The following is a 52,301-nucleotide window of genomic DNA, read 5'->3' as shown; positions in this document are numbered from 1 at the left end:
GTATTCGGTCACGCTCCTGCCCGCGGTCAGCAAATGGAAGACCACTATTTCGGCTCGATCCCTTCACGCATCTACACGTTCATGAAGGACTTCGAGATCGAATCCTGGAAACTGGGTATCCCCGTACGCACCCGTCACAACGAGGTGGCTCCCAGCCAGTTCGAAGTGGCCCCGCTGTTCGAGGAAGTAAACGTGGCCAACGACCACAACCAATTGATGATGGACGTGATGGCGCGCGTAGGCGACCGCCACGACCTGCGCATTCTCTTCCACGAAAAGCCTTTCGCTGGCATCAACGGTAGCGGCAAGCACAACAACTGGTCCCTGATCACCGACACCGGTGTGAACCTGTACGCCCCGACCAGCAGCGCCCGCGACAACCTGATGTTCCTCACCTTCTTCGTGACTACCGTGAAGGCAGTACACGTACACGCCGACCTGCTGCGCGCCAGCATTGCGACGGCGGGTAACGACTTCCGCCTCGGTGCCAACGAAGCACCTCCGGCGATTATGTCGACCTTCATCGGTTCGCAAATGTCGGCCGTACTCGACGAGCTCGAAAAGAACGGTAACGTGAAAATCGAGAAGGGTGACAACATGTACATGAAACTGGGTATCGACCAGATCCCCGAGATCATCCTCGACGCAACCGACCGTAACCGTACGTCGCCATTCGCATTTACCGGTAACAAATTCGAATTCCGTGCCGTGGGCAGCAGCGACAACTGCGCGATCCCCATGACCGCCCTGAACACCATCGTGGCCGAACAGCTCGACCAGTTCTACACGGCGGTGAACAAGGAGATCGAAAAAGGAGAAGAAAAACGCCTCGCGATCGTAAACGTACTGCGTCAATACATCAAAGAATCAAAAGCCATTCGCTTTGAAGGCGACGGCTACTCTGACGAGTGGGTGAAAGAAGCCGCAAAACGTGGTCTGAGCAACGTTCAGAACACGCCGCGCGCCCTGGATTTTTACCTGACGAAGCAGTCCCTGGCCCTCTTCGAAAAACACGGCGTAATGTCACACAGAGAGACAGAAGCCCGCGTAGAGATCCGCCTCGAGAACTACATGAAACGCGTACAAATCGAAGCGCGTGTGATCGGTGACCTGGCGATGAACCACATCGTACCGACCGCCATTGCATACCAAACCAAGCTGATTGAAAACGCGAACGGTCTGAAAGGCCTGGGCGTAGACAACACCGCCGTGGTACAAACCATCAGGGAAATCTCCGGTCACATCGATACGATCAAAAACAACGTACGAGCCATGATCGAAGAGCGCAAGCGCATCAACAAAGAAACCGACGCTCACAAGCGCGCCATCGGTTACTGCGATGACATCAAAGAAAAATACTTTGAGACCATCCGCGACGCCGTCGACAAGCTCGAGCTGCTGGTAGACAACGAAGACTGGCCGCTGGTAAAATACCGCGAGCTCCTCTTCCTACGCTAATTCCGCATACAGTATCTGCAAATAAAAGAACCCCGGCTTTTGGCCGGGGTTCTTTTATTACAGTTTACAGTGTATCTGGTTCAAGTCTTCCGACCGAAGGGAGGGCGACTTGGACCTACCCCAATGGCAGTCTTCAGACTGCCAAGGTGGTCACATCGTGGGTGAATGGTTATCGCAGCACAACCTACTGCATATTCAAAATCTTCTTATACTGAGCACTGGCATGAAGCACCTCTACAGCCTTCTTCACGTCATCATCATACTTAAACCCAGCCTCAATGCTCCCCTTCTCCAAATGATACCGTGATACAACATCTTCTTCCAGCAGCATCTTAATCTCATCCTTATACATCATCAGCTCGTTCTTCTTACTCTCCGCAATCCGCGCCTGAATCTGATCCAACTGAGCCTTCAGTTCCGTATAGTATTTTTCCTTCTTCGCCTCTTCCGCAAACTGCTGCAGCTCATACTCCAGATACGACTTATACTGATAATTCTTATCCTTCATCCAAACAACAAATTCCTTATAGTCCTCGTCGCTCAGTGTAAACGTCCGCGGATCTACCGCCTGCGGATGCTTCAGCACATACTGCGTAGCGAAGTTAAACAGCAGCCCCCGCTCAAACAGCATTTGCGTCAGCATATGCGCTTCAGGAGATTCCGTCTTAATATCCGGATCAATACCGCCACCATCATATACTACACGACCCGCAGAGGTCTTAAAAGCCTTCTTCAAAGAATCAGGAATCGAACCCACACTACCATCTTCACGACGATGTGTATAATCCAGCACCTGTATGCAACGACCGGTAGGCGTATAATACTTCGCAGTCGTAACCTTCAACTGCGAATTGTAAGAAAGCGGGCGGCTCACTTGCACAAGCCCTTTGCCATACGACTTCTCGCCAATGATCACCCCGCGGTCATAATCTTGCAACGTACCGGCTACAATCTCCGAAGCCGAAGCGCTCCCGCGATTGATCAGTACACTCACCGGTATCTCCGTATCTACCGGTGCGTTAAGCGTTTCATAGTTTAGGTTGTTCTCCGGTATTTTGCCTTTGGTGCTCACCACCAGCTTGCCCTTTGGCAGGAAGATGTTGGTGATATTCACCGCTTCGATCAAAAGCCCGCCCGGGTTGCCGCGCAGGTCGAGGATGACACTTTTTGCACCCAGCTCTTTGAGGGAGATCAACGCGATCTTCACTTCTTTCGCGGCATCGGGCGTAAAGTCGGAAAGTTGAATATAGGCGACATCCGTGCCCACCATGCCGTAATACGGCACGTTGTTGACCTTGATCTTCTCGCGCTTAAACTGCAGCGTGAGGGGTTGCTCCGCGCCGGCACGTTTAACGGTCAGCGTTACCGGCGTACCTACCTGACCTTTCATCAGGTGGCTGGATTGCTCGCGGGATAGCTTCGCCAGCTCGGCATCGTCAATCTTGAGAATCTCATCGCCAATGCGCAGTCCACCTTTCTGGGCGCCGAAGCCTTCCATGATCATGGTCACGACGGTGCGGTTGTTGATCTCGCGGGTAATGGCGCCGATGCCACCGTACTGGCCGGTGTTGATGGTGCGGAAGTCTTCCACCTCATCTTCCGGAATATAATTGGTATAAGGGTCGAGCGAGTTCAGCATGGCGTCAATGCCCGTGCGTACCAGCTTGTTGGGGTTGACATCGTCTACGTATAACGCGTTGACCTCCTTGAACAGCGTCGCGAAAATGTCGAGGTTCTTGGCTATTTCGAAATACCGCTCGGCAGGCTTGCTGGCGGCCAGCAGGATCACGGTAATCAGCAGGGCGGAGGCTGGGAGGATTTTTTTCTTGATGTTCATGCACGATACGGTCTACGCAGAATGGGCCTGGCAAGGCATCTTTCAGCTTGGGAAATTCATGATTTAAACGCTAAAATCATTCCCGATGTATGTTATTCTTTCTTCTTTTCCAAAACCCGCCGAATTCGTTTCCAAAGCCTGTCTGCGTGGATTTTGCACACGTAATAACGCCGCGGTTTTTTACCTCTTTTTTACTTCCAGGCATTGCGCAAAAACCGCAGCCAGTTGCCGTGCAGAATCTTTTCGATGTCGGCCTGGCTATACCCCCGCTTGGCGAGCAAGGCCGGCAGCTTCTGCAGGTCGGCAATCGTCTCGATGTCGTAGGGACTTTGCTCGCGGCCAAAAGCCCCGTCAAGGTCCGAGCCAATGGCGATGTGATCGGCATTGCCGGCGAGCTGACAGATATGATCCATGTGGTCGATGAGCTTCTCCAGGCCGCAATCCATGCTCAGCGGCGTTGATACATTGCGGATCCATTCCGGCACCATCATCCACGTATCCATCACACCGCCGATCACGGCACCACGGCGGATGAGCGCGCGCAGCTGCTCGTCGCTGAACTGGCGGTTGTGGTCTACCAGGGCGCGGGTGTTATTGTGGCTGGCCCAGACGTGTCCGTGAAAGTGATCCATCGCTTCCCAGAAGCTGTCATCACAAAGGTGTGTGGCGTCGAGTATAATATTCAGTCGCTCCATTTCGGCGAGCAGCGCACGCCCGGCGTTGCCTATACCGCCCGTTGCATTCGTACCCTGGGCATAGCGTCCCGGACCGTAATGGCCAGGCCCCACGGCGCGCAGACCGTACGCATGGGCACGCTCCAGGTGTTGTACCGTCACGAGCGAGTCGGCGCCCTCCAGGCTTAGGATGTAACCGATGGGCTTCTTGTCGTTGGGTGTACCGTCGTTCCACCACGCGACATGTTTGTCGAGGCCCGCCAGGTCGGTGATCTGCACCAGCTCGCCCGCTTCCTCCATCGCTTTATACCAGGCCAGCTGGGCTTGTGTTTGCGCCCAGGCCTGTTCCGGCGAATGCCACCCCGGCAATGAATTATCGGGTGCTACATAGCGGGCGATCTGCGTGGCCACGACCAGGCCGATATTGCCCTTGCGCAGCGCGGGAAAACAAACCACACCGTTGCCGCGATCGGGCTTGTCGGTCATGCCTTGCTCGCGTGCGCGGATCACGTCGATCGGTGTGCGGTAGTCGCGGTTCCATTCCATGGCGTTCATCGCCAGGTCGAGGTGTGCATCAATGATAAACATACGTGTTGTGTCTTTATACCGTCAGGTACCGGTCGCGGGCATGTGTATACCAAAACTGGTTCCACTGTCCGTCTTCGACGATGGCTGCTCGGTCGTGTAATGCTACTGTAGGACAAATATGGTGTGGCACGCCGTACAGAATGTCGCCCACCTGGTAACGATGGCCGGCGCCGGCGCGCAAGATCAGGTGCTCTTCGCTATGCCCTTCGGGCACCAGCTCGGGCGCATTCAGAAAATATACCCGATTGTTCAGGGCGCTCTCCGAGGCGATGGACTTATGCCCCAGGTCGACGCAAATCGTATCGGCGGTAGGCAACGACACAACCCGGCTCACCACAAGTGCGGCAAACAAAAACGGCTGTTCCTGTAAAATGCTTTGGTAACCTTTGTCCCAATAGACAAACGTACCGGGGCTGCATTCTACATCCGGACGTTGGGCATGTATCGGGAAGGTGGGTGTACCGCCTGCAATGATGCGCGGGGTAATGCTTGTCTCACCAATAATGGTATCGCGCAGCGCGGCCACGGCAGCAAAGGCGTCGTTACACTTCGCTGTGCGCACCGCCAGGTCCGTGTCGCGCAGATGGCCGTCGTACGCGTGAAGGCCCGCGACTACGATGCCGGGAAGGTCCAACAAAGCGGTATATAAAGCGAAGGCTTCCCCCGGTAACACACCGGTACGGTTCATGCCGACGTTCAGGTCAATATACAGACTGATGGTTAAAGAGGCCCGCTGAAAGACATGGGAGAGATGCTGACCGGCCGTCAGGTTGTCGACCAGGCAGGAGAATGTCGTCTGCGAAAACCTGGCGACCAGCGTTGCCAGGCGCTCCGCTTTGGGTCCCACGGGTTGGTAGGCTAGCAGTACGTCGGGTGCCCCGGCCGTTGCCAGCATTTCGGCCTCGGCAATGGTCGCGCATTTAAACTTGCGAATGCCGGCCTCCAGGAGCATGGCCGTTACCTCGGGCGACTTGCTGGTTTTCATGTGCGGCCGCAAGTTGTCGACGTTCGCTACGAGGGTCTTCAGTATGCGAATATTCTCGCGTACGCGTTCGGGGTATATCACCAACGCCGGGGTATCCAGCGTCTCAGCGTTCACGATCGGGTACCACTCAACGAAATTCATTGCCGCCGTCGTTGGTAAGCTCGAACATCGCTTCGATCTCGACAGGAATGTTGTCGGGCAGTGTGCCCATGCCTACCGCGCTGCGTACGCCGATGCCCATCTCGTCACCCCATACCGAGGCAAACAATTCGCTGCAGCCGTTGATTACAAAGGGATGGCGCTCAAACTCCGACACCGCGTTGACCATGCCCAATACTTTCACCACACGCTTGATCTTATTGAAGCTGCCGAGGTTGGCTTTCAACGTGGCCAGAATGGCGAGGCCCACTTGCCGGGCGGCGAGCTTGCCTTCTTCCATGGTCATGTCTTTGCCAATGCGACCGATGATGAGGGTGCCATCGTCTTTCACCGTACCGTGACCGGATACATAAGCCATGTTGCCAACGATCAGGAACGGTTTATATACGCCAATGGGTTTGGGCGCGGGAGGAAGTTTTAGACCCAGCTTCTCAAAGCGCTGGTCGGGAGTGAGTGATTGCATGAGCGTATCGTTTTAAGCCTGAAATTCAGGCAAAAGATAAGCAATCGCCCGTCACACCAACAATCCTACGATCGAAAAGAAGTGGGCGGCACTGCCCGCCAGCACAAACAGGTGCCAGATGCCGTGAAAGTATCGAATGTTGTCACGCACAAAGAAGAGTGTGCCCGCGGTATAAAACACGCCGCCCAGCAATAAGAAAATAAAGCTCTGTGTCGATAGGGTATCGTACAGCGGTTTCACCGCCAGCATGCCCATCCAACCCATGACCACATAGAGGATGGTCGACAACATCTCCTTCTTGCCGGTATAGAACGCCTTGAGCACAACACCGAAAATGGCACAGCCCCAGATTACACCAAAGATCGTCCAGCCAACCCAGCCATGTAGCGCCGTGAGACAGAACGGTGTATAGGTGCCCGCAATGAGCAGGTAGATGGACATATGGTCAAACTTCCGGAACAGAAACTTGGCCCGGTCGTGTGTCAGACTGTGATACAGGGTGGAGGCGATATATAATAGCAGCAGGGTGGCGCCAAAAATGGAAAAGCTCACCACGTGCCAGGCCGTACCCTTTACGGCGGCAACGATGATCAAAAAGACCAGGGCAACAGCGGCCAGTACGGCGCCGAGCCCATGGGTAATGGCATTCGCAATTTCCTCTCCTTTCGTCTGAATCCCTTTCATGGCGATGCAAAAATTAAGTCTATGATGGACAAACGCCGCGGTGCGGCAAAAAGTCCACACAGTCGCCAAATTTATTACAGAATCGCCTGCAAAATCATGACGCCGATCAGTCCGCACACAGAAACAATCGTTTCCATGAGTGACCACGAACGGATTGTCTCGCGAATCGTGAGATTAAAATATTCTTTGAAAAGCCAGAAGCCCGTGTCGTTGACATGCGAGAACATCAGGCTACCGGCACCGACCGAGATCACCATCAGGTTCGGATCGACATGCAACGTCCCCATCAGGGGGGCGAGCACGCCAGCAGCGGTCAACCCGGCAACCGTAGCCGAACCGACGCACACCCGAATCACACTGGCAATGCCCCAGCCCAACACGAGCGGATGAATGTCCAGCGCGCCCAGCATTCCGGCAATCTCATCACTCACACCGCTTGCCATCAGAATCTGTTTGAGCGCCCCCGCGCCGCTCGTGATCATCAGGATCATGGCGACATCTTTAACGGCATCGCCATACACATCCATAATGCGCGTCATCGTCATCTTTTGGCCCAGGCCCAGGGTGAATGTGGCTACCCCCAGTGAAATGAGCATGACCATGGAAGGATCGGCAATGAAGGCCACCACGGGGTCCTTCGCGGCAGAAGGTTCGATGGCGGCAATGAGCGATGTGAGGCCCAGCAGAATGACCGGTAGCAGCGAGGTAAAGATGCTCGTAAAGAGTCCGGGCAATTTGTCTTCCGGTAGCGGCGCGGCGTGAGCGATCTTGCTGAAAGGAGGATTGATATTCCGTAAGGTACGTACGAAGACGGGGCCGGCCAGGATCAACGTGGGAATGGCAATGATAATCCCATAGATCAGGGTCGTGCTGATGTCGGCATTAAACTGCGCCGCCAGGGCGGTAGGCGAGGGGTGCGGCGGCAGAAAGCCGTGCGTAACCGACAGCGAAGCGATCATGGGCAAGCCGATATATACCGCCGGCAGCTTATAGCGATAGGCAACAGAGAAGATCAGCGGCACGACAAGCATAAACCCCACGTTGTAAAACAACGGTATGCCGATCATAAAGCCCGTGGCCATCAACGCCCACAGCACGTTCTTTTCGCCAAACAAGCGTACCATCGACGAAGCGATCTGTTGCGCCGCCCCGCTTTCTGCCACGAGCTTACCCAGCATGGCTCCGCCCACGATAATAACGAGCAAGCCGCCCAGCATATCGCCAATGCCTTTTTGCACAGCACCGGCGACCATCGCGGGAGGCATCTTGAGCAATAAGCCCGCGAGAATGGAAATAATCAGGAAAGAGAGAAACGCATTGACCTTGCACAGCGAGATCAGCACCACCAGCAAGGCGATGCAAAAGAAGATAATGATCAGCGACATCGTTCGGTAACCTTGGGTTTAGGGTGATGGTTATGCAAACGAAATCTACAGAAAAAAGCAGAAAGTCGTCAAACCATCTATCCTGCCAGACGGCCTCCGGACGTGCTGACCTTAGAACTTATCCGGTATCTGGATGATCCGCAGCACGATCTCGTGCGGGTCGCCGTCTTTGTCCAGCAGACTGAACTTCACCATCGGGTTGTCGCGGCGGATGTTGCTTTCAACGTGAATCACCTGGTTGTCCTGCAGGTGTTTTTCCAGTTCCTTTTGGAGTATGTAGAGCGCGTTGGCGAAATCGACTTCAAGAGGACTGGGGTTGTAGGAGGAGGTCTTCATGCTGGGGGTTTAGAGGGTTACCACCGTATCAGGGCCGAAGCCCACGTAAAGCCGCTGCCAAACGCAGCTAAACAAATTAAGTCATTTTCTTTGATTTTACCTTCGGCCCAGGCCTCGCTCAACGCAATCGGGATGGACGCGGCAGTAGTATTGCCGTAGCGCATAATGTTGTTGTACACCTGCGCGTCACTCAGTTCCAGCTTCTCCTGGATGTATTGGCTGATGCGCAGGTTGGCCTGGTGCGGCACCAGGAGGTTAATATCTTCTTTGCGCAGGCTGTTGGCCTCCAGCGCCTCCTGGATCACTTCCATAAAACGCACTACCGCGTGTTTAAACACCTGGTTGCCGTTCATCACCACCTTAAATGTAGTGGTGTCCAGGATCTGGTCTGGCTGACGTTCCGAGTGGGGTCTGCTGCTGCCCGGATCTTTGATGTATAGCTCTTCCGCAAAGCGGCCGTCGGAATGCAAATGAGTAGAAAGCACGCCGGGTTTGTCCGATGCCTGTAAAATTACGGCGCCCGCACCGTCGCCGAAGATCACCGCGGTATTGCGCCCGCGGGTAGAGATGTCCAGGGCTGTTGATTGGATCTCGGCGCCTACGACCAGCACATTTTTATACATGCCGCTCTTGATGAACTGATCGGCGATCGACACGGCATAAATGAAGCCCGAACAGGCGTTGCGTATGTCCAGCGCGGCAATTCTTCCGTCCAGGCCCAGCTCACGTTGCAGCAACACGCCCGACCCTGGGAAAAAGTAATCGGGTGTGATCGTGGCAAAGACGATAAAGTCGATGTCCGTCTCTTTCAGCCTGGCACGCTCCAGCGCCATGCGCGTAGCCTTGGCGGCCATGTTCGCCACGGTGTCTTGCGCAGGGTCCACCCACCGCCGCTCGTGGATCCCCGTCCGCTCGACAATCCAGGCGTCGTTGGTGTCCATGACAGTAGACAGGTAATCATTCGTAATGACCTTGTCCGGCACGTGGTGCCCCAAACCTATGATCCTGGAGTAGCGCATTCGATTGAATTTTAACTATAAAAATAGGGAAATGTCGTGGCTTTTTTACTAAACCACAATGTTCACGATCCGACCCGGCACGATGATGACCTTTTTCGGAGTCTTGCCTTCTGTCCATTTCAGCACCGCCTCTGACGCCATCACTACCTTCTCCATTTCACCCGTGGGCACGTCCAGCGCAAAGTTCATCTTCACCCGCACCTTGCCGTTGATCGAAATAGGATACTCGAACGAGCTTTCGGTCAGGTATTGTTCGTCCACCTTCGGGTACGTGGTCTGCAGGATCGATTCCGTATGCCCCAGCTTGCTCCACAGCTCTTCGGTAATGTGCGGAGCAAACGGCGACAACGCAATGACGAGCGGTTCCAGCGCACCGCGCTTGTTACACTTCAGCGCGCTCAGCTCGTTGCTGCAGATCATAAACTCGCTCACCGAGGTATTGAATGAAAAACGCTCGATGTCTTCGGCAACCTTCTTCAAGGTTTTGTGAACCACCTTCAGCTCGTCGCGTGTAGGTTCTTCTTCACTCACCGCGACATTGCCTTGCTGATCATGGAAGAGGTTCCAGAAACGGCGCAGGAATTTATAGACGCCATCGATGCCGGCCGTGTTCCACGGCTTCGACAGCTCCAGCGGACCGAGAAACATCTCGTACATGCGCAGTGTATCCGCACCGTAGCCGCTGACGATGTCGTCCGGATTCACCACGTTGTAGTAACGCTTTGACATCTTGTCTACCTCCGAGCCGCAGAGATACTTACCGTTCTCCAGGATCAGCTCGATGTCTTTCAAATCGTCACGCCAGTGCTTGAATTTCTCAATATCCAGCACATCGCCGTCGACAAACGTTACATCGACGTGCAAGGGCGTTACTTCATATTGCTTGCGCAGATTATAGGAAACAAACTTGTTCGTGCCATTGATCCGGTACGCCAGCTTCGAAACACCCTGTATATGTCCCTGGTTGATCAGCTTGCGGAAAGGTTCTTCCGACTTCACATAGCCCAGGTCTTTCAATACTTTACACCAGAAGCGTGAATACAGTAAATGTCCTGTAGCATGCTCGGAGCCGCCCATATACAAGTCCACATCCTGCCAATAGTCAATCGCTTCCTTGCTGGCAAAAGCCTGGTTGTTTTGAGGATCCATATACCGGAACCAGTACCAGCTCGATCCCGCCCAACCGGGCATGGTCGTCAGCTCGTAGGAGAAGCCATTATAGTTCCAGTCCTTCGCGCGACCCAGCGGCGGCTCGCCCGTCTCTGTCGGCTTATAGGCATCGATCTCGGGCAACGTCACGGGCAGATCTTTTTCCGCGACCAGCTTGGGTATACCGTCTTCGAAATATACCGGGAACGGCTCACCCCAATAACGCTGGCGACCGAAGATCGCGTCGCGCATGCGGAAATTGATCTTGCGCACACCAATGCCCTGCGTCTCTACTTTCTGCAGCGCCTTCTCGATCGCCTGGTTCCACGGCAAGCCGTTCAGAAAATCAGAGTTGATCATCTTGCCCGACTTGGGGTCGAAGTTGTCTTTTGTAATATCGCTGGTCGGGCCCTCCAGCACGTCAACGATCGGAAGGTTGAAGTGTTTGGCAAAAGCGTAGTCGCGTGTGTCACTCGACGGCACCGCCATGACCGCGCCGGTACCATACCCCGCCAGTACATAGTCGGCGATCCACACAGGCACTTTAGCCTGGTTAAACGGATTGATCACATACGCGCCGGTAAAGGCGCCGGAGATGCGCTTGACCTCACTCATGCGGTCGCGCTCACTGCGGTTCTTCGCTACCTCTACATATTTGTTTACCTCTGCACGTTGCTCAGCCGTGGTGATCTTTTCGACCAGCTCGTGCTCCGGCGCAATCACCATAAAGCTCACGCCGTAAATGGTATCGATGCGTGTTGTAAACACACGGATGGTCTCGTCGGAGCCGGCCACCGGGAAGTCGAGCTCGCAGCCCGTCGACTTACCAATCCAGTTGCGCTGCATTTCCCGTACGGGCTCGGGCCAGTCAATGGTGTCCAGTCCCTTCAGCAAGCGCTCGGCATAGGCCGTGATCCGCATGCTCCACTGCATCATCTTGATGCGCTCCACCGGGTAGCCCCCACGTTCGGACACACCGTCTTTGATCTCGTCGTTCGACAATACAGTGCCCAGCGCCGCGCACCAGTTCACCATCGTCTCGCTCAGATAGGCGATGCGATATTGTTGTAAAACATTTTCTTTTTCCCGGGCATCCCACCCTTTCCACTGTGCCGCGGTGAAGGGCTGCGCATGGTCGTCGCATACCGCTTCAATACCCTGATTGCCTTGTTTCTCAAAGGCAGCAATCAGCGTCTCGATCGGTTCGGCAGCGCCGTCCGGTGCCGGTTGGCCATGCACCGTGCGCGACTTTTTGTTATACCAGCTGTTGAACAGCTGCATAAAGATCCACTGCGTCCACTGATAATACGCGGGGTCGGAAGTTTGAACTTCGCGGTCCCAGTCATATGAAAAACCGATTTGGCGCAGCTGGCGTTTGTAGGTCTCGATGTTTTTGGCCGTCGTTACCGCCGGGTGTTGCCCGGTCTGGATGGCATATTGTTCGGCCGGAAGACCAAATGCGTCAAAGCCCATCGGGTGCAACACATTGAAGCCCTGAATGCGCTTGTAGCGCGAGACAATATCCGAAGCAATGTAGCCGAGCGGGTGCCCCACGTGAAGACCCGCGCCCGAAGGGTAGGGGAACATGTCCAACACATAGTACTTGGGCTTGGAAGTGTCGTTCGAGACTTTGTAAGCCCCGGTTTTTGCCCACGTCTCCTGCCATTTCTGCTCGATGCGTTTGATCTCGTCTTTACTGTAATCGGCCATTTTTGAAGAATCTATTAATAACAAACGGCAAAAATAAACGAATTCCTGGTACTGTAAGAGCCCGTTGCCGGCGAATCCTGGGTATATCGCAGCCCCGCCAACAGCCGTTTCTGAACAATATCACTGGGGGAGGGGCGAACGCCGGTGCACAGATTTTACAGTTGATCGCGCCGGTCCGACAGTTCGGTAACCCTTTTTTGAGAAGGAGGCCTCAAACGTGAATTTTTGGATCATCATCAACGGAAAAATCCAAAAACACCAGCCCTATGAAACTCCTGACACGCCTCGTTTTTGTCTTCTTCATCACTACCGCCGCGCACGCACAATTTGACGAACGTTTTTACTTCCCCGTCAAAGAATGGAAGTCGCTGGACGGCGTGACCCACGAAGAGGTGACATTGCCGCACGACAGCGTGTCACTCAGCGCCATCTTTTTGAAACCGGCCGGTAAGCCGAAAGGTACCATACTGTTCCTGCACGGTGCCGGCGGTAATGTCACCTCCTATTGTATTTATCACGAAGCCGCTGGTGGAACATGGCTACCAGGTATTCATGATCGATTTCCGCGGCTATGGTAAATCCACCGGCAAACCCACGCACGCCTCCGTAGCAGCCGATGGTGAATTTGTCTTCAGCTACCTGGTGAATCGCCCCGATGTAAAGGGCACCAAACTGTTGCTCTTCGGCACATCACTGGGTACGCAGATCGCCGCACACCTGGCCCGCACCCATAGCACGCAGGTAAAGGGCCTGGTGCTGGAAGGTGGCATGAGCTCGCTCACGGATATCGCCCTGGCATACGCGCCGGCGGAGCATCACGCCATGATCCGTCAAATCCCGATGCCGTATGCCGCGAAGGAAGATGTGACGTTTCTAACCACGGTACCGGTGCTGGTCGTGCACAGCCATGAAGACAAAGAGGTGCCCTTTGCGCAAGGCGAAGTACTCTACAACAACGCTGCCGGCCGCAAAGATCTGCTGGTCTACACCGGTGGCCACCTGGAAGGCATGAAAGCAAATGCGCAGGAGTACCTCACCCACATCGACGCCCTCTTGAAATAACAACACCGCCCACAACTCCTACCGAACGATCATGCAACTACGCTATACCACGCTGCTATTCATCATTACGTTGCCAGCCCTCGCGCAAACCAACCTTACCGGCCGTGTAACCGACCGGCAAGTCCAGGGAATACCCCTGGCGAATGTAATCCTGGCCGGTACCTACGATGGCGCCACCACCGACAACGAAGGCGCCTTCAGCTTCGAGACGTTCGAAACGGGCTCGCAAAAGCTGATCATAAAATTCGTAGGATATAAAGATTTCGAGCAAGATGTCGTGCTGGCAGGGAAGACCCTGGTCGTACACGCCGCCCTCGAAGAAACGATCAACGAGCTGGACGCCGTCGAGATCACGGCCGGCTCGTTCATGGCCAGCGACGAGTCACGCCGCACGGTACTCAAGGCGATCGATATCGCGACCACGGCAGGCGCGACAGCCGACATTGCCGGTACCCTGAATACATTGCCCGGCACACAAAAAGTCGCCGAGAGCGGCCGCCTGTTTGTACGCGGCGGCGATGGCAACGAAACCAAAACGTTCATCGACGGCATGTTGGTGTTGGATGCTTACGGACCGGCCGCACCCAACACACCGTCCCGTGGCCGGTTTCTGCCATTCATGTTTAAGGGCACCAGCTTTAGCACCGGCGGTTATTCTGCCGAGTACGGCCAGGCGTTGTCGTCGGCGCTGGTGCTGGACTCGCGCGACAAAGCCGGGATGACGCGTACAGACATCGGGTTGTTATCGGTAGGGGGCGACGTGGCGCACACGCAAGCCTGGAAACGTGGTTCGGTAGCCGGCAAGTTGCAATACACCAACATCCGTCCCTACTTCGGTTTAATAAACCAGGAAATCGATTGGCGTACACCGCCTGCTTCCTGGGAGGGTGTCGGCGCCTTTCGCCACGAAGTAGGCAAGACCGGCCTGGTAAAAGTATATGGCAACATGAGCCGTACCGACTTTTCGTTGTACGAGCACGCGATCGACAACCCTGCCAGCCGGGTTGCCTATGCCCTGCAAAATGATTACCGCTATATCAACGGCTTCTACAAAGATGTGTTGAGCGAGCGCTGGACGGTACGCGGTGGCGCGGCCTATACCTACCAGCAAAACGATTCCCACGCCGGCACCACGGCAACGCTGGAAACAGAAAAAGGTATTCATGCCAAGACCGTATTCGAAGGCTCGCTCACCGACAAAGTAGAGCTGAAGACGGGTGCAGAAGTACTGCAACGCCGCTACAGCCAGGATATTTACACAGACGGCATGCCCGCCGCCATCCGGGCATTTGACGAGACGTGCATCGCCGTGTTCACCGAAGCCGACGTGTACACCAGCAACCGGTTTGTCACGCGTGCCGGGGCGCGGGGTGAGTATAATACATTAACGGGTAGTGCTTCCGTGGACCCGCGCGTGTCCATGGCCTACAAGACGGGCAACGTCGGACAGGTATCACTGGCCTATGGCATCTTCCGGCAAACGGCTAACAATACCTGGGTACGTCTGAACGCCAACCTGGAGGCCGAGAAGGCCGAGCACTACATCCTGAACTACCAACGCGTCACGGGTGGGCGAACCTTTCGCGTGGAAACATACTACAAGCGCTACCGGGACCTTGTAAAATATACCGGCACACCCTCACCAGCACAAATAAACAATACCGGTCGTGGTAACGCGCAGGGGGTAGAGCTTTTCTGGCGCGACAATGAAACGGTGCGTGGAGTGGACTATTGGGTGTCGTATTCTTTCCTCGACACGCGGCGCAACTACCTGAACTACCCGGAGTCAGCCATGCCCGCCTTTGCCTCCCGCCACAATACCTCGCTGGTAGTAAAATATTTCATTGAGTCCCTGAAAAGTCAGGTGGGCACCACCTGGTCCTATACCAGCGGCCGCCCGTACAACAACCCCAACAAGACATCGTTCAACAGCGAACGCACACCATACTATAGCGATCTCAGTGTGAATTGGAGCTACCTGCCCAAGCCCTACCTCATTGTATATTTTTCTTGTACCAACGTGCTGGGCCGCGATAACATCTTTGGCTATACCTATAGTGACACACCCACGGCGGACGGGTTCTACAACAGCCGCCCCGTACGCCAGGCCGCGCCGCGCTTTTTGTTCGTCGGCATCTTCCTGACATTGTCCAAAGACAAATCCGTAAACCAACTGCCAACACTCTGAATAATTTATACACGCTTATAACTCCTAACGACTATGAAACATCTCCATCTTTATCTCATCGCCCTGCTCACCTGGAACATTACAATACCGGCTGTCGCCCAGGGTGACCGCTACACGGCCGCGATGCAGCCGCATATCCATACCGTCTATACAGCCGACACCGTACCGCCGCTGCAAAATGCCGTGAACGCCCTGGAACGGATCGCGACGGCCGAGAAGACTCGCTGGGAACCGTACTACTATACATCCTTTGGCTATGTCATGATGATGAACTACGAAAAGGACAAGCTCCAAAAAGATCGTTACCTCGACCTGGCCTCGAAAGCCCTGGCGCACGCCGGCACGCTGGTACCCCAGGAGTCCGAAGTCGTGGCGCTGGAAGGCTTTATCCTGATGATGCGTGTGAGCATTGACCCGGCCTCGCGCGGGCAACAGTATGCCGGTCAGGCCACGCAGACCCTGGCCCGGGCCGTTGCGTTGAATCCTCAAAATCCACGGGCCCTCGCGTTGTTGGCGCAAATGCAATACGGCATGGCACAGTTCTTCGGATCGTCCACCGCAGAAGCCTGCGCCAACGCGCGGAGCGCTACAGAAAAGTTTGCTACCTTCCAGCCTGCAAATCCGCTGGCGCCACAATGGGGACGGTCTATGGCGGAAAAGTTGCAGAGTACCTGTAAAGAATGATACTGACCAGAAAGATCATATTGCTTGAGTTACGCGACATGGCGATCCTGCTATTGGTGGGATTTGTGATGACGTATACCGGCCTGAGCTGTCGCGCATGCGACATCCAGACAGAGCGGTTCTGGATTATTGCCTCTTTTACGGGCTTTTCGTGGATTCTGCTTTTCAAAGGCAATTCGTATCTGGCCGACGCCGTATCATTCAAGATCTCCTGGCTCGAATATCCCGTACGACGCCTATTGGTCGCCCTACTGGTGACGATTGCCTACACGACACTGGCGATGTATTTATTAAATGTCATCTACCTCCGTACGTTCGATATCAAATTCGGGAACAGCGCCTACTACACCATCGGCATTACACTGGTCATCTCCCTGTTCATGCATGGACGTGCGTTTCTGCTGGGCTGGCGCCAGTCGGCGATCGCTGCGGAGCGGCTGCAGAAAGAGAACATCGCGGCCCGGTATGAGAATCTGAAGAGCCAGGTCAACCCGCATTTCCTGTTCAATACCCTGAACGTACTTTCCAACCTGGTGTACGAAGACCAGGACAAGGCCGTCAAGTTTATCAAACACCTGTCGGAGGTGTATCGTTACGTGCTCGACACGCATAACCAGGAGGTTGTCACGCTGGACGAGGAGGAGAAATTCCTCAATGCCTTCCTGTATTTACAGCAAATGCGGTTTGGCAATAAGCTGGTGGTGGACATTCGTTTGCAGGGCGTCCAGAGTATGGTCCCTCCGTTGGCGATGCAGATGCTCTTCGAAAACGCCATCAAACACAACATCGTGTCCGAAGAAAACCCGCTCACGATACGGGTATATGCACAAGACGCTTACCTGGTGGTGGAAAACAACTTCCAGAAAAAAATGGTCTTGCCGGAAGAATCCACAGGATTGGGCCTGGAAAACATCCGCCGCCGCTATGAGTTCCTCACCAAACTGCCGGTGGAGGTAAGTCAAAACGATAAATTTACTGTAAAGCTCCCCATCATTCCGGTAACGACATGACGGTATTGATCATTGAAGACGAGCCCCAGGCGGCGCAACGACTGGAAAATCTCGTAAAAGGCCTGGAACCCACGGCCGTGGTACTGGACAAGCTCGACACCGTCAAGCGTGCGGTGGCCTGGCTGGAGGAGAATCCGCCACCCGACCTGATCTTTATGGACATCCAACTGGCGGATGGCATCAGCTTTATGATCTTTGACCGGGTGCCGGTCAAGTCGCCGGTGATCTTTACCACGGCGTATGATGCCTACGCGCTAAAGGCCTTTAAGGTCAACAGCATTGACTACATTCTCAAACCCGTGGACAAAGAGGAGCTGGGGGTGGCGCTAACCAAATTCAGAAGCCTGGCCCGAAACGAGCCCGATACACGCCACATGCTCGCGAATATCGAGCAAACCATACAGGGCCTGACCAAAAAGCACAAGACACGGTTTGTGATCAAAGTAGGGGAGCACCTGCGCACGGTGGAAGTGGACACCGTTCTGTATTTCTACAGCCAGGATAAGACCACCTTCTGTTGCACGACCGATAACCGCAGCCACATCCTGGACTACACGTTGGAGCAGGTAGAGGAACTGTTGGATCCCGCGCGTTTCTTTCGCATTAGCCGGAAGTACCTGGTAGCGGCGCCTGCCATTCAAGACATCATCAGCTATACCAACAGCCGACTGCGCCTGGTACTAAAGGCATCGCAGGACAATGACATCATTGTAGCCCGCGAACGGGTTCAAGAATTTAAGGACTGGCTGGACCGGTAGCCCGACAGCAGAACAGAGGCCCGGGAATTAAGCTTTCACGATCAGCAATTTCAGCTCTTCAATGTCTTTTTGCTTGAGGGGCTTGGTGATAAATTGGATCACGTTGTCGTAGGAAAAGGCCTCTTCGCGATCTTTGAGATTGTTAGAGCTCGTAAGAACAACAATTCTGGATTTGGATCGCACGGCCTGCGGAAGCTCGGAAAACGTCTTCAGGAACGCAAAACCATCGGTTTCCGGCATATTGAGGTCGAGGAAGATAATGTCGGGTGCGGTATCTTCCGTGAGACCCCGCAGCCAGTCGAGCGCATCGTCAGCCGACTTGTAGAGCACCAGTTGATTGGAGAAATTGTAAACTTCCAGGAATCTACGTTGGATGAACAGATCAATGTCGCTGTCATCGATCAATACTGTTTTATCAACTAGTCTTGCCATAACATCTTTTTCGAGGGTGCATCACTAAACTTACAAAAAAGTAACCGAAGGCGGAAAAAATCCCCCGAATTTGTAATCAGTCCGTTTTAAAGGATTGAAAAATGTGTTAAACTTGAAACTCTAAAAACCTAAGCTTCTGTGTATGAAATTTAAACGACTGATTTTCTTCTGTTTGAGCGGTGCGTTGGCGGTCACGCTGGCATCGTGTGGTGGTGCTTCCGATAAAAATAAGAATGCTGACGAGTTTACGGCTTCGGAAGATAGCCTGAAAGAGCAAATCGAAGAAGTAGTTTATAACATACCTTCTCCTTCTGAAATTCCCTATCTGCTCCAGACGACCGGTGCAGAATTTAACGAGTCATTGCTGAATCCGCGCACGAAAGTGGACCAGTATGCTGCCCGTACCGACAAAGCAGCCCTCAACCTCGGGGTATATGCAGCCGACATTGGTTACCTCACGTCATACGATAAAACGCAGGAAGCCATTGATTACCTGGGCGCCTGCAAAACACTGGCCGACAACCTGGGCATTATCGGTTCTTTCGATGGCGATATCCTGAAGAAGTTCGAAGCCAACATCTCCAACAAAGATTCCCTGACACACCTGCTGGATAAGTCGATCAAAAAGACAGAGATTTTCCTGAAGGATGACAGCCGTAACAAACTATCATCGCTCATCGTGGCGGGTAGCTTCATCGAAGGCCTGCACATCTCTACCGGCCTGATCAAGACCTATCCACAGAATCTGCTGCCGACCGACCAACGCATCCAGGTACTGACCCCGCTCACCCGCGTGGTACTGGAACAAAAGAAATCGGTTAGCGAGCTGTTGAAGATGCTGCAAACAGTAGAGCAAACAGAGCCCGTAACGACCATGGTAGCCGACCTGACCTCACTCGAAAAAGCCTATGCGGCACTGAACATCGAGGAGAAGATCAAAGAAAACCGCGGCGACCTGATCCTGTCTGACAAGAACCTGGTAGAAATTACCTCGATCGTAGAGAAGCTCAGAAAAGGCGTCACCGAATAAAAGCTTAGCGTACATAGCGTAATGAATACAAAGAGGACTGGCCTACACCAGTCCTCTTCTATTACCAGCACATCTTTGACTATCTTCGTACACCGAACGTAAGCGTATGAGCGAACCTTTACTGAAAGCCATTTTGCGGCTGTTTGCCGTTGTAGCCAAAGAAGATGATGTAACGCACCAGGAGCGGGAGCACATCCGCACATTTGTAGAAGATCACATCAGCCGCGCAGCCGTAGCCCGGTACCTGGCGTTGTTCGACGAATACGTTCAGGCAATGCCGCCTCAAACGGGTGACCTACAGGCTACCCTGCAACGTGTACAAACATTGTGCGCCGAAGTGAGCCCCGAGCTCACCCAAAAACAGAAGGTAGTCATCCTGCTGGAGCTCATCAACATCGTGCAGGCGGATGGCGCCATCTCGGCACGCGAAGAAGAGCTTGTGCAGGCCATCGGTACGGCCTTCAAAGTATCGCCCGCGTCGGTCGATGCTATCAAAACATTTGTGCTGGGCAGCGAATCCCGCCGGCTGGACCACGACCACATCCTGGTAATCGACGCCTCCAGGCAGGGCACGTTTCAACAGGCCCACCACGTATACCGCGCCGCGCTCAACGGGTTCGTGGCCGTGGTACACATCGAGCAAGTCGAAATTTACTTCATACGCTACCTGGGTAACACCGATGTATACCTCAACGGTGTGCCGGTGAAAAGCGGCAAAATCGCCGTACTCGCCGTCGGCAGCATGCTGCGGTGGGAGAAAGATGAGCCGGTATACTATGGCGACCTGCTCAACCGCTTCAAGAAATTCGGTGGCTACCCGCGGCTGTCATTCGAAGGCCGGGGTCTGACCTATAAATTCAAAAACGGTCGTCTGGGCCTGCGGGAAGTAAACGTAACCGAAGAGTCCGGTAACCTCGTAGCCCTGATGGGTGCCAGCGGCGCCGGCAAGTCGACCTTGCTGCACGTGCTCAACGGCTCGGAAAAGCCCTCGGGTGGCCAGGTACTGATCAACGGTATCGACATACACCGGGCACCCCAACAGGTAGAAGGCGTGATCGGCTTTGTGCCGCAAGACGACCTGTTGATCGAAGACCTGACCGTATACCAGAATCTATACTACGCCGCCAAGCTGTGCTTCAGCACAAAACCCGAAGCAGAGATCGATGCGCTTGTGGTGCGCGTACTCGAAGACCTGGGCCTCGAGCAAACCAAAGACCTGAAAGTAGGCTCGCCCTTGCACAAGACCATCAGCGGGGGGCAACGCAAACGCCTGAACATCGGCCTGGAACTGTTGCGTGAGCCGGCCGTACTATTCTGCGACGAGCCTACCAGTGGCCTGTCGTCGCGCGATTCTGAAAACATCATCGACCTGCTCAAAGAGCTTTCGTTCAAAGGCAAGCTCGTATTTGCCGTGATACACCAGCCATCGTCTGACATCTTTAAGATGTTTGACAAACTGCTCATACTCGATTCCGGAGGCTACCAGATCTACTACGGCAACCCGGTCGACGCCGTGGTATATTTCAAACGCAGCATCAGCCTGGTCAACAGTGACGAAGGCGAGTGCCATTCGTGCGGCAACGTAAATCCCGAGCAAATCTTTAACATCATCGAGACAAAAGTCATTAACGAATACGGCCACTTCACAAACGAGCGTAAGATTACCGCCGAGCAGTGGAACACCGTGTTCAGGCAAAACTACCGGCCTTTTGCTGTCGAAACATCCCGCGAGGTACCGCACTCGACGCTGAATATTCCCACGCGCCTCAAACAAACGCACCTGTTCTCGTTGCGCGACCTGCAAGCCAAGCTGCACAACCAGCAATACCTCATCATCAACCTGCTGGAAGCACCGTTGCTGGCGTTCATTCTCGCATTCATTGTACGGTACTACAACCTGGACGATACCTCGCTGGCCGGCTATGTGTTTGGCAAGAACCTGAACATCCCGGCCTACCTCTTCATGAGCGTGATCGTGGCGTTGTTTATGGGACTAACGGTGAGCGCCGAGGAGATCATCCGCGACCGTAAAATTCTGAAGCGCGAAGCATTTCTGCACCTGAGCCGCAGCAGCTACATCCTTTCGAAAATATCGATTCTGTTTATGCTGTCGGCCATTCAGACCTGTATGTTTGTGCTGGTCGGCAATTATATCCTGGAGATCCAGGGCATGTTCCTGAACCACTGGCTGATCCTCTTCACCACGTCCTGCTTCGCCAACCTGTTGGGACTAAACATCTCTTCGGGTTTTAATTCGGCCGTCACGATCTATATACTCATTCCATTGCTGCTTATTCCGCAGTTGATCCTGAGTGGGGTAGTGGTGAAATTCGACAAGCTCAATCCCGCCATTGGCAATACCGCCAGCGTACCGTTTGTGGGCGACCTGATGGCCTCGCGGTGGGCCTTTGAGGCAGCCATGGTCACACAGTTTAAAGATAACCCGTTTGAGAAAGAGTTCTTTCTCTACGACAAAGCCATGGCCGGTGCCGACTACAAGAAGGTATATTACCTGCCGGAGCTCGAAACACGGCTGCAGTATGCGCTCAATAACTTTGAGTCAAAAGACGAAGCCGTACGGGCCCGCCTCACGTCTGACATGGCCCTGATCCGCCACGAGGTCGGTAAAGAATTGGAAGCCGCGGGACAGTCGCTGCGGGCTGCGGATGCACTGGTGTTGGGCAAGTTCGATTCGACAACGTACGCCGAAGTATCGCGCTTCATCGACGCCCGTAAACATTTCTATATAAAGCGCTACAACCTGGCCGACGATAAACGCGAGCAGCTTGTGAAAAGCCTGACCAGCACACCTGAAAAAGATGCTGCGTTCAGTGCCTTCCGCGAAGCCTATCACAACGACGCCATTACCGACCTCGTGAAGAACATCTCGGAAGGTCACCGCATTGTCGCCGTAGACGGTAAGCTTGTGCAGAAGATCTTCCCGATCTACAAAGACCCGGATCCCGAGCATAAGATCGACTTTGATGCACAGTTTTACATGCCGGCCAAACACTTCCTCGGCCGGAACATTGATACCTTATATTTTAATATGGGGGTTATCTGGTCCATGTGCCTGGTACTGGCGCTGACGTTGTACTTCGATGTGCCGCGCCGTGTCATCGAGGGACTGGGCAACCTGTCAAATCCTTTGTACAAAAAACCGTAACATCATCGTAGGTTATGTTCTTCTTTCTGTCCAAGACCCTGAGCTACCTGGTCATGCCGTTGACCATCGTCTTTACCCTGCTGGTACTGGCACTTGTACTGCGCAGTGCCCGGTGGAAAAAGATCTCGTTGTGGACGGGTATCGGGCTGTTATACTTCTTCTGCAACGGCTTCCTGGCCAATGAAGCCATGCAAGCCTGGGAGATCGACACGGTACCCTATGCCGACATGCACCCGCATGAGCTTGGCATTGTACTGACCGGTGCGACCATCCCGTTTCGCACGCCCAACGACCGGGTATATTTTCAGCGCGGCGCCGACCGCGTAACCCATACCGTACAATTGTATAAGCTGGGGTTGATCAAAAAAATCCTGATCAGCGGCGGCAGCGGCATGCTGCTGCGGGAGGAAGAGCCGGAGGCCAATAAGTTTAAAAAGGCGATGATCATGATGGGCGTTGATTCGACCAATATCCTGATTGAGAACGAGACCCGTAACACTGCCGAGTCGGCGCAGGAAGTTGTCAAGCTGCTCGACTCCCTGCACTACCGCCCGGAAGATTGTCTGCTGATCACTTCGGCCTTCCACATGCGTCGCTCGCTGGCATGCTACCGTAAGGTAGGCCTGGCGTTAGAACCGTTCACGACAGACTTTTATTCGCATCCCGAGAAATACTACCTGGACGCATATTTACTGCCCAAGCTCGAAGCACTGGTGATTTGGCAGAAGCTCTTCAAAGAGTGGATGGGGCTCGCGGCGTATAAGGCAGCGGGATATGTATAAAAAAAGGCCGTCCTTCACGAACGGCCCTTTCTCATAGGTAGGTAATACTTTTTATAGTCCGGCAGGAGATACGGGTATTCCCGTCGTTGAGCCGTACGCGCCGAGTTTTGCCGGTGGTATCGTTGAACCAAACTTAGCATTGATTGCATTGATAAAGATATTCGCCGTGTAGGTGTAGCCGGCGCTGTTCGGATGTACACCGTCTTCAGAAAACGCGCCGTAAGGCGGAATAAAATTCGGTGTGATCGATACGTTATTTTCGTACAGCAAGCCCGCTTGCAAAAACGAAGCAAATGAAGCATTGACATCCGCCAGCGCAATACGCGCGCTTTGCGCTGCTACACTCTTTATATAGTTGTTGAACGCCAGGGTGCGTGTACGAACCAGGTCGGCTTCGGTTTTGGTCAATGTATACTGGTCTGCCAGCGGCACCGTTAAGCCAATGATGGTTTGGGCGTTTCCGCCAGTCGGGATGGTACCCAGCACTGAACCCGCCGAAAGCAATATGAGATCTTCGGCAGTGGCTTGACGTGACTGTTCATACGGAGCAAGAGCAGCACGCTGTGCATCGTTTATAGCATTGGCGGCGCGTAGCATATCAAACTCGGGCCCCAGGTCGGGCAAGCTTTCGTCAACGATCACGATGGCATTGCTACCCGCTGCAAAGTTTACCTTCCGTCTGGCAATATCGGCAGGATCATGGCCGAGGTATGCGATGGTCGCATCGAAGGCAGTATGAACCGGCGTAAAACCGGCGTTTAACGCATTTGCCGTAGGGGCGTCCAACGGAATGGCGTTATACTTCACGGTTGTAAAGTGCGGAAGCGTCGTGATATCCGGCACGTTGCCGATTACACCCTTAACATTCTCGCCCGAGGCCAGCAGTTGTGAGATGATATGGCCATAACGCTGTTGAAAATCGGCCTCGCTGACCAGCAGTCCATCATTTGACCCGCCGGAAACAGCATATCCAACCACATCGTTATTGCCACCCCAGAACAGGAAAAACGTAGGCTTTGCGGCGAGTGCGTCACCCAATATGGTAGAAGTTCCAGGATTGCTGGCAAAGCGCTCATACAGCCGATTGTAAGCAGGATTGCCTGTAGCGGGACCGCCCGTCAGGGGTGTTATAAACTGTGCCAGTTGAACACCGGGTACAGCGAAGTTGTTCAGTTTCGATTTATCGCCCGAATAGTTACCCGGTAAATCTGCTGAGTTATAGGGCTCCGGCACACCCGGTGCTCCCGCAGGCGCCGGCGCTGGGGTCCTCGGACCTTTCGTGCCATCAGGATCAAACAAAACCAAACGTCCCAGCGTAATGACATTGGGTATTGAATATGTGGCATTATAGCCATTCTTTGAATTGATATCCGGTTGGTTAAAGGTTTCAGACCCTCCCACGCATTCCAGTTTATCGGCTATGATCGCTCCCAGGGAGCTGTTCTGACCGTCTGTAAACAAGGCTCCCGCCTGGAAGCCGGCCACGAGCGATTCACCAATCGATACAAACTTTGAGAAATCAGCCGTGCCCGGCTGCGCATCTCCACATTCATCAACAGCTTCTTCCGGCTGCTGCAGGTCAATCACTTCCTGATCACAGGCGCTGACCAGGAGCATAAGCGAAAGGGTGTAGCCCAGGTATATAATTTTTTTCATGATCGTCAGAGTTGAAACTTATTTGAAGAATTCATCAAACGTGAGAGAAATATAGTATTGCTGTCCTACGAAAGGACCACCCAGGTTGGTGCGGTAGTCGCCGCCACCGATGTTCGCACCGCCGATTTTCGCAATGGTTTTGATCGCGGTGATCTTATAGCTTATCTGCGCATCGATTACGCCGAACTCGGGCACGTTCCACGAGCCGAAGTCAGATTCCCACAGGAACTCATCCTGCCAGCGGTAGCTTACGTTGAAGCCCAGCGTCTTCGTCAGCTTACGGTTGCCGATGCCGACCGTGAACTTATTCTTCGGCGTGTTGAAGCCCGAACGGAAGTTGGGATCCTGGTCTTTGTCTTCTTCCAGTGTAGCATAGTTGTAGTTACCGGTCAGTTGGTAACCTTTCGGTAAGTTGTACGTTAGACCAACGCCAATGCCAAATGAACTCACGGTAGCCGCCGAGTTAACATACGGCGAGAAAACGGTGCCCGCGGCCACGGTGTCTCCCTGGTGCATGGTCATATGATTGCTGACCACATCCAGTGAGCCGATAAAGTCCTCGTACGCGTTATAATAGGCATTAACATCCACCAGCAAATCTCCGCCGAAGATGCCTTTATACCCTACTTCAAAAGCACGCAGCTGTTCAGGTTGAACATATTTCACGTTGGCAATGGCCAGCCGCGACGCGTCACCCTGTTTAACAGCACCAAGGGTATCTACCCGGCCACCATTTGCTACGAAATCTTCATACGAAGCCCGTGTCCAACCACCGCCATTGTGAATGCCATAACGTTCGGCATTTTTCTTTGCACTGCCCAGCAAAATGTTAGTGCCTGCGGGGAAGTAAATGAACTGCGCTTGCGTATCGGGGTTGCGGAAGCCGGTCTGGAACGATGCACGGATATTGTGGTTTTCGTTCAAGGTATATACCGCCGAGATGCGAGGCGTTACACGACCGTCGAAATTTTGGTTCTTGTCAAAGCGCAGCGAGCCAGTCAGCTTGAGCGCGTCTGCCACGGTCTTGGAGATCTGACCATAGACACCAAACTCATCGATGTTGATGCGTTTGAAGTCCTGACCGTCATCCGGCGCTTCGTTAAAAATCGTCCCGTCGGAGAAGAGGCTATACCGACGAAAATTACCGCCGACTTGAATTTCTGCAAACTTAATGCGGTCGGCAAAGTTATAGTTAAACTCGGCGTGGTACAGGCGCGACTGGTCTTTGAATTTAGCACCCGCCGGGTTGCGCTGGAAGTAGTCGTTGCGGACAGATTCCACAAGATCCTTGTACGCCTGCGAACCTACTGCCGGTCTATTTGCATCGGCTTGTGAGCGCGCCCAGGCGTGTGCAGCCGAGGGATTACCGCCGGGTACACCGTTGTTTATGAAGCGGTAGCCCTGCAAGGCCTGGAAGTATTCTCCCGCATAAAGGGGTGCCCATTGTGTAGCGGTCGGGCTGATGCGTTCATTTAAGAGGCCGCCGAGCGCCGCCATATTGTAGGAGTCGCCGGCATCAGTTTGCGTCATATAGCCGCGCACAAAGAAATTCTGGCCCCGCAATTCAACTTTGTGAAACTGCTGTGTGAAGTCACGTAGCGCATATTTCTGCGACCCCTGATATACCGAGCTACCACCGCCAAAGCGGTAATTGTATAAGGCTTCGATCTTGTCTGTGATACGATAGTGCAGGGCTACGTCGCCTTTGATACTTTTTGCATCATAGTTATCGACAATATCCTCTTCTTTCCAACCCGTGCGGCGGACGTCCAGCGGACCTCCCTGATACCCAGCCGGAAATGAGGATGCAGGGATGGGAATCACCGCTTCGTCACCATACGTATTCACACCGTTGAAGTTCGACTGACCGCTCAGGTCTACGGCAGACTCCGGGCGATTAACATCTGTCTTATAGTCGTTACTGTGCCAATCTTCCGCATTCATCATGGAGAAGTTGACCTTAAAGGCAAACTTGTTATTGAATGCCTTGGCGTAGCGAATGCCGAAATTGGTCATCGGGTATGACTTACCTTGTGCGTCCGACCGGGTTATACCACCCTTGAACTGGGCACTGAGGCCCTGGTATTCAAACGGGCTTTTGCTCTTCATCAGCAGGATACCGTTAAAGGCGTTGGGGCCATAGAGCGCCGACGCCGCACCCGGCACCAGCTCCATGCTTTCCGCATCGAGCTCGCCGATACCTGCAATGTTACCCGTCGGGAAGTTCAGCAGGGGAGCTTGTGTATCCATACCATCCACCAATTGTACAAAGCGTACGTTGGCAATGGTTGCAAAGCCCCGTGTGTTAACCTGGGGGAAGTTGAGACTGCTCGACGTAAACTGCACACCCTTCACGTTGGCTAATGCATCGTAGAAGTCGGGCGCGGGCGCCTGTTGAATCGCGAGAAGATCCACTTTCTCGATCGTCACTGGCGAGCGCATAATACTTTCCTCCACACGCGAAGCCGAGATCACGACTTCCTGGCCGAGTATTGTCTGCTCTTCCAGTTTAACATCCAAACCTGTAGTGTTGGCGTTGGAGACGGCTACTTCCACCGACTGGTAACCCACAAAGGAGAGGACCAGGGTTAGTGGCGGTGCATCATTGGCCTTCAGGGAGAACTCGCCCCCTGCATCCGAAATGGTACCGATAACCCGTCCTTTGACGAGAATGTTGACCCCTGCCAGGGGTTCGCCAGTGGCAGCATCCGTAACTTTTCCGGAAATAGCGGTTTGAGCGTGAACGGAGGCCGACAACAGCGCCATCAGCACAATCGCTAACGAAGCTTTGTAGATTTTTTTCATGGGTTCAATACGGAAATGGTTAAATGAAAGGGGCCTTATCGGAGCCCGATTTGTTATGCATACCGAGCTTTCTTATGGAAAAATACAAAAAATATCAAAATAACAAACGTTTGAGAAGGCCGTTTAAATAATATGAAATCGTTACCAGCAGACTTCATCTATACCGGATTTTTTAGGGGATAGGGTATATTTGACGCCATGGACTGGGGTCAGATTACCAAAAGGGTGTTGGAATGGCATAAAAAAGCAGGTACTTGTAAAAATACCTGCTGAATTCGACATATCGTGGTTTCCGGCTATTCCGGGTTCTTGAGAACGTGCTTCACCAGGCGTTCACACAAGGCATTGATCTCACTACTCATGGCTTCGTCATTGGTAGCCTCCAGAATACTCTGCCCGATACCGCCAATGCAGTCTACATAGAACCGCTTCATGTCCTCTACCGGCATGTCCTTGGTCCACAGGGCAATGCGTAATGTGTTTTTCTGTTTATGATCCCACAGGGACACCATCATGGATTTGGTGTCACTCATGCCCGGATCGGGCTTGTCGGTAGCGTCCCACTGTATTTTTTCGGGTATGTTTTTGTCGTCAAGCTCTACGCTGAACTGAATCGATGATTTTTTCATAGCCCAAATATAACAGGTGTCGGCCGTTTAGTGTTCCCCACCTTAATAGCTTGTTTCATCTAACGTCACCTTGCCTTTAAAGGTCCAGAATACAAACGTGGTATAGGCCGCTACCAGCGGCACGCCAATCGCCGCTACCGTCAGCATAATGCCCAGGGTCTTCTCCGACGAGGCCGCATTGTACACCGTCAGGCTATTTTCCGGCGCCCCCGCGGAATAGAGGATCACCGGAAACAATTCCAAACACACAATCATCAACGACACACTGATCACCAGGGCGGACGACAGGAATGCCAGCAGGTATTTGCGCTTCGCCACCATGCGGGTAATGTTGGCAATCGCCAGGATCATAATGACAGGCAGCACAAACATCGACGGACTGTCGTGGATCTGGTCGGCCATGTGCGGTATATAGAGGACCGTGTAGAACGACGTAATAACAAAGCTGATCACAAAGAAGATGGTCGCGCGCCGCACGATGATCGTCAGCTTGGCATACAACCGGTCCTCGGTTTTCATGACCAGGTAGATGGCGCCGTGCATCATAAAAAGCGCCAGCGCGGTGACACCCACCATGCACGCATAGGGATTGAGGAACGCCATGTCGGTGCCACGGTATATATGGTCTTTGTCAAGCAATATGCCTTGAGCAACATTGCCGAGCATCATGCCCAGCAAAAATGCCAGCAGCGCACTGGAAAGACAATAGCTGACATCCCACATGCGCCGCCACCACAACATCGGCTCCTTGCTGCGAAACTCGATCGACACCGCGCGAAAAATGAGCGCTACCAGGAAGATCATAAAGGGTGTATAGAATGCTGAAAGCAGCGATGCGTATACTTCCGGGAAGCCGGCAAACAAGGCTCCGCCGCCAATGACCAGCCAGACTTCGTTACCGTCCCACACGGGACCAATGGCATTGAGTGCAATGCGCCGGCTGTTCTCTTTATTTAGAAAGAGGTGCAGTGCCCCGGCGCCCAGGTCGAAACCGTCCAGGATGGCGTAGCCTGTAAAGACCGCGCCGATCACCAGGAACCACCATGTAGCATAGTCAATACCGACAAAAGTTTCCATGCGCTAGGAGGGGTTAGTGGGGTGTGAAGATTTAACAGCATCGGCCATTTCCAGGTGTCGCGGACTGTGGTCTTCGTTGTGTGTGTCGTACGGTCCGTGCGTGATCTTTTTGTTGAGCAGATACACAAACAATGTAAACAACAGAATGTACACCAGTGTAAAGAGAATAAGCGACGACAATACCTGGTTTGCTGTCACAGCCTCCGACAGTGCATCGGACGTGCGCAATAATTTATAGACCACCCACGGTTGCCGTCCCACCTCGGCGGTGTACCAACCCACCTGGTTTCCGATCTGCGGCAACAACACCGCCCACACAAACAGCCACAACAACCACCGTTTGTCGAACAGCGTACCCCGCCACCACAAGAATGTAGTGTACAGCGACAACGCGATCAGGAACATGCCGATGGCAATCATGATATGATACGTCTGGAAGACAAAGTTTACCGCTCCCGGCCGGTCTTTTTCAGGAATGCTGTTAAGGCCGGGCACCGGCGCGTTGAAATCACCGTGCGTCATGAACGAGAGCCCGCCCGGTATAGAGAGCCCCGAAGTCTTCTGTTCTTCTTTATTTACCCACCCAAACAAATACATATCTGCCACCGCCAGGGAATCAAAGTGTCCCTCCATGGCAGCAAGCTTTGCTGGTTGGTAGCGTGCAACAATGTCAGCCGAACGGTGACCGCTAAAGAGCTGAAACAAGGACGCGCCCAGGGCGACCAGGAGCGCGATCTTAAACGACGCGCGGGATAGCTCGATATACTTACCTTTTAAAATATACCAGGCACTAACGCTGGTCACCAGAAACGCACCCGCCAGGAAAGAACCTGACCACACGTGCAGAATGCGATCAACCGACGAAGGATTAAAAACCATCGCCCAGAAGTCGGTGATCTCCGCGCGGGCATTGATACCTTCGCCTACAACGTGATATCCTGCCGGGGTCTGTTGCCAGGAATTGGCCACCACGATCCAGATCGCCGAGAACATGGAGCCCAGCGTCACCATGATGGTCGAGAAGAAGTGCACCCGCGGGCCAACACGATTCCAACCAAAGATGAGAATACCCAGGAAGCCCGACTCCAATGCAAAAGCAAATATACCTTCGGCGGCCAGCGCACTGCCAAACACATCGCCAACATACCGCGAGTAAACAGCCCAGTTCGTACCGAACTCAAACTCCATGACAATGCCGGTGGCGACACCAATGCCGAAGATCAGCGCAAAGATCTTTACCCAGAAGCGGGTCATCTTTTCATAGATGACATTACCGGTCTTCAGGTACATACCTTCCATGAACACCATCACTAATCCCAGGCCGATACTCAGCGGCGGGTAGATATAGTGAAAGGCGATCGTAAAGGCGAATTGTATACGGGAGAGAATTTCTACGTCCATCGGGGCCTAAAGCTACAGCCTGAACGATTAAGGGACAAGCTGGAAAAGATATGTTGTTGGAAGCGCAAAAGAGGTGGAACAATCCGTACCGGTACTTCGTTTGTTCGAACGAGTGCATGATTTTTGGGGGTCCCGGGAAGGTCGGGAAGGGACAAAATAATTCCCGGAAAAGGGGGGAATTCTCCCAGTCAAAGCCGAGTCATCCACATAGATGTCCCACACATGTCCCATAGATGTCCTACGGATGTCCTTACCCTTTAAAGGGGTGGGACATCCATGCGACATCCCAAGGTAAGGGTTGGGGGCAGGGTATTTCAGACAGCTATCTGCCACCCACTACCCGGACTGTCCGTGGTTTTCGTAGGTCACTATTTCACCAATCCCAAAAAGAAATCCATAGAGGCTGGGTTCTTTAACGAACCGGTGTTGAGCACCGCCTTTGGATCTTTCCCCTGCAGAATCTTCTTCACCGGTGTTTCGGTCTTTTTACCACTAATGGTGTAAGGCACATCGGGCACCGCAATGATCTCGTCGGGCACATGGCGTGGGCTGTAGTCACTGCGGATCGCAGTATTGATTTTCTTGCGAATGTCGTCCGTCAGCGCAATGCCATCCTGCATGACCACAAACAGGGGCATCCAAAATTCGCCGCCGGATTTTTCCAGACAGATCACCAGGCTATCCTTCACCTCCTTCACCTTATCCACAGCGCGGTATATTTCACTGGTGCCAATGCGTACACCGCCGCGATTCAACGTGGCGTCGGAGCGCCCGTAGATGATTACCCCCTGGCGTGGTGTTAGTTGGATCCAGTCGCCGTGGCGCCAGATGTCCGGGAACATTTCGAAGTAGCTTTCGGTATAGCGTTTAAAGTCGGGATCGTTCCAGAAATATACCGGCATGGAAGGCATTGGCCGGGTAATGACCATTTCGCCTACCTCATCCAGCAAAGGTTGGCCGTCTTCACTCCACGCTTCCAGGCTGCAGCCCAGCGCACGGCATTGGATCTCCCCCGCGTATACCGGCAGGGTAGGATTGCCCCCGACAAAGGCGCTGCACACATCGGTGCCGCCACTCATCGAGGCCAGCCAGAGGTCATGCTTCACCGTGCGATAGATCCACTCAAAGCCCTCTGGCGGCAGGGTACTGCCCGTAGAGCTGACGGAGCGCAAGGCCGTCAGGTCGCCAGGTGCTGCCGGATGTATACCCGCTTTGATACAGGCCAGGATAAAACCCGCACTGGTGCCGAAGTGATGAATGCGCGCCTGGGCGGCAAACTTCCACAATACATTCAGATCGGGATATCCGGGACTACCATCGTAGAGCACCATGGTGCCTCCGGCCAGCAAACTGCCATGTATATAATTCCACATCATCCACCCCGTGGTGGTATACCAGAAGCACCGCTCACCGGCCTTAAAGTCATTGTGAAAGGTGCCGTACTTGAGATGCTCCAGCAGGATGCCGCCATGTCCCTGCACAATCGCCTTGGGCAGCCCCGTGGTGCCCGACGAATATAGGATCCACAGGGGATGACTAAACGGTACGCGCGCAAACTGCAACGGAGCGTCTGTCGATTTTGTAACGTCTTGCCATAAAACAACCGGCTTTGAAAGCGTCGGGGGTGCTGGTTGCGTGGAGAGAAGGATTACACACTGCAAGGAAGGCAGTGCATGGACAAGCTCTTGAACGACACTCTGCTTGTCAAAGGTCTTGCCGCCGTACGTATAAGCATCGACGGCCACCAGTATCTTCGGCTCGATCTGCGCAAAGCGGTCAATCACCGCCGGCGTACCAAAGTCGGGTGAGCACGAAGACCATACTGCACCCAGCCCGCTCGTGGCCAGGAACGCCGCCGAGGCTTCGGGAATGCCGGGCATATAGGCGGCAATGCGGTCGCCGGTAGTAATATTTTGCGTGCGAAAGAATTGTTGCAGCGACGCTACCTGTTGGCGCAACGTAGCCCAGGCGGTTTCTTGTAAAGGGCCGTCTTCACGTTGAAAGATAATCGCCGGATGGGCATCGGTGGCCTGGCGAAAGATGTGCTCGGCATAGTTCAGCCGCGTGCCTTCAAACCACTGCGCGCGGGGCATTGTGCCCGTTACCACGTGTTGATAGGAACCGTCGTGTTGAATGTCGAAGTACTCCCACAAGCTTTGCCAGAAATCGCCGGCCTGCGCCGTCGACCACTGCCAGAGCGCCTCGTAGGTGGCAAAGGAAAGATTGCGTGTGCGGGCCAGCCATTGCGTATAGCGCAGCAGGTTGGATTGCTGTATCGTTTCTTCCGAAGGAATCCACAGGGGTTGCATAGAGGGTGGGGGTATGCGTTACTGTTCTTGCAGCACGCGCAGGGCATCGATCTTGTCCTGGGCCAGCTGCTGTTTCAACGTGTCAAGGTCCGGGAATTTCTCGTCGCCGCGTATAAACGTATGGAAGCGCAACGTCAGGCTTTCGCCGTACAGATCGCCACTAAAATCGAAGAGGTTTACTTCAATGGCGCGCTTCGTGCCGTTTACCGTCGGTCGGTTGCCGATGTACAACATGCCTTTATACTGGGCACGGCCATGCAGTACGGTAACCGCATAAATGCCGTCGGCGGGAATCAATTTATAATGCGTGTCGATGTCGATGTTGGCCGTGGGGTAGCCCAGTTGCCGCCCGATGCGGTCACCGACGACAACACGGCCAGTGAGACTATACGGCTGTCCCAGCAGGTGCGAGGCGGTTTCCAGATCGCCTTCTTCCAACGCCTTTCTGATCTTGGAAGAGCTAACCGCCACATGGTCGACATCCTGGCGCGGAATCTCCTCCACGTCAAACCCATAGCGGGGGGCGTTGAGCTTCAGTTGCTCAAAGCTACCTTCGCGGTTGTGGCCAAAGCGGTGGTCATAGCCAATCACCAGCTTTTTAGTGCCGATGGTTTGCACGAGAATCTTCTGAATAAACTCTTCGGAGGTAAGCTGCGAAAATTCTTTGGTAAATGGAATGCGCACCAGGTGTTGAATGCCTTGCTCTTTCAGCAGCTCCGCCTTTTCTTCAAAGGTATTCAGCAGCTGGAGGGAGCGATCTTCGGGGTGCAGCACCAGCCGCGGATGTGGCCAGAAAGTGATTACCACGGTCTCGCCACCATGCTTCAGGGCCACCTCGCGCAGGCGATTTAGTATTTTCTGGTGCCCGACGTGTACGCCGTCAAAGGTGCCGCTGGTGACAACGGCATAGTCCAGGCGGGTAAAATCGTCGATTCCATGATAGATCTTCATGCTCCTGAATGGTAGGCAAACCTACTGTATTTCGTCAATATACAGGGCGTTTTCGAGCGTATATTTCCCAATGCGGGTGCGGCACAGCTCGGCCATGTAAGCGCCAACGCCGAGGGCTTCGCCCAGGTCGCGCGCGATGCTGCGAATGTAGGTGCCCTTCGAGCAAACAATGCGGAACGATACTTCGGGCAAGTTCACCGCCGTAATTTCAAACGTACTGACTTCCACCTCGCGCGGTGTCAGTACGACATCTTTTCCCTGGCGGGCAAATTCATAGGCGCGCTTGCCGCCAATGCGAATGGCGGAATGCGCGGGCGGCAGTTGCTGTATGCGGCCTTGCTGTTTGGCCGCGGCCGCGCGAATCATATCGGGCGTGATGTGGGAAATATCTTTGGCCTCGCTTACCTCGGTTTCGAGATCATAGGAAGGCGTGGTCTGACCAAGGATGAAGCGGCCGGTATATTCTTTTTCCTGGCCCATGAACTCTTCGATCTTCTTGGTCATTTTGCCGGTGCAGATAATGAGCAGGCCGGTAGCCAGGGGGTCGAGCGTGCCGGCATGGCCGATCTTTTTCATCTTGAGCTTATAGCGTAGCTTGTTGACCACGTCAAACGAAGTCCATTCCAGGGGCTTGTTGACGAGCAGTACGCGGCCCTCGCTTTCGGGAGCGGTTTCCATTAAATAATAGTAAGGCCTACGTTGAGGTAATACAGCACCAGGATGAGGATGCCCAGCACGATGCGGTAATACCCGAACAGCTTAAAGCCGTAGCGCGTCAGGAAACTGATGAAGGATTTGATGGCCACGATGGCCACGATAAAGGCTACGACGTTGCCGACGGCCAGTAAGGTGATTTCGTGCGAGCCAAAGGTGTTGCCCTCCAGGAAGTATTTCAGCATTTTCAGCCCGGTGGCTCCCGCCATGGTCGGTACGGCCAGGAAGAAGGAAAATTCCGCCGCGGTCTTTTTGTTCAGCTTCTGGGCCATGCCGCCGATGATGGTAGCAGCCGAGCGCGACATGCCGGGGATGAGCCCGAAGAGCTGGAAAGCTCCAACTTTAAAGGCTGTCGGGTAATCAATCTCCTTGTTACTGTTTTCGTTATTCTTAAAAAGCTTGTCGACAAACAAAAAGAAGATTCCGCCGATCAGTAACGTATAGCCTACCACGTCCACACGCTCCAGCAGGGCGTCGATATAGTCTTCGACCAACAACCCGACGACGGCTACGGGTACGAATGCAACCACCAGCTTGTAGTAAAAATCAAGCGACTGAAAGAACCGTTTCCAATACAGTACAATGACCGAGAGGATTGCGCCCAGCTGAATGGCCACCGTAAACATTTTAACAAAAGGATCGGACCCAATGCCCATCAGCGACGAACCGATGATCATGTGGCCGGTAGACGATATCGGCAGGAACTCCGTAACGCCTTCGATGATGGCGAGGATGATTGCTTGCAGGATAGACATGGACGAAGTAAGGGGAGACTATTCGGTAGGTTTATGAAGAATGGCGTAGATCTCCATAATGAATCCGGCCATCACAACGATCGGGCCCAATGTCAGACCCAGGAAGCCGAACCCGTGTTGGCTCTTATCGAGGGCCATGAGGATGAAGCCTACTAAAAGCGTTACGACGCCGATGATCATCCATTGATAGTTCTTTTTTCCAAAAGGAAGTTTGCTTTGCATGACGGTTGGTTTATCAGTATAGTTCGTCTAAGGACATTTTCAGGTACCGGTGGATCGAAAAGAATGTGCTGACAACAGCGACGACCATGCCAATGCCAAGCAGCAATGCCAGCAAGAACAAGAAGTGCCGCTGGTTATGCACCAGCATAATATCCGGAAGTTTTTTCTGCGAGTAGTCCGACAGCGCCCACAGCAATGCGCTGGTCAACGCACCGGCCAGAAGACCGTAGCCCGCCGCGCGGAACAGGAAAGGCCGCTGAATAAACCAGCGCTTGGCGCCCACGAGCTGCATGCTGCGAATCAGGAAACGCTGCGAGAACAAAGCAATGCGCAAGGTATTGCTGACGAGCAGGAAGGTTATCACCAGCATGATGACGGCAATCACAATCAGGACGATCGAGATGTTGAAGAAATTTGTATTGACCGCGTCAAACAGGTGCTTTTCGTAGGTTGCTTCCAGGATACCGTTGACGGTCTCCAGGTCGGCCTTGATTTTTTTCAGGTTGGTCGTGTCCTGAAACCCGGGCTTGATGCCCACGATGAAAGCATCCTTTAAGGGGTTCTCGCCAAGAATCTCTTTATAGTCGCCGATCTGGGCGACGAGGTCTTTTTCGGCCTCCTCCTTGGAGATGTATTTCAGTGCGGTTTCACCCGAGGCGACATATTCTTTTCCGAGCAGGATCTTTTCCAGCTGGCCGCGCTGGTTTTCGGTCAGCGTGCTTTTGAGGTATACTTTTACATTGAGGTTTTCGCGCACCATCTTCCCGAATTCCTGGGAGTAGATCATGAGGGTGCCAAACAGGCCCAGGGCAAAGAGGGCCAGCGTGATGCTGAACACCACACCGACGGCAGGATAGCCGCCCAATTTCTTCTTTCTTGTTGCTTTCTCCATGCTGTAAGCCCCAAAGTTATGAGAAAATACGAAATACCGTAGTTTCTGCGGGGTCCGGGGGACTTGTAAAAAAATAAGGCCCGCGGGAGGCGGGCCTTGTTCGTAAAGCGTTCGGCGGTACCGGCTGCCGCTATTTGCCGCGGTAGTCAGTCAGCTTCTTGAGCAACACCGGGTCGCTAATGGGCGTCAGCGGCCGGATCTTCTCAGATTCTTCGTTCAGCAGGTAGTAGCTCTCTTTGTAGAACAGGAATACCGTGCGTTTGTTGTCGCTAAAGAACTCCATGATCTCGTACAGGTTCTTTTCGAACGAGCCGTAGAGGTAGAGCTTACCTTCCTTAAACTGGTAGTGGAAGGTATATTTCTTGTTATTGTTGTCGGTGCGAACCTCGATCTTCGATTTGCCATTCTTCGGCTCGTTCGAAGATTCACGCAGTGAGCCATCTTCGTGCGGCGCAGTGTTGCCGGCTTCTTCGCTCGGGTCAAACACAGTGACATTCGGCTTGGCCATGGCCGGCTCTTGCGGCACAGCGGCGGCGGTGTCTTTGGGACGAGCCGTTTTATTGGTTGCCGGAGCCTGCTCGGTAGGAGCAGGGGCAGTCACCGTCTCGTGTTGCTCCGCCGTCGGGGCAGCCGGTGTTTCCGTCGCCGGTGCCGTGTCAGGCGTCACAACCGACTCGGGTTGTGTTTCCGTCACGGGTGACTCTTGTTGTACAGTAGCGGTGCTGTCGTTGCCCGGCTTCAGGTACAGGTATACACCTGCGCCAATCGCGCCGGCCACCAGCAAGCCTGTCAGCGTTTTTGCCAATACAGCCTCGCCGCCGGTAGCAGCGGGAACCGGTATAGCGTTCAACATGGCCTTCAGCTGGACCCGGCGGGCCTGGCGAATACCTTCGGCAATGCTTTGTTGCAACGTGTACTCACGGCTCAATTCAGGATCGGCGTTCAACTGTTGTTCGAAAGCCGCCTTCTCCTCACCCTTCAGTCCATTCGCAATGTAGCGGTCTAATAATTCCAAATCTCTTTCCAGTGCCATAGTTCTAATCCAAAAAGTCCTGCTCAGAGTACTGAGCTTTCACAAGTTCATCCAATTTCATTTTACACTTGTACTTCTTCGTTTTGGCGGTATCGGTGTTGGCGAATCCCAGCTTGTCGGCAATCTCTTGCATCGACATCTCGTCGAAGTAATAATACATCAGCACTTTCTTGCAGGTTTCCCCTAATTGCTCGATGCAGCGTAAAATTATTCTATCACGTTCGGCCGTCTCTGTATCTAACGACACAGCCGTGTCTTTTTCTTCATTCGAGAGCCGTTTTTTTCTATCCAGCTCTTTTCTCCACAGATTCTGACAGATGCTGTAGATATAGGTACTGATCTTGGAGGTCATGACCAGGTTACCGGAGGTGGCCTTTTGCCAGAAGACGATCAGGGCGTCCTGGTAAACATCGCGGGCCTCTTCTTCTGTTCCACTGTTGGTGATGACGAGCTTGGTCATCATCCGGTAGTACTTCTTGTACAGGAACTCGAGAGCTTTCTCGTCGCCTTTGCAAATGCGCTCGAAAATCTCTTTTTCGTCCATGTTTGAGCTCGACCTGTATACCATCGTTTAGCGGGGTTGTAACCTCTGAGGTTGTCTTTTTGTGAATTTTCCGGCGAATGGGCTCTCTAAAGAGGTTAATGCACCCTATTCCAGGTTTGGGTTCGATAAAATGGGCCCCAATATCCGCGGACCTTTAAGTCATCGCCATCCAGCCAGATCTTACAGCCATATATCTTGCCGCTTTCAGGGTCGAGGATCTTGCCGTCGGTATACTCGCTATCCGATTTGACCATGTCCTGCATAATTTCCATACCAACGATCTTCTTCTTATAGCGGGGGTCGTCTTCCGGGCACTCGTCACAGACCGGGTCCGGGTCATCTTCAGGGGCGCGGACAAGCTTGATAATCTTACCGTAGACTTTGCCGTCGCGCTCGTAGAGCTCCACGACCGACCGCTCTTTGCCGGTGTTGTCATCGATCGTCTTCCATTTTCCCAGCACAGGCTCTTCCTGGGCCAGGCCGATGTGTGCCCACAAGAGCAACGTCCATGTCAAAATCCGGAGAGGCATAAGCGGATAGTTTTACCCGTCAAAAATAGAAAAAGCCCCGGCATTCCCGAGGCTTCCCCTAAATTTGATGGCGTTTTTTGCCGTTACTGAGCGCTTTTTTCGGGCGCCACGACGGCAGAAACCACTTCGGTCTTAGCCTTTGCCTGGGCCGCCTGGGCCGCTGCCGTATGGTCTTTGTGCGCAATGTGCGGGGCGATAATCAGTGCCACGATCGACGTCAGCTTGATCAGGATGTTCATCGACGGACCGGACGTGTCTTTGAAGGGGTCACCCACCGTGTCGCCTGTTACAGACGCTTTATGCGGCTCCGATTTTTTGTAATACATCTGGCCGTTGATCTCCACGCCTTTTTCAAAGGACTTCTTGGCGTTGTCCCATGCGCCACCGGCGTTAGATTGGAACATGCCCATCAGTACACCCGACACGGTTACACCGGCGAGCAGGCCGCCCAATACTTCCGGGCCAAACGTGAAGCCTACGATCACGGGGGCTAGCAGCGCGATGGCACCGGGAGCAATCATCTCGCGGATCGACGCCGCCGTCGAAATGGCCACGCATTTTTCGTATTCAGGCTTGGCCTTGTATTCCATGATGCCGGGTATCTCACGGAACTGACGGCGTACTTCGTTCACCATGTCCATGGCGGCACGGCCCACGGCCGCGATAGCCAGCGACGAAAAGATGAACGGAATCATACCGCCCACAAACAGGCCCGCCAGCACCGGCGCTTTATAGATGTCGATGGAAGAAATGCCAGAAATGCCCACGAAGGCAGCAAAGAGCGCCAGCGAGGTAAGAGCAGCAGAAGCAATGGCAAAGCCTTTGCCCGTAGCGGCAGTGGTGTTTCCTACCGCGTCGAGGTTGTCTGTACGGTGACGTACTTCTTCGGGCAGCTGGCTCATTTCCGCAATGCCTCCTGCGTTGTCCGCAATCGGACCAAAGGCATCGATCGCGAGCTGCATGGCCGTTGTCGCCATCATACCGGCCGCGGCAATGGCCACACCGTAGAGACCTGCAAAAGCGTATGAACCCATGATACCGCCTGCCAGTACAAAGATGGGCAGCACGGTAGATTCCATGCCAACCGCCAAACCACCAATAATGTTGGTCGCGTGGCCCGTAGCGGATTGTTTAATGATTGACAATACCGGGCGCTTGCCCATGGCGGTATAATACTCGGTGATGACGCTCATCAGCGTGCCCACGACAAGACCAATGATGATGGCAATGAACACGTCGTTGGAGGTGAACGTCACACCGCGGTGAACCATGGTTTCTGGCAGCAGGTACTTCACCGCGAAGAACGAAGCGATGGCGGTCATGATAATGGATGACCAGTTGCCAATGTTCAGCGCGGTCTGCACGCTGTCAGTTTCTTTTTTGATGCGGACGAACCAGGTGGCCACGATCGAGAAGATCAGGCCCAGGCCGGCGATCACCATCGGCAGCAGGATAGGAGAGAGGCCGCCGAACTTATCCGCCGAAGCATCGATCTCCTGACCCAGCACCATGGTGGCGAGGATCGTGGCAACATAGGAACCGAAAAGATCGGCGCCCATACCGGCTACGTCGCCTACGTTATCACCTACGTTGTCGGCAATCGTCGCAGGGTTGCGCACGTCGTCTTCGGGAATGCCGGCTTCTACTTTACCGACGAGGTCGGCGCCTACGTCGGCAGCCTTGGTATAGATACCACCACCCACACGGGCGAAGAGCGCGATCGACTCAGCACCCAGCGAGAAGCCCGCGAGCACTTCGATAGCCTTCTTCATTCCGGGGCCCGTGATGGCGGCGCCTTCGGGCACGTACATGTTATACAATACGATGAACAGACCTCCCAGGCCAAGGATGGCGAGACCGGCCACACCAATACCCATGACAGAGCCGCCTGTAAACGACACCTTCAGGGCATGGGCCAGGCTGGTGCGCGCGGCTTGTGTCGTGCGCACGTTGGCTTTGGTGGCGATCTTCATGCCGATGTAGCCCGCGAAGGCTGAAAGCACGGCACCGATCAGAAAGGAAACGGCAATGAGCGGGCTGGAGTCGGGCACCAGCGTGCCGGACCAGGCCAGCAGCAGGGCGGCGATCACCGCGAAGTAGGTCAATACCTTCCACTCGGCACGGAGGAACGCCATGGCGCCTTGTGCGATGTATCCGGCAAGCTCCTGCATTTTTGCGTCGCCGGCGTCTTGTTTGGTTACCCAGGCGGACTTAATGGCCATGACGATCAGGCCGACAATTCCCAGCAGCGGGATGAGAAGTAAAATACTGTTCATATTGGTGTTAAAAATCTGATTGATACATAAAAGCCACCCGGCACACCAGATGGCTTTATACTAAGGATGGCAAAGATAGGAATCAGCCCGAATCTGCCAAATGATCAATACAATCGGTTGTTCCCGAAACGGGAAGGGGGGAAGATGTGCCATTTAACACACTCCGGAAATATCCGGAGGAGGATGTGTCGTGCGATCAGACGCCGAACATCTGTCGCAGGGCGAGCCAGAGGTTTTTCTTCTTGAGGTCGTCCAGGCGCGGCAGGGCATCGGCCACGACAACAGGCAGACCGTCATGCGTAAAACTCTCGTACAGGCGATTGGAGCCCTGCAACGTAGCGCCCAGCGCAATCACCCTCGTGGGCGCATAGGCCGCCAGGTCAGCCACGGTAAAGGCCGTGCGCGTAATGATCTGTACCGTGGCGATATTGAGCCGCAGTGCCGTGATCATCTTCGTCAGCGTCGTTTGCTCAGCCTCCGTCAGTTTCTCCCACGGGTCTGACACGATGACCAGCACACGTGGTGGGAGGCTATAGAGGTCTTCCTGGTAGAGATATGTTTCGATGGAGGCTGCCTGGCTCATGCGTTCTTAGGATTCTTTGATGTCGAAGATGGATCGTAGCTCGGCGGCTTCAGAAGGTTTCATTCTTCCTGCCAGGATGAGGCGCAGCTGGCGGCGGCGCAGCGCTCCTTCGTAGTATTCGGCTTCTTCCGGCGTTTCGGCTACAACCGCAGGTACGTCGGTGGGCTTTCCTTCGTTGTCGAGCGCCACAAAGGTAAAATAGGCAGCATTACTTTCAAACTTGTGCGCAGCCGGTATATCTTCGGCATCGACATCGATGCGCACTTCCATCGACGATTGGAATGCGCGTGTCACGCGCGCGCGCAGCGTCACCACGTTGCCCAGGCGAATGGGATGCTTGAACGAGATGTTGTCGACCGATGCCGTGACCACATGGCGGTTGGAATGCTTCTGTGCGGCGATGGCCGAAACGATGTCCATCCAATGCATGAGCCGTCCGCCCATCAGGTTGTTGAAGGTGTTCGTGTCGTTTGGCAGAACAAGCTCTGTCATGCTGACAAAAGACTCGCGCGGGAATTTAGTTTTTCGTGTTTCGCTCATGGTGAAAAGATCGCTGCCGGCACCGGCAAGTTCCAGTAGTTGGATTTATCGTGAGATGTTTTAAGGAAAGATACCCGTGTTTTTTAGGGTAATGTTTTTACCAGACTCGTTGCATACGATTGCAATGCGCTAATAACCGTTAGTTCGTGCAAAAATCATCAATTTTCTGTAGGAAACAAGGCAAGGGTTTCATTATTTCGGGATATCAAATGACACCGGCGAAACCATATATACTTTCCCCCGGAAGCTTTTTCACAGAAGCTTCTATCGCCATGGCTACCGTTGTAACAACGATTATTACCACCATTATTACCATTACCATCATTACGGGGTAACCCGTATGCATGTATACCTCCGCCCCCATTAGGATTACGTCCACCTCCAGGAAGTGCTACGCGTAATCGGAAAAACAATCACCTCAACAACCAGAAAACACTTTGTCATGAAAATATTGAAGTTCGGTGGCTCATCGGTTGCCACCCCTGCGCGGATACAGTCGGTCATAGAGATCGTCAAGCCGTACCTGCGCGAAGACGTTGCCGTCGTATTTTCCGCCTTTGGCGGTGTCACCGACGTATTGATCCAAATCAGCCGGTTGGCCCTCGAAGGCAACCTGGAATATAAAACTACCCTTGCTGAAATTGAACGCCGCCACCTCGATGCCGTACGCGCACTGGTAGGCGTGCAAAAACAAAGCAGCATCCTGGCACAAGTCAAGTTTACAGTCAACGAGCTGGAGGACGTGCTCCACGGCGTATACCTTGTGAAAGAACGCACCCCCCGCACCCTCGACTATATCATGAGCTTTGGCGAGCGCCTGTCGGCCTATATCATTGCCGAAGCATTCAAAGACAGCGGTGTCGCGGCGGAGTTTCTCGACACGCGCCGCGTCGTGCGCACAGACGCTAACTTTGGTTACGCCAAAGTAGACTTCGACACCACCAACACACAGATACGCGAGCACTTCAGCCGTCAGCAGGCGCTGCAGATCATTACCGGGTTTATCGGCACCAGCGAAACCGGCGAAACGACCACGCTCGGCCGCAGTGGCTCGGATTATACCGCGGCCATCTTCGCCGGCGCCTTGCAGGCATCAGACCTCGAGATCTGGACGGACGTAGACGGCATGATGACAGCCGACCCACGCCTCGTGAAAAAGGCATTCACGGTGCCGCAGATGAGCTATGAAGAAGCGATGGAATTATCGCACTTTGGTGCAAAAGTCATCTTTCCGGCGACCATGCAGCCGGCCATGGTCAACCGCATTCCCATCTGGATCAAGAACACATTCAACCCGACATTCCAGGGTACTGTTATCCATTCCGAGTCGAAGAACGGCAAAGTGATCAAAGGTATTTCGTCCATGAACGCCATCAGCCTGCTCAGCGTTCAGGGCAGTGGTTTGCTGGGGGTGGTGGGCGCTTCGGCCCGATTGTTTGCTACACTGGCCCGCGAGCGGGTCAACGTGATCCTGATCAGCCAGGCGTCGTCCGAGCACTCGATATGCCTCGCGATCGAAAGCCAGTATACCCGTCAGGCCAAATCGGCCATCGAAAAGGAATTCCAATACGAAATACGCAACGAAGAAATAGACGAAGTACACCTAGAGACTGACCTCTCGATCATCGCGGTCGTCGGCGACAATATGAAACAAAGTCCGGGTACCAGCGGGCGCATGTTTAGCGCGCTCGGTAAAAATGGTGTGAACGTCATGGCCATAGCACAAGGCTCTTCGGAGCGCAATATCTCTGCCGTCGTGCGGCAAGCTGACGTCGCGAAGGCGCTGAACGCCTTGCACGAAGCATTCTTCCTGTCGGATCGCAAGCTGCTCAACGTATTCCTCGTGGGCACGGGCCTGATCGGCAAAGCCCTGATCAACATGGTGCAGGAGCAATTTGACAAACTGGCAAAAGAGAATTTACTCGAAGTAAACATTATAGCCGTTGCGAACAGCCGTAAGATGCTTTTCCAGGAAGCGGGATTGCCCCCGGCTACTTGTCTGGACGAAAACGAAGCAACGGGTGAAGCCATGCACATGGAGCAGTTTGTAGAGCGCATGGTATCGCTCAACCTGCCCAACAGCATCTTTGTAGATTGTACTTCGAGCGAAGAAGTGACCTCGTTCTACGAAGCGATCCTGTCGGCCAGCATCTCAGTCGTAACACCCAACAAGAAAGCCAACTCCGGTTCGCTTGAAAAATACCAGTTGCTGAAACGTACCGCCTTCCGCCGCGGCGTGAAGTTCCTGTATGAAACCAACGTGGGGGCCGGTCTGCCGGTAATCAATACATTGAATGACTTACTCCTGAGCGGCGACAAAGTCATCAGCATCGAGGGCGTGCTGAGCGGTACGCTGAACTTTATCTTCAGCTCGTATTCCGCCGGTAAGAAATTCAGCGAGGTAGTGAAAGAAGCCAAAGCGAAAGGATATACCGAGCCTGATCCGCGCGACGACCTCAGCGGCATGGATGTAGCCCGCAAGATCCTGATCCTCTCCCGCGAGGCGGGCCTGCCGTACGAGCTGAGCGACATTACCGTCGAGAACCTGGTACCGGCTGACTGCCGCGAGCAGACTTCCGTCGACGCATTCTTTACAGCATTGGAGAAACACGATAGTGCATTTGAGAAACTGTTGGCCGATGCCACCGGTCGCCAGGAGAAGCTGCGCTACATGGCCATATTGAAGGACGGCAAGGTGGCGGTATCGCTTGGTACCGTAAACGATCAGCATCCGTTCTACTCCTTATCGGGCAGCGATAATATTATCTTGTTGACAACAGAGCGTTACCACGAGCGCCCCATGGTAATTCGTGGCCCGGGTGCCGGTGCCGCGGTAACGGCCGCGGGTGTATTTGCCGACGTGATCCGCATCGGCCACTATGCTCGCTAATTATACAACGAACGATAGCGTATAACAATAAACATCGCATTCATGAAATCTGTAAGAGCATCAGCCCCTGCAACGGTAGCAAACGTTTCGTGTGGCTTCGATATATTCGGCTTTGCTGTAGCCTCGCCTGCCGACGAGGTCGTAGTGACCCTGACCGACAAGCCGGGCGTGGTCATTCGCGAGATCGTCGGTGACGACGGTCGCCTTCCGTTGGACGCATCGCGCAACACGTCGGGCGTGGCCGTCATCGAATTCTTAAAAGCCATCAAAAGCGAGCAGGGTGCAGAGATCACCTTGTATAAACACCTGGCACTCGGCAGTGGCATGGGGTCCAGCGCTGCCAGCTCGGTGGCTGCCCTCGTGGCCATTAACCACCTGCACGGCGAACCGCTCTCGCGTAAAGAGCTGCTGCCGTTCGCCATGGAGTCGGAGCGTATTGCCTGTGGTTCGGCACATGCCGACAACGTGGCACCTTCGCTGTTGGGGGGCTTTGTATTGATCCGCGGGTATGACCCATTGGATGTGACGAGCATTCCCACACCAGCGGGTTTATTCTGCACCCTGGTGCATCCACACCTGGAGCTAAAGACCGAAGACTCGCGCCGCGTGTTAAAGGCTACGATACCGATAAAAGATGCGATCACGCAATGGGGTAATATCGCCGGCCTGGTAGTGGGATTGATGAAACCGGACTTTGGATTGATCGGCCGATCCTTGAAAGACGTGGTGGCCGAACCGATTCGTTCCGTGTTGATACCAGGCTTTGACCGCATCAAGGAAGAGGCCGTAAAAGCCGGTGCATTGGGCTGTGGTATCTCGGGCTCCGGCCCCACCATCTTTGCATTGTCAACCGACGCGGCTACGGCACAACGGGTGGGGGAGGCTATGCAGGCTCAATTCACCGACTTGAAACTGAAGAGTGATGTATTTGTGTCGGAGATCAACAACGCCGGCGCCAAAATCCTATAAGCCATACCAGACAATGAAATTCTACAGTACCAATAACAAAGCGCTGCAGGTCGACCTGCGCACGGCCGTCACACAAGGTCTGGCACCCGACAACGGTCTCTATATGCCCGAGCGTATTCCCACGTTGCCGCCCGACTTCTTTGCCGCGCTTCCGTCCATGTCGTTTGCCGACATCGCCTTTGCCGTGGCCCAAAACCTGGTGGGCGACGACGTGCCGGCCGACGAGCTGCGCCGCATCGTAGACCACACCATTCAGTTTGATGCTCCTGTAGTAGAGGTAGATGACCACCTTTACGCCCTGGAGCTTTTCCACGGTCCTACATTGGCCTTTAAAGATTTTGGCGCGCGCTTTATGTCGCAGCTGCTGGGGTACTTTGCCCGCAGCCAGAAACAAGAAATTGTTATACTCGTCGCCACATCGGGCGATACCGGCAGTGCCGTAGCGAACGGCTTCCTCGGTGTACAAGGCACACGGGTAATTGTATTATATCCTTCGGGTAAAGTAAGCGACATCCAGGAAAAGCAGTTCACGACCCTGGGTCAGAACATCACAGCCCTGGAAGTAGACGGCACGTTTGATGATTGCCAGCGCCTGGTAAAACAAGCATTCCTCGACGAGGACCTGAAGAAAAAATACTTCCTGACCTCCGCCAACTCGATCAACATTGCGCGACTCATACCGCAGTCGTTTTATTACTTCTATGCATACGCACGGGTGCAGCACCTCGGACGGCCCGTGGTGTTCTCCGTACCAAGCGGCAACTTCGGCAATATTACCGGAGGCTTACTGGCGCGGGCGATGGGCTTGCCCATTCACGCCTTCGTGGCAACCACCAATGTAAATGATGTGGTGCCGGCGTATCTCAAAACACAAGTGTTTACACCACGTCCGTCGCAACAGACCATTAGCAATGCCATGGACGTTGGCAACCCGAGCAACTTCCCACGTATATTGGAGCTCCTGGGACATGACTATCAGGCGCTGTCGGCATTGATCAAAGGCTATGCCTTTACCGACGACGAGACCCGCGCGGCAATGCGACTGGTAAAAGCGTCAGCAGGCTATGTACTGGATCCGCACGGTGCCATTGGCTACCTGGGCTTGCAGCACTACCTGCACGAAACGACTGACGAAGTAACGGGCATTTTTCTCGAGACGGCACACCCTGCCAAGTTTAAGGAAGTGGTCGACGAAACGCTGGAAGAGCCGATCGCCATACCACCGGCATTGCAAAAGTTCTTGCAGCTGTCGAAACGCAGTGTGCCGATGAAATCGGACTTCCCGTCGTTCAAAGCTTATCTGCAGGGAAATCTCTAATTACCGGTTTGCTGCGCCACGTCCCGGTTGCGGAAGACGATGTACTTGCGGGTAAAGAAATTCCAGACCACGGCCACGGCAATGGCGAGGGCCTTGGCGATCTTGTCGTCCATCGACGCAAATTCGACAAGTGCCCACAGCACGGCCGTGTTCACGGCCAACGCGCCGGCCAGGCAAACGGCAAACAGCGTGGCTTCGTAGACTCTGTTCGTTTGCGTTGCGGCGGTGAATACATACCGCTTCGTCAGGACGTACGTGACGACATTGGTCAGGATAAAGGCCAGCACATTGGCCACGCGATAGTCGGTAATGTTTTTGAATGCAAAGTAGAGAGAGTACTCAAGCACGGCGGAGATACCACCGACGATTACGAAACGGGTAAACTCTGCTTTGAGCAGTCGACGCAAGGCTTCCATAATGGTTTTTTCAAAATACGAAACCACAAAGAAACGATTTTAATTTGGGAATACCGACGGCCGTCAGCGGACCACCTGCTGTTCACAAGCAGGTGGTCCCCTAGGTACCGCGTAGTCCGCTTAGCGGTTATAGGCCAATGTTTGCGGTTCGCAAATCCGGTTGGGCAAAGTCCATGTAATGGTTTTCAGGTTTATAGGTTCAACCTTGTCGCTATCTTCTGTAATGCGGATAAACTGATCGGCGCGAAGATTGGTGAATTTTTGTACGGTGCCGCTGCCACGCCAGGTGATCTCGAGCTCGTCGATGGTGGTGGCCTGGCCCAGGCCAATCTCACGGCGCAAGGGCGATGCGCCAAAGCTACCGCCGCTGTTCACGTCGCGATAGAGGGTACGGCGCACACCGTTTTCGGTACAGGTGATCTTGAGCCGCGAGCCGATCGCATCGCGGTTGGCGTGCGTGCCTGTAAGCAGAATCGTAATCCAGTGGTTGTTGCCTTGTCCCGGATTCAGAAAGAACGAATTCGGATAAGCATCGCCGATAAAGGCGCCCCCCATTTCGATGTGTATGTCCTGGTCGCCGTCGTTGTCCATATCGGCAAACGATACACCATGGCCTTTTTGCAAGTGTCCCACACGGGCCGACGCAGTAACATCTGCGAATTTTTTCCCACCCAGATTCTTAAACATTTTGTTCGGCACCAGCGACTGGTAATTGGGGTTGCCCGAGCCCAGGTACATGTCCAGGTAACCGTCGTTGTCGATGTCGCCGAAGTTAGAGCCCATGGCGAATACGTTGCCGGTCAGGCCCATAGCCGGAGCCACGTTGGTAAACGTGCCGTCGTGGTTGTTGTGATACAGCAGCATCTTTTCGGGGTTGCCGGCGGGAATGCCCAGCTTCTCGGCCGCGGTATAATACGCGAGTGACTGCGAGAAGGTATAGTCACAGACAAAAACGTCGAGCCAACCGTCGTTGTCATAGTCAAAGAACCACGTCGGAAAAGTCTTGCCGTGCTCGCGGTCGAACCCGGCCTTTGCGGAAACATCTTCAAACACCACCTCTTTGCCCTGGACGCCTTTGTTGCGTAAGAGTTTGCGTACGCCATCCATGCAGGAGAAAAACAAATCGATTAAACCATCGTTGTCAAAATCGCCCGAGGCAACAGCCTTGACATAAAACCGGTAATCGCACTTCGCAAGGTGTGCCACCTCGCGAAACGTGCCGTCCTGGTTGTTGATGTACAGCTCGCAGGGATGCTGAACGTTGTAGCCCTGATGGTCGGTCTCATTTCCAATGAACAGGTCCAGCCAGCCGTCGTTGTTAAAGTCATTCCAGGTCGCCGTCTGGGTGGGGTGAAAGGAGAGCAGTCCGGCACGGGTGGTAACATCGGTAAAGGTACCGTCACCATTGTTTTTTAGCAGCGAGTTAGGCTCATGCCCGTATTCGCCTTTCCAGGCTCCACGAAGCACAAGTATGTCGCGGAGGCCATCATTATTATAATCGGCCTGAACCATGTTTAAACCGCCTGTAAGACCATCCAGACCGGCCCTATGCGACCAGTCAGCAAACGTGCCGTCGGTATTGTTGTGAAAATAATGCATTTCTTCGTCCAGCCCCCAGCCGGAAGTGACCAGGTCCAGGTAGCCGTCGTTGTCAAAATCTTCTGTAATACTGCCCCCCGCCATGTCGCAGGTAGCCATGCCCAGGCCGCCGGCAATATCTTCAAACGCGTTTACCCGGTAGGTGGTGTCGCCTTCCATGCCGGGTATATAAAATTCAGGCGGCACACGTTCGGGGTATTCTCCCAATGTCATATAAGCCAGGTTCAGCAGCCAGCGCGACTCCAGGTCTTCCGGGTGCTGCCGCAGTGTTTCTTCGTATAGGGGAATAGCCTTGCGCGAACCCACCATGTCACGGTGCACGCCCAGCCCACGGATCGGTAGTACGCACGAGGCCGCCGCATGTCCTTCGATACAGTTGGATCGCTCGCCCAGACGCAGGTAAGCAAGGGCCAGGTCTTTGCGTATTTTATCTTGTTGGTAAGGGTTGGCGTCTTTCAGCAGGGGTTCGAATAATGCTACGGCTTTTTCCTCCTCGCCAATCTCCAGCAGGATGTTAGCCTTCAGGTATTGGCAGTAGGCAATCTGTGCCGGTGTGCTGTGCGGCAGCGCCAGCAGCGAGTCCATAAACTGCAGCTTCGCTTCGGGTACATATTGGTTACGTGCGCCGAACTGCTCAGTACGCTTTTTTTTGAGGATGGCCAGCATTTCTTCATGGCATGTCGGCTTGTGCTGGCAAGCCGTAGCCAGTATTAACAGCGCGGCCATGCGGCACAACGCAGGGATAAAGGTTTTCATTTAGGTGTGTTAGGGTACAGTATAACAGGTCACACGGCAACAAAGCCTGCACAGGCTGCTGCCGCAAAATAAAGAAGTATAGCAGGGGGATCAGGCCCGTTCGGGCGGCGGGGTTATGACGCGTTGCGCCGGTGGGCACCAGTGCGTGGTATAGGTTATAGCGTAACGATGTATTTGTAGTGCGTGTCCGGGAGTGAAAGTCAGAATAGGTGCGAGTGTATAGTCGTGGGCCAGGTTGTCTGATAGCTTCGGAGCTTTCAGCGGTGCTGCCAGTGTATGCGTAGGATCGGCAAAACGGGCGAGGAGGGAAGCGGCGCGATGCTCCGCGCGATTGGGCAGGCAGACAACATAAAGCGTATCGGCTTCGATGTGTTGGCTCACCAGCGTATATAATTGCCCCTCGTACCGCAGCGAACCGCGCAGGCGGTGGTCTTCACCCTGTCCTGCCAGCAGATAAGGCAGGGAAAGTGGGAGCTTGATGACAACCGTTTCGCGGCGATCATATGCGCCAGCATCCACGCGCTGATTTAATACATGCGTAGTGTGTAGCCGCAGCAAAGGATAGAGACCATAATAGCCCAGGGTATTGAACAGGAAGAGCATGAGCAATATAGTGGCTATCGGTCTTTTCATTTGGGTTATCGAATATACCCTTTATACTATCAAAAACAAGACATGAGATTCCGGATTACTTCTCAACGCTTCTGTTCAGGTCCTCGTAGGCCAATAAGATGTGCTCCCGGCTTTCGTTACGCATGTGCAAAATAATGGAGTTGTGAATCTCCGTTCCATCAATGACAGCCACGTTATCCACCTTCATCAATGTACCGTCATTATACCGGCTAAACCAGCTTTCGAATTTTCGTCTACGCGCCAGGTGACGGTTATCAAGACTGTCGCATACATAGACGATCACATTCGTTTCCCGCAAAAAGAAAGCGCGGAAGACGCTTAGGACAGTTAGAGCAATACGTTCGTCACCCGGCGATGTAGTGGGATCACCGTCGACTACCTCGATGTTAAACTTGAAAACACGTCCGATCAGGACCGGGTAGTCAGCGAACTGAGCAGAATAATCGACGAAGTAAATGACGTACCGTAATCCATGGTCCGTAAAAAACTCGAACGAATACTCATCACGCTCCAGTAATAGATAGGGGCTTAACAAAGGTGTAACGATCTTTCAGGTCAGAAATCCGGCCGCCGTTTTGAATGTGTGCTCGAATGGCGTTTTTATCTTCCAGCATTTTCTGGAAGATGGCCGCACCCCTGGAAGTGCCTTTGCTGGGTTTGTTAAAGTCGTTTTTCATATGGTTTAGACAACTATATTAGTTATCCCCAAACAACGAAAATTTCTGTGAGTCCTCAATATAAAAGCACAGAAATGTTGAAGGTTTCCCCAAAAAAGATTCCGAGCCTGGGAAATCTATTTACCCCAGCCCTGCGCACCCAACAGTGGTACAAATGCAAAGTCGTCGAACTCTTCGCGTATCAGCTTGCCGTCCTTCTTGCGGATGCGCAGCATAAGCTGCCGTGTACGATCGCCAACGGGTATCACAAGTATGCCGCCTTCCTTCAGCTGGCTGGTTAATGCATCGGGCACAATAGGTGCGCCGGCGGTAACAATGATCTTGTCGAAAGGAGCTTTTACGGGCAAACCCTTCGAGCCATCGCCATGAAAGAAATGGGGCTTATAACCGATTGTCGGTAAAAAGTCGCGTGTGCGTTCAAAAAGCACGCGGTTGTATTCGATTGTATACACCTTAGCACCGAGCTCCAGCAGGATACAAGCCTGATACCCCGAACCAGTGCCGATCTCCAGCACTTTGTCGCCGGGTTTGATCTCGAGCTTCTCCGATTGAAAGGCAACCGTATAC

At 53.7% G+C, this 52,301-nt stretch carries 46 protein-coding genes (1 of these 46 only partly in view); 13 read left to right on the top strand and 33 right to left on the bottom strand.

Translation table 11 applies throughout. From position 1 onward, the window contains the following. Positions 1-1,458, top strand: a 1,458-nt coding sequence (locus tag KK062_RS14180) for a glutamine synthetase III family protein (protein WP_254084963.1), incomplete at its 5' end; no start/stop codon positions are given. A gap of 184 nt (positions 1,459-1,642) precedes the next feature. On the opposite strand, the gene KK062_RS14175 is transcribed toward KK062_RS14180, so the two are convergent. The 9 genes from KK062_RS14175 to leuS form a co-directional block, all read right to left on the bottom strand. Further along, on the bottom strand, positions 1,643-3,295 hold the full coding sequence (locus KK062_RS14175; RefSeq protein ID WP_254084962.1) for a S41 family peptidase: 1,653 nt from the start codon (positions 3,293-3,295) through the stop codon (positions 1,643-1,645). A gap of 191 nt (positions 3,296-3,486) precedes the next feature. After that, on the bottom strand, positions 3,487-4,557 hold the full coding sequence (locus KK062_RS14170) for a dipeptidase (RefSeq protein ID WP_254084961.1): 1,071 nt from the start codon (positions 4,555-4,557) through the stop codon (positions 3,487-3,489). A 13-nt stretch (positions 4,558-4,570) separates the two neighbouring features. After that, on the bottom strand, positions 4,571-5,683 hold the full coding sequence (locus tag KK062_RS14165) for a D-TA family PLP-dependent enzyme (RefSeq protein WP_254084960.1): 1,113 nt from the start codon (positions 5,681-5,683) through the stop codon (positions 4,571-4,573). Beyond that, positions 5,670-6,164, bottom strand: a complete 495-nt coding sequence (locus KK062_RS14160) for a RidA family protein (RefSeq protein WP_254084959.1) — start codon at positions 6,162-6,164, stop codon at positions 5,670-5,672. The genes KK062_RS14165 and KK062_RS14160 overlap by 14 nt, the downstream gene beginning before the upstream one ends. Positions 6,165-6,215: 51 nt before the next feature. Next, positions 6,216-6,848, bottom strand: a complete 633-nt coding sequence (gene trhA, locus KK062_RS14155) for a PAQR family membrane homeostasis protein TrhA (RefSeq protein WP_254084958.1) — start codon at positions 6,846-6,848, stop codon at positions 6,216-6,218. Positions 6,849-6,922: 74 nt separating this feature from the next. Beyond that, complete coding sequence (locus tag KK062_RS14150; RefSeq protein ID WP_254084957.1) at positions 6,923-8,233, bottom strand: gluconate:H+ symporter; 1,311 nt, start codon at positions 8,231-8,233, stop codon at positions 6,923-6,925. A 111-nt stretch (positions 8,234-8,344) separates the two neighbouring features. Beyond that, positions 8,345-8,569: a hypothetical protein gene (locus KK062_RS14145; protein WP_254084956.1), complete on the bottom strand. Its 225-nt coding sequence runs from the start codon at positions 8,567-8,569 to the stop codon at positions 8,345-8,347. A 17-nt stretch (positions 8,570-8,586) separates the two neighbouring features. Next, positions 8,587-9,588, bottom strand: a complete 1,002-nt coding sequence (locus KK062_RS14140; protein ID WP_254084955.1) for a beta-ketoacyl-ACP synthase III — start codon at positions 9,586-9,588, stop codon at positions 8,587-8,589. 48 nt (positions 9,589-9,636) lie between these two features. Beyond that, positions 9,637-12,447, bottom strand: a complete 2,811-nt coding sequence (gene leuS / locus KK062_RS14135) for a leucine--tRNA ligase (RefSeq protein WP_254084954.1) — start codon at positions 12,445-12,447, stop codon at positions 9,637-9,639. 266 nt (positions 12,448-12,713) lie between these two features. On the opposite strand from leuS, the gene KK062_RS14130 reads away from it, so the two are divergent. Genes KK062_RS14130 through KK062_RS14105 form a run of 6 tightly spaced genes read left to right on the top strand, consistent with a single transcriptional unit; the run spans position 12,714 to position 18,149 of the window. After that, complete coding sequence (locus KK062_RS14130) at positions 12,714-13,025, top strand: hypothetical protein (protein WP_254084953.1); 312 nt, start codon at positions 12,714-12,716, stop codon at positions 13,023-13,025. Then, positions 13,000-13,509 carry an alpha/beta hydrolase gene (locus KK062_RS14125; RefSeq protein ID WP_254084952.1) on the top strand — a complete coding sequence of 170 codons (510 nt, stop codon included), beginning with the start codon at positions 13,000-13,002 and terminating at the stop codon, positions 13,507-13,509. The genes KK062_RS14130 and KK062_RS14125 overlap by 26 nt, the downstream gene beginning before the upstream one ends. 31 nt (positions 13,510-13,540) lie before the next feature. Continuing rightward, positions 13,541-15,697: a TonB-dependent receptor gene (locus KK062_RS14120; protein WP_254084951.1), complete on the top strand. Its 2,157-nt coding sequence runs from the start codon at positions 13,541-13,543 to the stop codon at positions 15,695-15,697. 33 nt (positions 15,698-15,730) lie between these two features. Continuing rightward, positions 15,731-16,381 (top strand): tetratricopeptide repeat protein, encoded by a 651-nt coding sequence (locus tag KK062_RS14115; RefSeq protein ID WP_254084950.1) that lies wholly within the window; start codon positions 15,731-15,733, stop codon positions 16,379-16,381. After that, a complete protein-coding gene (locus KK062_RS14110; protein ID WP_254084949.1) occupies positions 16,378-17,391 on the top strand; it encodes a sensor histidine kinase in 1,014 nt (337 codons plus the stop codon). The genes KK062_RS14115 and KK062_RS14110 overlap by 4 nt, the downstream gene beginning before the upstream one ends. After that, positions 17,388-18,149, top strand: coding sequence for a LytR/AlgR family response regulator transcription factor (locus KK062_RS14105; protein WP_254084948.1), 762 nt, complete (start codon positions 17,388-17,390; stop codon positions 18,147-18,149). The genes KK062_RS14110 and KK062_RS14105 overlap by 4 nt, the downstream gene beginning before the upstream one ends. Before the next feature lie 27 nt (positions 18,150-18,176). Here KK062_RS14105 and KK062_RS14100 read toward each other — a convergent pair whose 3' ends face one another. Further along, positions 18,177-18,581: a response regulator gene (locus KK062_RS14100; RefSeq protein ID WP_254084947.1), complete on the bottom strand. Its 405-nt coding sequence runs from the start codon at positions 18,579-18,581 to the stop codon at positions 18,177-18,179. Between the two features lie 142 nt (positions 18,582-18,723). On the opposite strand from KK062_RS14100, the gene KK062_RS14095 reads away from it, so the two are divergent. From KK062_RS14095 to KK062_RS14085, 3 genes are all read left to right on the top strand, one after another. Next, positions 18,724-19,611 (top strand): hypothetical protein, encoded by an 888-nt coding sequence (locus KK062_RS14095; protein ID WP_254084946.1) that lies wholly within the window; start codon positions 18,724-18,726, stop codon positions 19,609-19,611. Between the two features lie 106 nt (positions 19,612-19,717). Then, a complete protein-coding gene (locus KK062_RS14090; protein WP_254084945.1) occupies positions 19,718-22,777 on the top strand; it encodes an ATP-binding cassette domain-containing protein in 3,060 nt (1,019 codons plus the stop codon). A gap of 14 nt (positions 22,778-22,791) precedes the next feature. Next, positions 22,792-23,559: a YdcF family protein gene (locus KK062_RS14085; RefSeq protein WP_254084944.1), complete on the top strand. Its 768-nt coding sequence runs from the start codon at positions 22,792-22,794 to the stop codon at positions 23,557-23,559. A 51-nt stretch (positions 23,560-23,610) separates the two neighbouring features. Here the strand turns inward: KK062_RS14085 and KK062_RS14080 are convergent, their stop codons facing one another. From KK062_RS14080 to KK062_RS14000, 17 genes are all read right to left on the bottom strand, one after another. Next, a complete protein-coding gene (locus KK062_RS14080) occupies positions 23,611-25,215 on the bottom strand; it encodes an SGNH/GDSL hydrolase family protein (RefSeq protein ID WP_254084943.1) in 1,605 nt (534 codons plus the stop codon). Between the two features lie 18 nt (positions 25,216-25,233). Then, positions 25,234-28,020, bottom strand: coding sequence for a TonB-dependent receptor (locus KK062_RS14075; protein ID WP_254084942.1), 2,787 nt, complete (start codon positions 28,018-28,020; stop codon positions 25,234-25,236). A 296-nt stretch (positions 28,021-28,316) separates the two neighbouring features. Then, a complete protein-coding gene (gene gldC, locus KK062_RS14070) occupies positions 28,317-28,649 on the bottom strand; it encodes a gliding motility protein GldC (protein WP_254084941.1) in 333 nt (110 codons plus the stop codon). Between the two features lie 42 nt (positions 28,650-28,691). Further along, positions 28,692-29,726 carry a cytochrome d ubiquinol oxidase subunit II gene (cydB, locus tag KK062_RS14065; protein ID WP_254084940.1) on the bottom strand — a complete coding sequence of 345 codons (1,035 nt, stop codon included), beginning with the start codon at positions 29,724-29,726 and terminating at the stop codon, positions 28,692-28,694. Positions 29,727-29,729: 3 nt separating this feature from the next. Next, entirely contained in the window at positions 29,730-31,127 is a 1,398-nt protein-coding gene (locus KK062_RS14060; RefSeq protein ID WP_254084939.1) for a cytochrome ubiquinol oxidase subunit I, read from the bottom strand. Between the two features lie 368 nt (positions 31,128-31,495). Further along, positions 31,496-33,436: an acetoacetate--CoA ligase gene (locus KK062_RS14055; RefSeq protein ID WP_254084938.1), complete on the bottom strand. Its 1,941-nt coding sequence runs from the start codon at positions 33,434-33,436 to the stop codon at positions 31,496-31,498. Between the two features lie 18 nt (positions 33,437-33,454). Further along, on the bottom strand, positions 33,455-34,387 hold the full coding sequence (locus tag KK062_RS14050) for a bifunctional riboflavin kinase/FAD synthetase (protein WP_254084937.1): 933 nt from the start codon (positions 34,385-34,387) through the stop codon (positions 33,455-33,457). A gap of 21 nt (positions 34,388-34,408) precedes the next feature. After that, complete coding sequence (truB, locus tag KK062_RS14045; RefSeq protein ID WP_254084936.1) at positions 34,409-35,065, bottom strand: tRNA pseudouridine(55) synthase TruB; 657 nt, start codon at positions 35,063-35,065, stop codon at positions 34,409-34,411. After that, positions 35,065-35,856 carry an undecaprenyl-diphosphate phosphatase gene (locus KK062_RS14040; protein ID WP_254084935.1) on the bottom strand — a complete coding sequence of 264 codons (792 nt, stop codon included), beginning with the start codon at positions 35,854-35,856 and terminating at the stop codon, positions 35,065-35,067. The genes truB and KK062_RS14040 overlap by 1 nt, the downstream gene beginning before the upstream one ends. A gap of 18 nt (positions 35,857-35,874) precedes the next feature. Then, on the bottom strand, positions 35,875-36,078 hold the full coding sequence (locus KK062_RS14035) for a DUF3098 domain-containing protein (protein WP_254084934.1): 204 nt from the start codon (positions 36,076-36,078) through the stop codon (positions 35,875-35,877). Positions 36,079-36,091: 13 nt separating this feature from the next. Further along, a complete protein-coding gene (locus KK062_RS14030) occupies positions 36,092-36,970 on the bottom strand; it encodes a cell division protein FtsX (protein ID WP_254084933.1) in 879 nt (292 codons plus the stop codon). A gap of 130 nt (positions 36,971-37,100) precedes the next feature. Next, entirely contained in the window at positions 37,101-38,003 is a 903-nt protein-coding gene (locus KK062_RS14025; protein WP_254084932.1) for a RodZ family helix-turn-helix domain-containing protein, read from the bottom strand. 4 nt (positions 38,004-38,007) lie between these two features. Then, positions 38,008-38,547 (bottom strand): RNA polymerase sigma factor, encoded by a 540-nt coding sequence (locus KK062_RS14020; protein ID WP_254084931.1) that lies wholly within the window; start codon positions 38,545-38,547, stop codon positions 38,008-38,010. 95 nt (positions 38,548-38,642) lie between these two features. Further along, entirely contained in the window at positions 38,643-39,077 is a 435-nt protein-coding gene (locus KK062_RS14015; protein WP_254084930.1) for a DUF2147 domain-containing protein, read from the bottom strand. Between the two features lie 83 nt (positions 39,078-39,160). Then, positions 39,161-41,353 (bottom strand): sodium-translocating pyrophosphatase, encoded by a 2,193-nt coding sequence (locus KK062_RS14010; RefSeq protein ID WP_254084929.1) that lies wholly within the window; start codon positions 41,351-41,353, stop codon positions 39,161-39,163. A 196-nt stretch (positions 41,354-41,549) separates the two neighbouring features. Next, the gene (locus KK062_RS14005; protein WP_254084928.1) at positions 41,550-41,936 is read right to left on the bottom strand and encodes a hypothetical protein; all 387 of its coding nucleotides are present in this window, start codon (positions 41,934-41,936) and stop codon (positions 41,550-41,552) included. A gap of 6 nt (positions 41,937-41,942) precedes the next feature. Continuing rightward, positions 41,943-42,476 carry an acyl-CoA thioesterase gene (locus KK062_RS14000; protein ID WP_254084927.1) on the bottom strand — a complete coding sequence of 178 codons (534 nt, stop codon included), beginning with the start codon at positions 42,474-42,476 and terminating at the stop codon, positions 41,943-41,945. A gap of 442 nt (positions 42,477-42,918) precedes the next feature. Here KK062_RS14000 and thrA point away from each other — a divergent pair, with 442 nt between their 5' ends. Genes thrA through thrC form a run of 3 tightly spaced genes read left to right on the top strand, consistent with a single transcriptional unit; the run spans position 42,919 to position 47,653 of the window. Continuing rightward, on the top strand, positions 42,919-45,366 hold the full coding sequence (gene thrA / locus KK062_RS13995; RefSeq protein WP_254084926.1) for a bifunctional aspartate kinase/homoserine dehydrogenase I: 2,448 nt from the start codon (positions 42,919-42,921) through the stop codon (positions 45,364-45,366). Between the two features lie 42 nt (positions 45,367-45,408). Beyond that, entirely contained in the window at positions 45,409-46,335 is a 927-nt protein-coding gene (locus KK062_RS13990) for a homoserine kinase (RefSeq protein ID WP_254084925.1), read from the top strand. A 13-nt stretch (positions 46,336-46,348) separates the two neighbouring features. Beyond that, positions 46,349-47,653, top strand: coding sequence for a threonine synthase (gene thrC / locus KK062_RS13985; RefSeq protein WP_254084924.1), 1,305 nt, complete (start codon positions 46,349-46,351; stop codon positions 47,651-47,653). Here thrC and KK062_RS13980 read toward each other — a convergent pair. The 6 genes from KK062_RS13980 to KK062_RS13955 all read right to left on the bottom strand — a co-directional run. Further along, the gene (locus KK062_RS13980; protein WP_254084923.1) at positions 47,650-48,069 is read right to left on the bottom strand and encodes a GtrA family protein; all 420 of its coding nucleotides are present in this window, start codon (positions 48,067-48,069) and stop codon (positions 47,650-47,652) included. The genes thrC and KK062_RS13980 overlap by 4 nt on opposite strands. 120 nt (positions 48,070-48,189) lie before the next feature. After that, complete coding sequence (locus KK062_RS13975; RefSeq protein WP_254084922.1) at positions 48,190-50,424, bottom strand: CRTAC1 family protein; 2,235 nt, start codon at positions 50,422-50,424, stop codon at positions 48,190-48,192. A 90-nt stretch (positions 50,425-50,514) separates the two neighbouring features. Continuing rightward, complete coding sequence (locus KK062_RS13970) at positions 50,515-51,057, bottom strand: hypothetical protein (protein WP_254084921.1); 543 nt, start codon at positions 51,055-51,057, stop codon at positions 50,515-50,517. Between the two features lie 55 nt (positions 51,058-51,112). Further along, positions 51,113-51,592, bottom strand: coding sequence for a DUF6169 family protein (locus KK062_RS13965; RefSeq protein WP_254084920.1), 480 nt, complete (start codon positions 51,590-51,592; stop codon positions 51,113-51,115). After that, complete coding sequence (locus KK062_RS13960; protein ID WP_254084919.1) at positions 51,561-51,734, bottom strand: hypothetical protein; 174 nt, start codon at positions 51,732-51,734, stop codon at positions 51,561-51,563. Before KK062_RS13960 ends, KK062_RS13965 begins: the two co-directional genes overlap by 32 nt. A gap of 116 nt (positions 51,735-51,850) precedes the next feature. Beyond that, on the bottom strand, positions 51,851-52,301 hold the 3' portion of the coding sequence (locus KK062_RS13955) for a protein-L-isoaspartate(D-aspartate) O-methyltransferase (protein ID WP_254084918.1). The gene runs 200 nt beyond the window's last position; 451 of the gene's 651 nt are visible here — the last part of the coding sequence; its start codon lies beyond the right edge, outside the window; it ends in the stop codon at positions 51,851-51,853.

Source organism: Dawidia cretensis (genome assembly GCF_018598175.1).
GTDB classification, from domain to species: domain Bacteria; phylum Bacteroidota; class Bacteroidia; order Cytophagales; family Cyclobacteriaceae; genus Ohtaekwangia; species Ohtaekwangia cretensis.
This window is presented reverse-complemented; position numbering and strand designations above follow the sequence as displayed.

Coding starts and splice junctions, on each gene's coding strand:
- KK062_RS14170 (WP_254084961.1), bottom strand. CDS start 4,557: ATGTTTATCATTGATGCACACCTCGACCTGGCGATGAACGCCATGGAA.
- KK062_RS14035 (WP_254084934.1), bottom strand. CDS start 36,078: ATGCAAAGCAAACTTCCTTTTGGAAAAAAGAACTATCAATGGATGATC.
- KK062_RS14040 (WP_254084935.1), bottom strand. CDS start 35,856: ATGTCTATCCTGCAAGCAATCATCCTCGCCATCATCGAAGGCGTTACG.
- KK062_RS14115 (WP_254084950.1), top strand. CDS start 15,731: ATGAAACATCTCCATCTTTATCTCATCGCCCTGCTCACCTGGAACATT.
- KK062_RS13980 (WP_254084923.1), bottom strand. CDS start 48,069: ATGGAAGCCTTGCGTCGACTGCTCAAAGCAGAGTTTACCCGTTTCGTA.
- KK062_RS14075 (WP_254084942.1), bottom strand. CDS start 28,020: ATGAAAAAAATCTACAAAGCTTCGTTAGCGATTGTGCTGATGGCGCTG.
- KK062_RS14160 (WP_254084959.1), bottom strand. CDS start 6,164: ATGCAATCACTCACTCCCGACCAGCGCTTTGAGAAGCTGGGTCTAAAA.
- KK062_RS13970 (WP_254084921.1), bottom strand. CDS start 51,057: ATGAAAAGACCGATAGCCACTATATTGCTCATGCTCTTCCTGTTCAAT.
- KK062_RS14010 (WP_254084929.1), bottom strand. CDS start 41,353: ATGAACAGTATTTTACTTCTCATCCCGCTGCTGGGAATTGTCGGCCTG.
- KK062_RS14090 (WP_254084945.1), top strand. CDS start 19,718: ATGAGCGAACCTTTACTGAAAGCCATTTTGCGGCTGTTTGCCGTTGTA.
- KK062_RS14020 (WP_254084931.1), bottom strand. CDS start 38,547: ATGGACGAAAAAGAGATTTTCGAGCGCATTTGCAAAGGCGACGAGAAA.
- KK062_RS14030 (WP_254084933.1), bottom strand. CDS start 36,970: ATGGAGAAAGCAACAAGAAAGAAGAAATTGGGCGGCTATCCTGCCGTC.
- KK062_RS14025 (WP_254084932.1), bottom strand. CDS start 38,003: ATGGCACTGGAAAGAGATTTGGAATTATTAGACCGCTACATTGCGAAT.
- trhA (WP_254084958.1), bottom strand. CDS start 6,848: ATGAAAGGGATTCAGACGAAAGGAGAGGAAATTGCGAATGCCATTACC.
- thrC (WP_254084924.1), top strand. CDS start 46,349: ATGAAATTCTACAGTACCAATAACAAAGCGCTGCAGGTCGACCTGCGC.
- KK062_RS14145 (WP_254084956.1), bottom strand. CDS start 8,569: ATGAAGACCTCCTCCTACAACCCCAGTCCTCTTGAAGTCGATTTCGCC.
- KK062_RS14000 (WP_254084927.1), bottom strand. CDS start 42,476: ATGAGCGAAACACGAAAAACTAAATTCCCGCGCGAGTCTTTTGTCAGC.
- KK062_RS14055 (WP_254084938.1), bottom strand. CDS start 33,436: ATGCAACCCCTGTGGATTCCTTCGGAAGAAACGATACAGCAATCCAAC.
- KK062_RS14105 (WP_254084948.1), top strand. CDS start 17,388: ATGACGGTATTGATCATTGAAGACGAGCCCCAGGCGGCGCAACGACTG.
- KK062_RS13990 (WP_254084925.1), top strand. CDS start 45,409: ATGAAATCTGTAAGAGCATCAGCCCCTGCAACGGTAGCAAACGTTTCG.
- KK062_RS14050 (WP_254084937.1), bottom strand. CDS start 34,387: ATGAAGATCTATCATGGAATCGACGATTTTACCCGCCTGGACTATGCC.
- KK062_RS14175 (WP_254084962.1), bottom strand. CDS start 3,295: ATGAACATCAAGAAAAAAATCCTCCCAGCCTCCGCCCTGCTGATTACC.
- KK062_RS14085 (WP_254084944.1), top strand. CDS start 22,792: ATGTTCTTCTTTCTGTCCAAGACCCTGAGCTACCTGGTCATGCCGTTG.
- KK062_RS14015 (WP_254084930.1), bottom strand. CDS start 39,077: ATGCCTCTCCGGATTTTGACATGGACGTTGCTCTTGTGGGCACACATC.
- KK062_RS14165 (WP_254084960.1), bottom strand. CDS start 5,683: ATGAATTTCGTTGAGTGGTACCCGATCGTGAACGCTGAGACGCTGGAT.
- KK062_RS14125 (WP_254084952.1), top strand. CDS start 13,000: ATGATCGATTTCCGCGGCTATGGTAAATCCACCGGCAAACCCACGCAC.
- cydB (WP_254084940.1), bottom strand. CDS start 29,726: ATGGAAACTTTTGTCGGTATTGACTATGCTACATGGTGGTTCCTGGTG.
- KK062_RS14100 (WP_254084947.1), bottom strand. CDS start 18,581: ATGGCAAGACTAGTTGATAAAACAGTATTGATCGATGACAGCGACATT.
- KK062_RS14095 (WP_254084946.1), top strand. CDS start 18,724: ATGAAATTTAAACGACTGATTTTCTTCTGTTTGAGCGGTGCGTTGGCG.
- KK062_RS13975 (WP_254084922.1), bottom strand. CDS start 50,424: ATGAAAACCTTTATCCCTGCGTTGTGCCGCATGGCCGCGCTGTTAATA.
- KK062_RS13960 (WP_254084919.1), bottom strand. CDS start 51,734: ATGAAAAACGACTTTAACAAACCCAGCAAAGGCACTTCCAGGGGTGCG.
- gldC (WP_254084941.1), bottom strand. CDS start 28,649: ATGAAAAAATCATCGATTCAGTTCAGCGTAGAGCTTGACGACAAAAAC.
- KK062_RS14080 (WP_254084943.1), bottom strand. CDS start 25,215: ATGAAAAAAATTATATACCTGGGCTACACCCTTTCGCTTATGCTCCTG.
- leuS (WP_254084954.1), bottom strand. CDS start 12,447: ATGGCCGATTACAGTAAAGACGAGATCAAACGCATCGAGCAGAAATGG.
- KK062_RS14120 (WP_254084951.1), top strand. CDS start 13,541: ATGCAACTACGCTATACCACGCTGCTATTCATCATTACGTTGCCAGCC.
- KK062_RS14130 (WP_254084953.1), top strand. CDS start 12,714: ATGAAACTCCTGACACGCCTCGTTTTTGTCTTCTTCATCACTACCGCC.
- KK062_RS14060 (WP_254084939.1), bottom strand. CDS start 31,127: ATGGACGTAGAAATTCTCTCCCGTATACAATTCGCCTTTACGATCGCC.
- thrA (WP_254084926.1), top strand. CDS start 42,919: ATGAAAATATTGAAGTTCGGTGGCTCATCGGTTGCCACCCCTGCGCGG.
- KK062_RS14005 (WP_254084928.1), bottom strand. CDS start 41,936: ATGAGCCAGGCAGCCTCCATCGAAACATATCTCTACCAGGAAGACCTC.
- truB (WP_254084936.1), bottom strand. CDS start 35,065: ATGGAAACCGCTCCCGAAAGCGAGGGCCGCGTACTGCTCGTCAACAAG.
- KK062_RS14150 (WP_254084957.1), bottom strand. CDS start 8,233: ATGTCGCTGATCATTATCTTCTTTTGCATCGCCTTGCTGGTGGTGCTG.
- KK062_RS14110 (WP_254084949.1), top strand. CDS start 16,378: ATGATACTGACCAGAAAGATCATATTGCTTGAGTTACGCGACATGGCG.
- KK062_RS14140 (WP_254084955.1), bottom strand. CDS start 9,588: ATGCGCTACTCCAGGATCATAGGTTTGGGGCACCACGTGCCGGACAAG.